44 protein-coding genes (2 of these 44 only partly in view) are annotated in these 57,671 nt (G+C 71.7%); 11 read left to right on the top strand and 33 right to left on the bottom strand.

Going from position 1 to position 57,671, the window contains the following annotated elements; translation table 11 throughout:
• The 4 genes from ACFY0K_RS40325 to ACFY0K_RS40340 all read right to left on the bottom strand — a co-directional run.
• Positions 1-247, bottom strand: partial view of a response regulator transcription factor gene (locus tag ACFY0K_RS40325; RefSeq protein WP_217552983.1) — the beginning only. Its footprint begins 437 nt before the window's first position; only the first 247 of its 684 coding nucleotides appear in the window; its start codon is at positions 245-247; the stop codon falls past the left edge of the window.
• Positions 244-1,395 (bottom strand): sensor histidine kinase, encoded by a 1,152-nt coding sequence (locus ACFY0K_RS40330; RefSeq protein WP_390644039.1) that lies wholly within the window; start codon positions 1,393-1,395, stop codon positions 244-246. Before ACFY0K_RS40330 ends, ACFY0K_RS40325 begins: the two co-directional genes overlap by 4 nt.
• The gene (locus ACFY0K_RS40335) at positions 1,392-1,925 is read right to left on the bottom strand and encodes a DUF1453 domain-containing protein (RefSeq protein ID WP_390644040.1); all 534 of its coding nucleotides are present in this window, start codon (positions 1,923-1,925) and stop codon (positions 1,392-1,394) included. Before ACFY0K_RS40335 ends, ACFY0K_RS40330 begins: the two co-directional genes overlap by 4 nt.
• A 1,024-nt stretch (positions 1,926-2,949) precedes the next feature.
• Positions 2,950-5,073: a type IIA DNA topoisomerase subunit B gene (locus ACFY0K_RS40340; protein WP_388604564.1), complete on the bottom strand. Its 2,124-nt coding sequence runs from the start codon at positions 5,071-5,073 to the stop codon at positions 2,950-2,952.
• A gap of 441 nt (positions 5,074-5,514) precedes the next feature.
• Between ACFY0K_RS40340 and ACFY0K_RS40345 the strand changes: the two genes are divergently transcribed.
• A complete protein-coding gene (locus ACFY0K_RS40345) occupies positions 5,515-5,745 on the top strand; it encodes a hypothetical protein (protein WP_181803130.1) in 231 nt (76 codons plus the stop codon).
• A 97-nt stretch (positions 5,746-5,842) separates the two neighbouring features.
• Here ACFY0K_RS40345 and ACFY0K_RS40350 read toward each other — a convergent pair whose 3' ends face one another.
• The 7 genes from ACFY0K_RS40350 to ACFY0K_RS40380 form a co-directional block, all read right to left on the bottom strand.
• Complete coding sequence (locus ACFY0K_RS40350; RefSeq protein ID WP_390644041.1) at positions 5,843-6,709, bottom strand: serine protease; 867 nt, start codon at positions 6,707-6,709, stop codon at positions 5,843-5,845.
• Between the two features lie 122 nt (positions 6,710-6,831).
• The gene (locus tag ACFY0K_RS40355; protein ID WP_390644042.1) at positions 6,832-8,388 is read right to left on the bottom strand and encodes an RNA polymerase sigma factor; all 1,557 of its coding nucleotides are present in this window, start codon (positions 8,386-8,388) and stop codon (positions 6,832-6,834) included.
• Positions 8,389-8,910: 522 nt separating this feature from the next.
• On the bottom strand, positions 8,911-9,798 hold the full coding sequence (locus tag ACFY0K_RS40360) for a FadR/GntR family transcriptional regulator (RefSeq protein ID WP_390644043.1): 888 nt from the start codon (positions 9,796-9,798) through the stop codon (positions 8,911-8,913).
• Positions 9,799-9,960: 162 nt separating this feature from the next.
• Complete coding sequence (locus ACFY0K_RS40365) at positions 9,961-12,702, bottom strand: ATP-binding cassette domain-containing protein (protein ID WP_390644044.1); 2,742 nt, start codon at positions 12,700-12,702, stop codon at positions 9,961-9,963.
• Positions 12,703-12,782: 80 nt separating this feature from the next.
• Positions 12,783-13,541 carry an NUDIX hydrolase gene (locus ACFY0K_RS40370; protein ID WP_351960224.1) on the bottom strand — a complete coding sequence of 253 codons (759 nt, stop codon included), beginning with the start codon at positions 13,539-13,541 and terminating at the stop codon, positions 12,783-12,785.
• 188 nt (positions 13,542-13,729) lie between these two features.
• A complete protein-coding gene (locus ACFY0K_RS40375) occupies positions 13,730-15,841 on the bottom strand; it encodes a glycogen debranching N-terminal domain-containing protein (protein ID WP_390644045.1) in 2,112 nt (703 codons plus the stop codon).
• Between the two features lie 388 nt (positions 15,842-16,229).
• Positions 16,230-17,885: a DUF4192 family protein gene (locus ACFY0K_RS40380; protein ID WP_390644046.1), complete on the bottom strand. Its 1,656-nt coding sequence runs from the start codon at positions 17,883-17,885 to the stop codon at positions 16,230-16,232.
• 130 nt (positions 17,886-18,015) lie between these two features.
• Here ACFY0K_RS40380 and ACFY0K_RS40385 point away from each other — a divergent pair, with 130 nt between their 5' ends.
• Positions 18,016-20,181 carry a RecQ family ATP-dependent DNA helicase gene (locus tag ACFY0K_RS40385; protein WP_390644047.1) on the top strand — a complete coding sequence of 722 codons (2,166 nt, stop codon included), beginning with the start codon at positions 18,016-18,018 and terminating at the stop codon, positions 20,179-20,181.
• 286 nt (positions 20,182-20,467) lie between these two features.
• Positions 20,468-21,088: a hypothetical protein gene (locus ACFY0K_RS40390; RefSeq protein WP_390644048.1), complete on the top strand. Its 621-nt coding sequence runs from the start codon at positions 20,468-20,470 to the stop codon at positions 21,086-21,088.
• 302 nt (positions 21,089-21,390) lie between these two features.
• Here ACFY0K_RS40390 and ACFY0K_RS40395 read toward each other — a convergent pair whose 3' ends face one another.
• The 3 genes from ACFY0K_RS40395 to ACFY0K_RS40405 form a co-directional block, all read right to left on the bottom strand.
• Positions 21,391-22,017: a hypothetical protein gene (locus tag ACFY0K_RS40395; protein ID WP_390644049.1), complete on the bottom strand. Its 627-nt coding sequence runs from the start codon at positions 22,015-22,017 to the stop codon at positions 21,391-21,393.
• 68 nt (positions 22,018-22,085) lie between these two features.
• Complete coding sequence (locus ACFY0K_RS40400) at positions 22,086-22,787, bottom strand: ribonuclease HII (RefSeq protein WP_390644050.1); 702 nt, start codon at positions 22,785-22,787, stop codon at positions 22,086-22,088.
• A gap of 82 nt (positions 22,788-22,869) precedes the next feature.
• Complete coding sequence (locus ACFY0K_RS40405) at positions 22,870-23,493, bottom strand: TetR/AcrR family transcriptional regulator (protein WP_351960231.1); 624 nt, start codon at positions 23,491-23,493, stop codon at positions 22,870-22,872.
• 187 nt (positions 23,494-23,680) lie between these two features.
• On the opposite strand from ACFY0K_RS40405, the gene ACFY0K_RS40410 reads away from it, so the two are divergent.
• Complete coding sequence (locus ACFY0K_RS40410) at positions 23,681-25,228, top strand: MFS transporter (protein WP_390644051.1); 1,548 nt, start codon at positions 23,681-23,683, stop codon at positions 25,226-25,228.
• 650 nt (positions 25,229-25,878) lie between these two features.
• On the opposite strand, the gene ACFY0K_RS40415 is transcribed toward ACFY0K_RS40410, so the two are convergent.
• From ACFY0K_RS40415 to ACFY0K_RS40425, 3 genes are all read right to left on the bottom strand, one after another.
• Positions 25,879-26,808, bottom strand: a complete 930-nt coding sequence (locus ACFY0K_RS40415) for an ADP-ribosylglycohydrolase family protein (RefSeq protein ID WP_390644052.1) — start codon at positions 26,806-26,808, stop codon at positions 25,879-25,881.
• A 10-nt stretch (positions 26,809-26,818) separates the two neighbouring features.
• Positions 26,819-27,478, bottom strand: coding sequence for a histidine phosphatase family protein (locus tag ACFY0K_RS40420; protein ID WP_351960234.1), 660 nt, complete (start codon positions 27,476-27,478; stop codon positions 26,819-26,821).
• 86 nt (positions 27,479-27,564) lie between these two features.
• Positions 27,565-28,170, bottom strand: a complete 606-nt coding sequence (locus tag ACFY0K_RS40425) for a YdbC family protein (protein WP_351960235.1) — start codon at positions 28,168-28,170, stop codon at positions 27,565-27,567.
• Positions 28,171-28,320: 150 nt separating this feature from the next.
• Here ACFY0K_RS40425 and ACFY0K_RS40430 point away from each other — a divergent pair, with 150 nt between their 5' ends.
• Positions 28,321-28,854, top strand: coding sequence for a TerD family protein (locus ACFY0K_RS40430; protein ID WP_390644053.1), 534 nt, complete (start codon positions 28,321-28,323; stop codon positions 28,852-28,854).
• Between the two features lie 86 nt (positions 28,855-28,940).
• Here ACFY0K_RS40430 and ACFY0K_RS40435 read toward each other — a convergent pair whose 3' ends face one another.
• Together ACFY0K_RS40435 and nrdR are read right to left on the bottom strand one after the other, a co-directional pair.
• Entirely contained in the window at positions 28,941-31,835 is a 2,895-nt protein-coding gene (locus ACFY0K_RS40435; protein WP_390644054.1) for a vitamin B12-dependent ribonucleotide reductase, read from the bottom strand.
• A 164-nt stretch (positions 31,836-31,999) separates the two neighbouring features.
• Positions 32,000-32,551 carry a transcriptional regulator NrdR gene (gene nrdR, locus ACFY0K_RS40440; RefSeq protein WP_390644055.1) on the bottom strand — a complete coding sequence of 184 codons (552 nt, stop codon included), beginning with the start codon at positions 32,549-32,551 and terminating at the stop codon, positions 32,000-32,002.
• 503 nt (positions 32,552-33,054) lie between these two features.
• Between nrdR and lexA the strand changes: the two genes are divergently transcribed.
• A complete protein-coding gene (gene lexA / locus ACFY0K_RS40445) occupies positions 33,055-33,834 on the top strand; it encodes a transcriptional repressor LexA (RefSeq protein WP_133028126.1) in 780 nt (259 codons plus the stop codon).
• 250 nt (positions 33,835-34,084) lie between these two features.
• Here the strand turns inward: lexA and ACFY0K_RS40450 are convergent, their stop codons facing one another.
• From ACFY0K_RS40450 to ACFY0K_RS40465, 4 genes are all read right to left on the bottom strand, one after another.
• Positions 34,085-36,067 carry an ATP-dependent DNA helicase gene (locus ACFY0K_RS40450; RefSeq protein ID WP_390644056.1) on the bottom strand — a complete coding sequence of 661 codons (1,983 nt, stop codon included), beginning with the start codon at positions 36,065-36,067 and terminating at the stop codon, positions 34,085-34,087.
• 202 nt (positions 36,068-36,269) lie between these two features.
• Positions 36,270-37,034 carry a GNAT family N-acetyltransferase gene (locus ACFY0K_RS40455; RefSeq protein WP_390644057.1) on the bottom strand — a complete coding sequence of 255 codons (765 nt, stop codon included), beginning with the start codon at positions 37,032-37,034 and terminating at the stop codon, positions 36,270-36,272.
• A gap of 191 nt (positions 37,035-37,225) precedes the next feature.
• On the bottom strand, positions 37,226-39,205 hold the full coding sequence (locus ACFY0K_RS40460; RefSeq protein WP_390644058.1) for an IucA/IucC family protein: 1,980 nt from the start codon (positions 39,203-39,205) through the stop codon (positions 37,226-37,228).
• A 488-nt stretch (positions 39,206-39,693) separates the two neighbouring features.
• Positions 39,694-41,229 (bottom strand): diaminobutyrate--2-oxoglutarate transaminase family protein, encoded by a 1,536-nt coding sequence (locus tag ACFY0K_RS40465; protein ID WP_390644059.1) that lies wholly within the window; start codon positions 41,227-41,229, stop codon positions 39,694-39,696.
• Between the two features lie 401 nt (positions 41,230-41,630).
• Here ACFY0K_RS40465 and ACFY0K_RS40470 point away from each other — a divergent pair, with 401 nt between their 5' ends.
• Positions 41,631-42,854 carry a trypsin-like serine peptidase gene (locus ACFY0K_RS40470; protein WP_390644060.1) on the top strand — a complete coding sequence of 408 codons (1,224 nt, stop codon included), beginning with the start codon at positions 41,631-41,633 and terminating at the stop codon, positions 42,852-42,854.
• A 174-nt stretch (positions 42,855-43,028) separates the two neighbouring features.
• Here ACFY0K_RS40470 and hflX read toward each other — a convergent pair whose 3' ends face one another.
• From hflX to miaA, 6 genes are all read right to left on the bottom strand, one after another.
• A complete protein-coding gene (gene hflX / locus ACFY0K_RS40475; protein WP_351961685.1) occupies positions 43,029-44,522 on the bottom strand; it encodes a GTPase HflX in 1,494 nt (497 codons plus the stop codon).
• A 226-nt stretch (positions 44,523-44,748) separates the two neighbouring features.
• Positions 44,749-46,254: a M1 family metallopeptidase gene (locus ACFY0K_RS40480; RefSeq protein ID WP_390644061.1), complete on the bottom strand. Its 1,506-nt coding sequence runs from the start codon at positions 46,252-46,254 to the stop codon at positions 44,749-44,751.
• 69 nt (positions 46,255-46,323) lie between these two features.
• Complete coding sequence (locus tag ACFY0K_RS40485; RefSeq protein WP_390644062.1) at positions 46,324-48,471, bottom strand: RelA/SpoT family protein; 2,148 nt, start codon at positions 48,469-48,471, stop codon at positions 46,324-46,326.
• A 295-nt stretch (positions 48,472-48,766) separates the two neighbouring features.
• Entirely contained in the window at positions 48,767-49,630 is an 864-nt protein-coding gene (gene dapF, locus ACFY0K_RS40490; RefSeq protein ID WP_390644063.1) for a diaminopimelate epimerase, read from the bottom strand.
• A 165-nt stretch (positions 49,631-49,795) separates the two neighbouring features.
• On the bottom strand, positions 49,796-50,311 hold the full coding sequence (locus ACFY0K_RS40495; RefSeq protein WP_390644121.1) for a hypothetical protein: 516 nt from the start codon (positions 50,309-50,311) through the stop codon (positions 49,796-49,798).
• 107 nt (positions 50,312-50,418) lie between these two features.
• The gene (gene miaA / locus ACFY0K_RS40500; RefSeq protein WP_390644064.1) at positions 50,419-51,357 is read right to left on the bottom strand and encodes a tRNA (adenosine(37)-N6)-dimethylallyltransferase MiaA; all 939 of its coding nucleotides are present in this window, start codon (positions 51,355-51,357) and stop codon (positions 50,419-50,421) included.
• A 183-nt stretch (positions 51,358-51,540) separates the two neighbouring features.
• Here miaA and ACFY0K_RS40505 point away from each other — a divergent pair, with 183 nt between their 5' ends.
• Complete coding sequence (locus ACFY0K_RS40505) at positions 51,541-51,849, top strand: hypothetical protein (RefSeq protein WP_390644065.1); 309 nt, start codon at positions 51,541-51,543, stop codon at positions 51,847-51,849.
• Positions 51,850-51,883: 34 nt separating this feature from the next.
• On the top strand, positions 51,884-52,171 hold the full coding sequence (locus ACFY0K_RS40510; RefSeq protein WP_390644066.1) for an antitoxin: 288 nt from the start codon (positions 51,884-51,886) through the stop codon (positions 52,169-52,171).
• 87 nt (positions 52,172-52,258) lie between these two features.
• On the opposite strand, the gene ACFY0K_RS40515 is transcribed toward ACFY0K_RS40510, so the two are convergent.
• The 4 genes from ACFY0K_RS40515 to ACFY0K_RS40530 all read right to left on the bottom strand — a co-directional run bounded on the left by ACFY0K_RS40515 (position 52,259) and on the right by ACFY0K_RS40530 (position 55,902).
• Positions 52,259-52,972, bottom strand: a complete 714-nt coding sequence (locus ACFY0K_RS40515; RefSeq protein ID WP_390644067.1) for a class III extradiol dioxygenase subunit B-like domain-containing protein — start codon at positions 52,970-52,972, stop codon at positions 52,259-52,261.
• A 10-nt stretch (positions 52,973-52,982) separates the two neighbouring features.
• Positions 52,983-53,273, bottom strand: a complete 291-nt coding sequence (locus tag ACFY0K_RS40520; protein ID WP_390644068.1) for a hypothetical protein — start codon at positions 53,271-53,273, stop codon at positions 52,983-52,985.
• 42 nt (positions 53,274-53,315) lie between these two features.
• On the bottom strand, positions 53,316-54,842 hold the full coding sequence (miaB, locus tag ACFY0K_RS40525; protein WP_390644069.1) for a tRNA (N6-isopentenyl adenosine(37)-C2)-methylthiotransferase MiaB: 1,527 nt from the start codon (positions 54,840-54,842) through the stop codon (positions 53,316-53,318).
• A gap of 61 nt (positions 54,843-54,903) precedes the next feature.
• Entirely contained in the window at positions 54,904-55,902 is a 999-nt protein-coding gene (locus ACFY0K_RS40530; RefSeq protein ID WP_390644070.1) for a serine hydrolase domain-containing protein, read from the bottom strand.
• A 266-nt stretch (positions 55,903-56,168) separates the two neighbouring features.
• Between ACFY0K_RS40530 and ACFY0K_RS40535 the strand changes: the two genes are divergently transcribed.
• Both ACFY0K_RS40535 and ACFY0K_RS40540 read left to right on the top strand, forming a co-directional pair.
• A complete protein-coding gene (locus tag ACFY0K_RS40535) occupies positions 56,169-56,837 on the top strand; it encodes a response regulator (protein WP_382734087.1) in 669 nt (222 codons plus the stop codon).
• A protein-coding gene (locus ACFY0K_RS40540) for a sensor histidine kinase (RefSeq protein ID WP_390644071.1) crosses the window boundary here: on the top strand, positions 56,834-57,671 show its 5' portion. 275 nt of this gene lie beyond the right edge of the window; only the first 838 of its 1,113 coding nucleotides appear in the window; it begins with the start codon at positions 56,834-56,836; its stop codon lies off the right edge, out of view. Before ACFY0K_RS40535 ends, ACFY0K_RS40540 begins: the two co-directional genes overlap by 4 nt.

Here is a 57,671-nt window from a genome sequence, read left to right on the forward strand (position 1 = left end):
GGTACTCCGACCGGATCCGCCGGGTCGCCTCCACGCCGTCGCAGCGCGGCATCCTCAGGTCCATCAGCACCACGTCCGGAGAGAGTTCCGCGACCAGCCGGACCGCCTCCTCCCCGTCACCCGCCGCTCCGACGACCTCCACGCCGGGCAGCAGCCCGAGGAGCATCACGATCCCCTCCCTGACCACCGTCTGGTCGTCGGCGACCACGACCCGTGCGGGCTTCTTCTCCCCCTCCGTCTCCGTCATACGGGCACCCTCAACCTCACCTCGAACCCCTCGTCGTCACGCCCTGCCTCCAGCGACCCGCCCAGCAGCTCGGCCCGCTCCCGCATACCCAGCAGACCGTACCCGGCGCCGGCGCCGCTGAGCTCGCCGGGACGACCGCCCGAGTCCCGTACGTTCAGTGCCACTTCGTGCTCGCTGTAGTCCAGCCGGACCTGGACCTTGGCGCCGTGGGCGTGCTTGCGCACGTTCGTCAGCGCCTCCTGGGCGACGCGCCGTACAGTCTGGGACGCCTCCGCGGGCAGAGATCTGCGTTCACCGGTCACGGTGACCTCGGCGCCGTCGGTCGAGCCGACGAGTTCGGTCAGGAAGTCCTCCAGCGGGGTGAGCTCACCGCGCAGGGCGGACAGGGCCTGGCGGGTCTCTGCCAGCCCGTCGCGGGCCATTCCCCGGGCTGCCACCACCCGTTCGAGGATCTGATCCCGGTCGGCTCCGCGCTCGATCAGCAACCGCGCGGCCTCCAGGTGCACCATCTGCGCCGAAAGGCTGTGGGCCAGCACGTCGTGGATCTCCCGTGCGATCCTCGCCCGCTCCGCCAGCGCCGCAGACTCGGCCTCCGCCGCTCTCGCGGCACGCTCCTGCGCGAGCAGCCGCTGGGCGCTGCCCCGGGCCTCGGCGTCGAGTCGCATGACATAGCCGGCGAGAGCCATTCCGACGACGGTGGCCGCGGTGGTCAGCCATACGTCGTTGTTGAACGCGGAGTACGAGGCCAGGGCCACCGCGGCGACGGGCAGAGCGATCGCGACCGGCAGCCGCTCCAGGGCGGAGATGCCGCAGCCGCACCAGATCACGAGGGCCGGCCCCCGGAAGCCTGTGGTCTCCGCCACCACCGCGATGGCAAGGAGGACGCTGATGACCGCCAGGGAGGGCACAAGCCTGTGGGCATAAGTGGTCCGGAAGAAACCCCAGGAGACCACAGCGGTCACGACTACCCCCGCCACGGCCGCGGCCGCCCCCCAGCCGTGGACGTGCGACTGGGTGAAGGCGCTCCACAGCAGCAGGGCGAGCACGAGCAGTCGCACGCCCCAGGCGAGGGACCGCCGGGGCCGGGAGAGCCCCTCCCGGCTCAGCGCCTCTCGCGAGGGCCAGCGTGTCCAGGCGTTCTCCGTCACACGCCTTCCTTCCTGGTGACCCGGGCCATTCCGTCACCGTACGCCCGGGCAGGGCCGCTCGCGGAGGCTGCGGCGGGGAGCGACTGGGAGCGCCAGACGAGGATGCCGGCCCGCACCAGCAGGGTGACCGCCAGTCCGAGCATGAGGACCGCACTGTCCTGGTGGACGCCGACCACGGCTCCGAGGGCGTACAGCCCGACACGCACGGCTATGCCGCCGAACCAGACGATTGCGCTGGCCTTGGTGCTCTTGGTCCACACGACGCCGTCGGCTTCCCGCCACACCCGCGTGGTCCAGGCCCAGGCGGCACCCATCACCAGTCCCACCAGCAGTTCCGTGCCGAGCAGCGCGGCGGAGGCGGTGCGGTGGTGGGCGTCGAGTATGCCGGGTTCACGCAGCGCGACGACCGCGAGGATCACAGGCACCAGCCACCAGCGCCTGCCTGTGTCGATCGGACGGGCGCGGAACTGGCGCGCGATCACCACGACGACGACGGCCACGATCAGCAACGCGTTGACGAGCCCGGACATCAAAGCCTCCGTGAACGGGAAGGGGCGGCGCCGGGAGCGGGAGCTGCCGACGCCTTCGACGCTACGGAAATGCGCAGGTCAGCAGATCGGAGCGAGGGTGGATCACGGGTGGATTCCAGCGAACGGGATCCCTCCACCCCCGGGTGGAGAACTCCTCGCGGGCCACAGGGGCGGCCGACCGGGCGCAGGCGGGCCGGGGGGGTGGACCCCGCGGGCGGGGCTCGATGGGTGTGGATGGCCGACGAGGAGATCTCGTGAAACGTCCGGTGGGCACAGGCAACGCGCAGAACAGCCGACCAGCAGTCAGCTCGACGCGACGCGATGTCCGGTCCCCCGCAGGCACTGCGCAGCAAAGCTGACACCCAGCATCACGAGCACCGCAAGCGGTCCGCGGGCGGTGAGCGAGCGGTCAGCGGGCGGTTCGCGAGCGCTTCGGTTCCGTCAGCACGCCGAGCGCTTCACGAAACCGCCGCCGGACGCCGCCTCGGAGCAACCGGCGGGCCCGGCACACCGCAGTCGACGGGCTTCGCGTGGAAACGGAATCAGGAAGCGCGACAGCGACGGGCCCGCGCTCTCCGCCGGACCCCCCCGGGCAAGCCGCGCCTAGGCCGACGGACGCCTCACACTTGAGCCGGTCACGCCCCGGAAGGACGCAGCAGGTACCCCGGCAGACACCCTGCGCAGAGCGTCACCCGACGCAGGCCACCCTCGGCGTCCGACCGGACCCCGGCCGGACAGCCGACACCGGGCGTCCCGGCCGGACCGGGCAGGCCCACCGTACGGCGAACACCCACCGCGCCCCGGACCGCGCCCGCGGCCCACCGCGCCTCGGCCCACCGCCTCAGGGCCGCAGCAGGCACCCCGGCAGCCGCCCCACGCAGACCGTCGCCCGCCGACGCCGGCGTCCCAGCCGGACCGGACAGGCCGACCGGACGGCGAACACCCGCCGCCCCGGCCCAGCGCGCCTCGGCCCACCGCGTCAGGGGCCTCCGGTCGCTTCTTCGGCTGCGGCCCAGCGCAGCGGCTACGCGTCGATCCGTGACCTGTCCAGCGTCGCCGCCGAGCCGGAGATGAACTCCTTGCGGGGAGCCACGTCGTTGCCCATCAGAAGGTCGAAGACCTGTTCGGCCGCCTCCAGGTCGGAGAGGTTGATGCGGCGCAGGGTGCGGTGACGCGGGTCCATCGTCGTCTCGGCCAGCTGGTCGGCGTCCATCTCGCCGAGACCCTTGTAGCGCTGGATGGAGTCCTTGTACCGGATGCCCTTGCTCTGGAACTCCATGAGCTTGTCGCGCAGCTCGCGGTCCGAGTACGTGTACACGTACTTGTCCTGTCCCTTCTTGGGCTGCACGATCTCGATGCGGTGCAGCGGCGGCACCGCGGCGAAGACCCGGCCGGCCTCGACCATGGGCCGCATGTAGCGCTGGAACAGCGTCAGCAGCAGGCAGCGGATGTGCGAGCCGTCGACGTCGGCGTCGGTCATCATGATGATCTTGCCGTAGCGGGCCGCGTCGATGTCGAAGGTGCGGCCGGAACCCGCCCCTATGACCTGGATGATCGCCCCGCACTCGGCGTTCTTCAGCATGTCCGTCACCGAGGACCGCTGGACGTTGAGGATCTTGCCGCGGATCGGCAGCAGGGCCTGGAACTCGGAGTTCCGGGCGAGCTTCGCCGTGCCGAGCGCGGAGTCTCCCTCGACGATGAACAGTTCGCTGCGCTCGACGTCGTCACTGCGGCAGTCGGCGAGCTTGGCGGGCAGGGACGAGGACTCCAGAGCCGTCTTGCGGCGCTGCGCGTCCTTGTGCTGACGGGCCGCGATGCGGGTCCGCGCGGCGGCGACCACCTTCTCCATGACCACGCGGGCCTGGGCGGCGGCATCGCGCTTGGTTGAGGTGAGGAACGCCTTCAGTTCCTTGGAGATCACGCTGTTCACGATCCGGCGGGCGGCCGAGGTGCCGAGGACCTCCTTGGTCTGGCCCTCGAACTGCGGCTCGGCGAGCCGGACGGTGACGACGGCGGTGAGGCCCTCCAGGGCGTCGTCCTTGACGATGTCGTCCTCGGCGACGCGCAGCAGCTTCTTGGCCCGCAGGGCCTCGTTGAGGGTCTCGCGGACGGCCTGCTCGAAGCCGGCCACATGGGTGCCGCCCTTGGGCGTGGCGATGATGTTGACGAACGACCTGAGGTTCTGGTCGTAGCCGGTGCCCCAGCGCAGCGCCACGTCGACGCCGAGTTCGCGGGTGACCTCGGTGGGGGTCATCTGGCCGTGTTCGTCCAGGACCGGGACGGTCTCCTTGAAGGTGCCCTGCCCGGAGAAACGGAGGACGTCGCAGACCGGCTTGTCGGTGGCCAGGTACTCGCAGAACTCGCTGATGCCGCCGTCGAAGCGGAACGACTCCTCGCCCTTGCTGCCGCCCTCGCCGAGGCCGTATTCGTCACGGACGACGATGGTCAGACCGGGCACCAGGAACGCGGTCTGGCGAGCCCGCTGGTGCAGCGTGTCCAGGGAGAGCTTGGCGTCCTTGAGGAAGATCTGGCGGTCCGCCCAGTAGCGCACGCGCGTGCCGCTGCGGGTCTTGGGCACCCGCTTGGTCTTGCGCAGCCCGCTCCCGGCCTCGAACTTGCCGTCCGGCCCTGCGCCGGTGAAGACCCCCGGCACACCACGGCGGAAGCTGATGGCGTGCACGCTGCCGCCGCGGTCGACCTCGACGTCGAGACGCGCGGAGAGCGCGTTGACCACGGAGGCGCCGACGCCGTGCAGACCGCCGGAGGCCGCGTAGGAGCCACCGCCGAACTTGCCGCCGGCGTGCAGCTTGGTCATGACGACCTCGACGCCGGACAGGCCCGTCTTGGGCTCGACGTCGACGGGGATGCCGCGGCCGTTGTCCCGGACCTCGACGGAGCCGTCGTCGTGGAGGATGACGTCGATGTGGTCGCAGTACCCACCGAGGGCCTCGTCCACGGCGTTGTCGATGATCTCCCACAGGCAGTGCATCAGACCGCGGCTGTCGGTCGAGCCGATGTACATGCCGGGGCGCTTGCGCACGGCTTCGAGGCCCTCAAGGACGAGCAGGTGCCGCGCGGTGTAGTTGGAACCGTCCCGGTCTGCTCCTGCCAGCAGCGCTGTGGACGGCACGGACGTATCGGCGGTCACGCGGTTCGCTCCTCGCTGAATTTCAATGGAGCCCCTTTGGGGTAAGGGGCCGGCTTCGGTCGCCGCTCAGAGGGTACCGAGGCCTGGTAGAGCCGTTGTAACGCCACCCTCGTCATGAACTCACACTAGTCCAGCGTCGCATGCGTGTTCGATCCCTCGATGGAGTGAAGTACATATCACGTTCCCTTCGAGGCATGAACCATTTAGGCTCCGGGCACGTCCTCACAAACAACCGGCAACCCGGCCGGGAGGATGAGACCGATGAATCGCGCGAACCCGTAAGCACCTAAGACGACGCAATACGGCACATTCGCCGCCAACCGGCAGCAGACGGCCACCTCGAAAGATTTTTTTCGAGGAGAAGCCCCGAGCGGGAACGTTTTCGGGCTGGTTGGATGTTGACCCTGGTACGACAGCTCGTCGAGCTAGAGAAGAGGCGACGTGACTACTGTTCTGACCCCCGCGAGCCACCTGACGGCCGCCGATCGCTGCGACCGCTGCGGCGCCCAGGCATACCTGCGCGTCGTGCTGCTCAGCGGCGGAGAACTGCTCTTCTGCGCCCACCACGGTCGCAAGTTCGAGCCGGAACTCAAGAAGATCGCCGCTGAGATACAGGACGAGACGGAACGGCTGACCTCCGCTCCTGCCACCGCCTCCGAAGATGAGCGCTGACCTCTCGCATCCACGACGAGCCAGCTCCGGCAAAGGCCGGTGAAGGGCGGCCGCTCCTCAGGGAGCGGCCGCCCTCGTCGTATCCGCGTCAAGGCCCTCAGGAGCGCCCGTGAGGCCCTCGCGCACCCCTGAGAGCACCTCCGGGACCAAGTGCCCGTACGACCTCCGAGACGCGCGTGTAGACGCCGGGGCTGTCCGGTCGCCCGCAGCCGCTCCCCCATGACACGAGCCCGATCAGCTTGCCCTTGGCGACCAGCGGCCCGCCACTGTCGCCCTGGCAGGCGTCGGGGCCGCCCCCGGTCTCGCCTGCGCACACCATCGAGTCGGACCGGTAGGTGCCGTCGGGACCACCGGGATAGGCCCGCTCGCATGTCCCGTCCGGCAGCACGTGGAGCCGCGCCGCGTAGAGCCGACGTGAGTAGTCGCCGCCGCCCGTGATGTCGCCCCAGCCAGAGACCAGGGCACTGGTGCCGGGCGCGTAGGCGGTGTCCCCCCGGGGGGCCATCGCGATGACCGCGCGGGCCGGCAAGGGCTCGGCAAGCGTGAGGACGGCGAAGTCACCGGTGTTCGCGTCGGGGTCGTAGTCCGGATTGATCCGGGCCGCGGTCACCGGGATCTCCTTGCCCTGTGCGGCGAGCAGATCCGTGCGGCCCGCGATGACCTTGAGGTCGCGGACCGGGTCGGACGGCCCGCCGATGACCTCGTCGGCCAGGCAGTGGGCCGCGGTCAGCACGGTGGTCCGGCCGATCGCCACCCCGCCGCAGAACTGACCGGCCCGCGTACCTCCGAACCGGTCACGGCTGGACAGCGCGACCGTCCAGGGGGCCTGGGAGACGTCGACGGGGAAGCCGCCGACCACGACGCTGTCGGCAGTGGCGGGAGACGTGGTGGCCAGCGGTATGGCCGTGCTGACGGCCGCCAGGATCAGCGGCCGGATCAGGGCCGGGGCAACAGGACGGCGCATGCACGCTCCTCACTCTGGGTGGGACTGGGACACCCAGAGTCATCCAGTGCACCGCACCCCGCAGCACGAAGGCCCGGCCTCCGCGGTGGGAGGCCGGGCCTTCGACGCCGTACGAACGCGACCTAGTCGAGGTAGTCGCGCAGCACCTGGGACCGCGACGGGTGGCGCAGCTTCGACATGGTCTTGGACTCGATCTGGCGGATGCGCTCACGCGTGACGCCGTACACCTTGCCGATCTCGTCGAGGGTCTTCGGCTGACCGTCGGTGAGACCGAACCGCATGGAGACGACACCGGCCTCGCGCTCGGACAGGGTGTCCAGCACCGAGTGCAGCTGCTCCTGGAGGAGCGTGAAGCTGACGGCGTCGGCCGGGACGACGGCCTCGGAGTCCTCGATGAGGTCGCCGAACTCGCTGTCGCCGTCCTCGCCCAGCGGGGTGTGCAGGGAGATGGGCTCACGGCCGTACTTCTGGACCTCGATGACCTTCTCCGGGGTCATGTCGAGTTCCTTGGCCAGCTCCTCCGGGGTGGGCTCGCGGCCCAGGTCCTGGAGCATCTGGCGCTGCACGCGCGCGAGCTTGTTGATGACCTCGACCATGTGCACCGGGATACGGATGGTGCGGGCCTGGTCGGCCATGGCGCGGGTGATCGCCTGCCGGATCCACCAGGTGGCGTACGTGGAGAACTTGTAGCCCTTGGTGTAGTCGAACTTCTCGACCGCGCGGATCAGACCGAGGTTGCCCTCCTGGATGAGGTCCAGGAAGAGCATGCCGCGGCCGGTGTAGCGCTTGGCCAGGGAGACCACCAGACGGAGGTTGGCCTCCAGGAGGTGGTTCTTGGCGCGGCGGCCGTCCTCGGCGATGATCTCCAGCTCGCGCTTGAGCTTGGGGGCCAGCTTGTCGGCGTTGGCCAGCTTGTCCTCGGCGAACAGGCCGGCCTCGATGCGCTTGGCGAGTTCGACCTCCTGCTCGGCGTTGAGCAGGGGGACCTTGCCGATCTGCTTGAGGTAGTCCTTGACCGGGTCGGCGGTGGCACCGGCCGCGGCGACCTGCTGCGCCGGCGCGTCGTCCTCGTCCTCGTCGGACAGGACGAAGCCCGCGCTCTCGGTGCCCTCCGGCTCCTCGGCGCCCGCCTTGGCCTCCTCGAGGACCTCTTCCTCGAGGATCTCGGCGTCGTCCTTCTTGGCGGCGGTCTTCTTGGCCACCGTCTTCTTGGCGGCGGCGGTCGCGGTCTTCTTCGCGGCCGTCTTCTTGGCGGCGGGGGCGGCCTTCTTGGCAACGGCCTTCTTCACGGGCGCCGCCTCCTCGGCCGGGTCGTCGGCGACGGCGGCGGGCGCCACGGCAGGGGCGGCCGTGGCGGTGGCCTTCCTGGTGGTCACCGTCTTCGCCGCGACCGTCTTGGTGGCGGTGCGCTTGGCCGGACTCTTCGCTGCGACGCTCTTACGGGTGCGCTTGGGCTCCGCGGCACTGACCATCAGCGTCACACCCTCTTCCTCAAGGATCTGGTTGAGGCTGCGCAGTACGTTCTTCCACTGAGTGGCCGGAATCTGGTCAGCTTCGAAGGCCCGACGCACATCGTCGCCGGCGATCTGCCCCTCAGCCTTTCCCCGCTCAATGAGAGCCATGACAGAGACGGACTCGGCGATCTCCGGCGGGAGCGTACGGGATGTGCTGGCCGACACGAACAACCTCTCGGAACGTTGGAAAACGGCTTCCGGCCCCGTCCGGGACGGACTGGAGCCGACCGCCGGCTTGGGGATGGGCCGACGGCGCGGGCGAGGGCCGGGGAAGATTCACAGCGCCATGAATGGCGTCCGTATTCCCTCCGCGGCTGTCACCTCTTAGGTCATCGCGTTGTTCGCAAGAGCGTTACGCCCAATCTACGTGGCCCGAGTCACACCCCGTAAGTGCTCAAAAACGGTCAGACATGGGCATAGGTAGTCGTTGATGATCTCTCCGGGCCGTTCGGACCACTTCGGAGCCCGCCGCACGGCCGCCGCGCAACAGGTCCGGTCGTACGCCGCCGGACCCGTCGCGCCACCGGCCACCGCGCCCGGACCGCGCCCGGCCCGGCCGCACCGCCGGGCCCCGCCGGAGCCCTGAAGGATCCGGCGGGGTCCGGCGGCGGCCGACGGAAGCGGGTTCCCGAACCGACGGCGCCCCGACAACGCGGGGCTGGCCGAGCGCACCGCTCTCGACGCGGGTCAGTGCTCGCGCGGAGCAGGCACCACGCGCTCCACCTCGGGGTGGACGGTCAGCAGCTGACGCATCGCCGACTCGGCCGCGGTGCCGTCGCCGGTGCCGAGCGCGTCGACGATCCGCGCGTGCTGGGCCAGGGACGTCTCGTTCGGCCGCTCACAGCCGGTGACCGGGCCGCCGGACACCTGGAGGGCCGCCGACACGATGCCGGACAGGTGCTCCAGCATGCGGTTGCCGGCGATCTGGATGAGCAGCGAGTGGAACTCGGCGTCGGCGCGCGAGAAGGTCAGCGCGTCACCCTGCGCCATGGCGTGGCTCATGATCTCGACCATGTCGCAGAGCCGCTGCTGGACGTCCTCGCGCCCGTGCCCGGCGGCGAGGCGGGCGGCGAGCGGCTCGATCGTCCAGCGCAGCTCGCTGAGCTCGCGGCGCTGGTCGTCGCGCTGCGGCCCGAAGGCCCGCCACTCGATGATGTCCGGGTCGAGGAGGTTCCAGTCGCTGACGGGACGTACCCGTGTGCCGACGTTCGGGCGGGCACTGACCAGGCCCTTGGCCTCCAGGACCCGGAGGGACTCACGGACGACGGTGCGGGAGACCTCGAAACGCTGGCCGATCTCCTCGGGAACCAGGGGGCGGTCCGCGCCCAGGTCGCCCGAGACGATCATCTGACCCAGCTGTTGGACGAGTTGACCGTGCAGTCCGCGGCCACGGCTGCCCGCGGCGCGCCGGCCCACACGGCCCAGCTCCGGATCCGCGCCCTCCCAGGCGGGCGTGCCGACCCGATCGGTGACGGGGACCTCCACGTACGGGTAGCGGTCGAGTTCGCCCGGGCCGACCAGACCAGAGTCTGCGGAGCGGGCGGCGGTCATCATGGTGTGCGCAAGGGTACTCACGGATCCTTTGTCGGCGCTGCCTCCAACTCCCTTGAGGTCTTTGGTGAAAAGCACACGAAAGGGTGATCGCTCACCCCATCGCAATTGACGCCTTATCGGAAAGAAATGGCCGATCTGCGGGGAGTTGTGCGCACGGCGGGATCGCAAGCGCCCGGTCCCCGGTCATCGGGCCCTGGTCCGCAGGGTGCTGAACAGATACGCGCAGACCAGTGCCGCCAGCGACAACGCCAGTGCGGCGCCCACAGGTTGGGCCAGCACCCGGGCCGCGCCGACCAGATACCGCTCTCCCCCGAAGGGCCACTTCAGCAGGAACGTCTCCCGCATCCGCATCGGGAATCCGGCGGCCATCCGTACTCCCGTCCCCTGCACAGCCCTGTGTACGACGGGGACGACGAGCACGGGCACGGCGAGCACCGCGGCGAGACCGGCCGTGGTGGACCGGAAGACACCGGCCGCCAGTACGCCGGCCCAGGCGCAGCCGACGACCAGTGCGAACCAACTCGCGGTCAGGGAGATCCAGTCGGCGGGAACCTGTGCGAGCTCCCGTCCGTAGACGAGGTAGAGCACTTCGGCGTCACAGCCAAGGGTGAGGAACGAGAGCAGGACCGCGGTCGCTCCGGAGACCAGCAGTTTCGCGGTGAGCAGCCCCAGTCGGCGCGGCACCGTGCCACGGTCCGAGGCCAGCGCGGGGTGACGGAACTCGTCTCCGAAGGCCAGGGCCCCGAGCAGTCCCGCGCCGAGCGCCGCCGGAGGCAGCGGCAGCTCCCGCGGCCAGGCGGCGAACAGCCGGGCCTGCGGGGTGTGTCCCACCCGGGCCAGCAGTACGGCGCTGAGGGCGGACACCAGCAGCACGGCACCGCAGGTGAGGAAGCCGGTGCCGATGCCGGCGGCCCGGCGCAGTTCGTAGCGCAGGGGGCGGAGCGGGCTGGGGGCGGGGCGGACGGAGATGGGGGGCGGAAGCGGGGAGAGAAGGTCCGGCTCGCCATCGGCGCCGTCGCGGCGCGCGGGGGCGACCGGCGGCGGGACGGACTCCTCGCCGGTCGCCGGAGCCTTGCGGGGTTCCGGCTGCGGGTGCTCGGCGGGCCGTTGGACGGCGGAGGTTTCGGCGGCTCCCGCGGGGATGCAGGGCCGGGTTGCAGGAGCGTCCGCGGTTGCGGCGCGGATCGGCAGCTCATCGCTGACTGCCTCGGCGGGCCCCACGTCCGTCGGGAGCCGGTCCGCAGGTGCATCGGCGGACACCGCGCAGGGCGTCGACCGGGCCGCGGCGGCCGCGACTCGGGCCGACGGGCGGGCGGTCGGGGCTTGGCCGGACACCGGAGGGCTCGGCGACTGGGCGGACGTGGCGGCCGGTGGCTGGGCGGGCACGGCGGGCGCTGTCCGGGTCGTCCCGGCGTGCCCGGAGGTCCCCGCCGAGCCGACGGAGCCGACGGATCCGACGGGGGCCGACGGTTTGCCGGTCGAGGGGGCGGCCGAGGCAGCGGTCGACGGCTCGGCCGTCGCCGGAGCGGGCAACTCGCCCGCGGCTCGCACAAGGGTGTCACGCTCCGTGTCCGCAGTCGTCGGCAGAGACGTGACGGGCAGGTGGCCGGCGCGGCCCGCGACGGTACTGCAGGACTGGGATTCAGCCGCGTCGCAGGGTTCCGTTGCGGCCGTCGGCCGGCTCCGGCCCTGCTCCTGGTCGGGGGTGCGCGGCTGCTGCGCAAGGCCCGGGGCGACCGCGGGCTGCGGGCCGCCCAGCTCCGCCCTCGGCTGCGGTGCGACCGCGGGCGTGTCCGCGTCCCTGCGCAGGTCCGCGTGCGGCGCGTCCTGCCGACCGGCGGCAGGCACCTCCGCGGCCGGCTGCGGATGCGCCGGCCGGTCACCGTGCACCGCGGCCTGCTCCCCGGCACTCTCGGCATCTCGCCGATCGCCCGCAGGCCACCCCTCCTCGGCCGCGGCCGGTTCAACGGGGTCCGGCTCCGGCCGCTCCGTCCGCGGCGCCGCTCCCGCCTCGGACCCCTCCTCCGCCTGGGGCTCAGCCCCGGCGCCCGCCCCCATGTCACCGGTCTCGTCGGCGAGTTGGTGGACCAGGATGCCGTGGCGGAAGGCGGTCTCGCCGACCTCGGCTGTCGAACTGCCGTACACGGAGAGGCGGTTGCCGCCTTCCTCCACGACCTCCACCGAGCGGTGTGCGGTGCGGGCCTCCTTGCTGAGGGCGGCGGCGAGCCGGGCGGCATGGGGGCTGCGGACGGCCACGCGCGGGCGGAGCCGGGTGCGGGCGAACTCGCCGGCCTCCTGGTCCGCGACGAGCCTGCCGGTCTCCAGGGTGACGACGCGGTCGGCGGCGCGGGCGGCCTCCTTGGGGTCGGCGGTGGTGAACAGAACCGTGCCGCCCTGCCCCGCGTGCGCCCGGAGCATGCGGTGCAGCCAGAGGGCTTCACGGGTGGGGAGGCCGTCCGCGGGTTCGTCCAGGACGAGGGTGTGCGGATCGGTAAGGAGGGCGCAGGCCAGGCCGAGCCGGCGGTCCATGCCGTGCGACAGCGTGCCGAGGCGCTCCTCACGCAGGCTGACGAGCCCGACCGCTTCGAGCACCTCGTCGGCGCGCCGGGCGGGCACCCCGGCCGCCGCGCACAGCATGCGCAGATGACCGCGGACCGAGCGGGACGGATGACCGGGGACGTCGCCGAGGACCACGCCGACCTCGCGCGCGGGGTGGGCGATGCGGTGCAGGGGGCGACCCCTGAAGTAGGTGAGGCCGCGGCCCTGTTGAAGTTCGAGCATCAGTCTGAGCGTCGTGGTCTTGCCCGCTCCTGCCCCGCCCAGGAGGGCGGTGACGCGGCCCGCGCTCGCTTCGAAGGTCACGTCGTCGACGGCGGGCGGGTGCGCCTTGCGGGGGGTGCTGGTCAGTCCGAAGGCCTGGATCACCTTAGGGAAGATAGCGCGGAATGACCGTTTTTCCGGGTATAGAAGGTTTTAACCTCGCCCAAGTTCGCGCTGTCGGACGGTCACACCTCGGGCCGGAGCATCGGCGGGTTGAGCAGAGTGGCCCCGCCGGCCCGGAAAAGCTGGGCCGGACGACCGCCCTGGCGGGTGGTCGTACCCCCGGTGGGGACGAGGAAGCCGGGGGTTCCGGTCACCTTGCGGTGGAAGTTCCGCGGGTCGAGTGCCACCCCCCACACCGCCTCGTAGACCCGGCGCAGCTCGCCGACCGTGAACTCGGGCGGGCAGAACGCGGTGGCCAGGGACGAGTACTCGATCTTGGACCGGGCCCGTTCCACCCCGTCGGACAGGATCTGGGCGTGGTCGAAGGCGAGCGGCGCGACGGACTCGCCGTCCCGGCCGTAGCCGCCCTGCGCGAGCAGCTCCTCCACCGGCGCCCAGCGGGCGTTGCTGGCGTCGCCGCCCGCGCGCGGTGCGGGGAGGTCCGGGGCGAGGGCGAGGTGGGCGACACTGACCACACGCATCCGCGGGTCGCGCTTGGGATCACCGTAGGTCGCCAGCTGCTCCAGGTGGGCTCCGCCCTCCTGCGCGGGGGCGTCGGGGCCGTGGGCCCGCAGCCCTGTCTCCTCGGCGAGTTCCCGCGCCGCCGCCTGCGAAAGGTCCTCGTCGGCCCGCACGAAGCCGCCCGGCAGCGCCCAGCGCCCCTGGAACGGCGACTCGCCTCTGCGCACCGCCAACGCACACAGGGCATGTCGGCGCACGGTCAGCACGACCAGGTCCACGGTGACGGCGAACGGCGGAAAGGCTGACGGGTCGTAGGGCATGCGGTGATCATAGTCGTCTGCCTGACGATAAACACTCCCTTCGGTACTCACTCCGACGGCTGATCCACTTCGCTCCGGTATGCGCCTCCGGTATGCGCCTCCGTTCCTTCCGGCACACGTTCGTGACCCGGTCGTCCTTTCGCCACGGCCGTGACGCCGGACATGGTCGGGCTTCTCCCGCCAGGAGCTCACACCCCCAGCTGCAGGCCGTCCGCGGCCTGCTCGACCATGGCCAGACCGAGCCGGCTGACCCGCACCGAGAAGGGAGCACCGGCCACTCGCAGCCCGGTCAGGCCGAGCTCGCCCAGGGGGGCGCTGTGGACCGGGCGGAGGGTGACGGTACCTGCCGGGGCGTCGGGACGGATGCCGGCAAGGGTGCTGAGGAGCAGGACCCCGGCCGCGGCGGCCGTGGCCGCCGGACGGCAGGCCGCGGGATGCGGAAGGGGCGCACTTCCCTCGCAGCGCTGCTCTCCGGCGAACATCTCCGGCAACCGGTGACCGAAGTGCTCGGACGCCGCGAGCAGGCCACGCAGCAGCCCGCCCGCCTCCTTCTCGTAGCCCGCGGCGGCCAGCCCGGCGACGGCGAGCGCCGTCTCCTGGACCCGGACGGCGCCGGAGCGATGTCCGAACGGACTGTGCCCGGCCTCCTTCGCGCCCAGGCCACGCAGCCCCCATCCCGAGTCCATGGCCGGTCCGCCGAGCAGCCGGGCGAGCTGCTCGGTCTGCACCTTGTCGAGCAGGCCGACGGCCAGTTCGCCGGCACCGAGCAGGCCGGTGTCGAGCAGGTGCACGGTGGAGGAGCCCAGGTGGGCCAGGGGCCGGCCGTCCGGGGTCAGGGCCGCCGCAGGACGGCCGCCGCCCCGGTCATCGATCCAGAAGTCAGCGCGGAACGCCTTTCTCAGCTCCGCAGCCCACTGCCGCAGCCCCGCGCTTCCGGGCCGCCCGCAGGCATCGAGGAGGTCGGCACCGAGCAGGGCGGCCCGATGGGCGTGGGCCTGGGTCTCGCCACGCGTGAGGCCGCCGGGCTGCGGGTCGCGGAGGTAGGCATGGTCGCCCACCGTGGTGCGCAGCCAGGCCAGGCAACGCTCGGCGGCGGGCAGCAGTTCCCGCGTCTCCTGTTCCGGGAGCCCCCACCGGCGGGCCTCCGACAGCAGGACGGGGAAGAGAAGGGTGGCCTCCGTCCCCGTGCAGCCCGGCGGCAGGTGTGCCCCGGCGTCGCGGTGCGGGCCGGGGATCATGCCGGTCCGCAGTCCCGGACCGCGGAGCTGGGTGCGTGCCAGGATGCGCAGTGTGCCTGCGGCGAGGCGGGTGCCGAGGGGCAGGGTCATCCGGGCGGCGGCGAGTGCCTCGGCCGGTGCCAGACCACAGCGCCAGGGCGCCCCGGCGGCGAGATAGCTGTCGGAGGGATGTGCGGGATCGCGGAGCAGCAGCGCCTGGAGGTCGTCGATGGCCGCCCTCAGCAAGGCGGTCGCCCTCGGGTCGTCGCCCGTCGCTCTGGCCGGTGCCAGCGGGCTGCTCGCGGCACGTCCCACGGCGCGCAGGTGGCTCGCGCCGTCCGGGCGCACTCGCAGCTCCACGCTCGCCGTTCCGCCCGGCGGCAGCTCGAACTCCCAGCGCAGCAGTCCCGCCGAGGCCAGCGCATCGGACGGTGGCGGGTCCGCCGTGACCGAGGCGTTGCCGGTGGCGGTGGTCCAGCGAAGGCCGGAGTCGTGGACAGTGGCCGGGAGTTCGGGTCCCGGGGCGCCGGAGGCGATGGCGCTCAGGTCTGCCAGGTCCGTACCGAGGGCCGCCTCCAGAGGCAGGCGCATGGGGTGCGGTGCGCAGTTGCGCAAGATGATGCGCTCCGTGCCGTCGGCGTGCCGGATCCGTTCCACGACGACGTCCGGATCCGGGCCGGCCGCCGGGGAGACCCGGAGCGTGCCGACGAAGCGGGCGGAGTCCGCTCCCGTCACCCGGGCCTGCACCGCGAGCGGTTCACGGCCTGCCACGCGGACCTGGCAGCGCGCGAGCAGCCGCCGGCCCGCGCGGTAGAACCCTTCCAGCCCCTGGCCGGTCAGCTGACCGTCTTCAGTGGAGATGGCGAGGCCGGGCAGCGCGACACAGATCAGGGCGGTGTGCGTGGGCGGCAGGCCGCCGGCGCGCCCCGGGCCCTGAGCAGCCAGGCGGGTCGGGGTGGGCCGGGGTGCCCGGCCGCGCGGCTGTCCGGGGCCGAGGCCGCCGTCCGCCGGTGGCGGCCAGGGCGGACCGTCCCGCAGCCGGCGGTTGTCGGTGGCAGTGGAGGGCGGAGTCGGCTGATGCATGGGGAGGCTTCTTCTGTGCGCTGTGCGCCCGTGATGTGCCGGGCGCCGGACGGAGGGCTCCGAAGGGACGGACGGCGGCACGGCCCGTCCAGGCGTTCCGCCACTCAGGTGAACGGTGACGGACTCCTCCTGGTCACGCCTCCGGCTGCCGAAGCCGATCGGATGTCCGTGCGGTGCCGCGTCGTTCACTCCGGCCGACCAGCGCCTGTGGCCGCGTGCATCCCGGGTCCGACGGGCCGATGCGGCACCCGCCGGAGAGCGGGCGGCCGAGGTGCCGCGCGCCGCCTGCGAGGATCCGAGACCAGCGGCCGACATCACCGGCCCAGGCCCGGCTGGCTGCCACCCATGACCGTCCCCCGTTCACCCGTCCCCTCGCTGTTCATTCGTCTCATTCGTCCCCCTCGTTGCGGGCGGTCGCGGGGCGGCCGCCCTCCTGCGCGGCTCGGTCACCTGTCTCACTCCGCTCCGCCTTCTCCGCGGCACGCGTGCGCGTGCGGCCCGGCCCGGCGGCGCCGGGGCGGGTGCGCGCCGAGCGCACCTGTCGCGGCCGGGCTCCGGACGGCCGCGGCCGTCGGTCGCCGGCGGTCTCTCCGAGGCGTGGCGGGCGGCCGCCGCGGGTGCCGGGAACGGCGGCCGACGAGTCGGCGGCGTCGTGGTGCGGCGGACCGTCGTCACCGACCGCTGCGTCCGCAATCGCTGCGGTACCGACCACGGCGGTGCCGACCACTGCGGTGCCGTCCGCTGCGGTGCCGTCCGGCGCCACGCGGCCGACGCGGTCCGTGAGTTCCATCCGTGCCGGGCGCTCCGTGGGTTCCGTAAGCTCCGTGGGTTCCGTGTGCTCCGTGGGTTCCACGCACTCCGCAGGTTCCGTGCGTTCCGTGCGCAGGCAGCGGCGGATCGACTCCGGGTCGATGCCCTCGTTGCAGGCCTGGTGGAGCAGCTTGGCGAAGAGGTAGCCGGGGTCCGCGCCCAGGGCCATCGCGAAGGCTTCCCGTGCCTCCAGGTCGTCACCGGTCGACCAGGCGACCCAGCCCGCCAGCGTGAGAGGAGCGGCGGCGTGTTCGCCGTAGGGGCCGACGCAGCGGCGGGCCAGGGCTCGCCACAGCCGCAGGGCCGGTCCCGCCTCGTCGCCCTCCATCCAGGCGGCCGCGCGGTCGCGGGTCGTGCGGTCCTGCAGTCCGAGAACCAGCGTCGCGGCCTCTTCGTGGGAGAGCAGGGTGTCGTCGCGGGCATCCGCCTGGTGGGTGCCGGACACCGGGGTGGCCGCGGCGAACCGGTCGATGACCCGCCCGGCAAGGGTGAGGGTCTCCTCGGCCACGTCCGCGCGGAACGCGTCATCGAGGATGCGGGGCACCAGTGCCATGCCGGCGCCGTCCAGGGCGATCTCCTGCTCCAGCACGGCGCCGGCCTCCCAGGGCAGCAGCCTGGCCCGCAGTTCGCGCAGGCTGCCTCGGACCTGGATCCCGGCGTAGGTGGCGGCGGCCGCCAGCACCGAGGTGCCGGGCAGGCCCATGGGGGCACCCTCGGGCGGACAGCATTCCTCGGTCGGGCAGCAGTACGACCAGAAGCGGCCGTCCGAGACGCACAGTGCCTCGATCACGGGCACGTCGAGCCGACCGCACTCGACACGCAGCAGCTGGGTCAGGGGCGCGAGCCGGAGCATCACGTCCCGGCCCGATTCGCCGGCCGCCGGTTCCTGGCAGACGTAGGCGACCATCTGCTCGGGCCGGGCTCCCCGGCGCTCGCCGCCGGTCACCAGCCCCTGCGCGAGCTGGCGTGCGGCCGCCTCCCAGTCGTCCTGGTGGGCGGGGATGCCGAGCCGGGCGCGTCCGCCGAAGCGGCCGCGGCCGGCACGGTCGTGGAGCGCCACCAGCACCATGCTGTCCTCGGGGCGGTACCCGAGCAGATAGGGCAGCGCATCGGCCAGTTCGGCCGGGGTGCGCAGGGTGACCTGGGTGTCGTGGGCGGATGGCCCGAGCGGGACCGCGCCTCGGGTGATGTCGCCGTTTTCGGAGGGTCCGGTGGTTTCGCTGTGATTCGTCATGCGCAGACGATCTCGCGGATCCTGTGATTCCGGTTTGGCCTGTGGATAAGTCGAATCAGGGGCACGACAAAGCCGTCTCCGGTATCCACAGGCCCGCCCGGCTGTCGGTCCCGTCCTGTTGTATGGACGCATGGAGCACACGAGCAACGCGGAACTGCGGACCCGGGCGGACGCCGTCCTCGCCCGTCTCGTCGGGGACGGCACGGGCGCCGCCCGGCTGCGCGAGGACCAGTGGCGGGCGATCGAGGCGCTGGTCGCGGACCGGCGCCGCGCCCTGGTCGTCCAGCGCACGGGCTGGGGCAAGTCCGCGGTGTACTTCGTGGCGACCTCGCTGCTGAGAGCCTCCGGCGCGGGACCGACAGTGATCGTCTCCCCGCTGCTCGCGCTCATGCGCAACCAGGTGGAGGCCGCGGCCCGGGCCGGCATCCACGCCCGCACCATCAACTCCTCCAACACGGAGGAATGGGAGTCGATCCAGGCGGAGATCGCGGCCGGCGAGGTCGATGTCCTCCTCGTGTCCCCGGAGCGGCTCAACAATCCGGACTTCCGCGACCAGGTCCTGCCCAGACTCGCCGCGGCGACCGGCCTGCTCGTGGTGGACGAGGCCCACTGCATCTCCGACTGGGGCCACGACTTCCGGCCCGACTACCGGCGGCTGCGCACCATGCTGGCCGACCTGCCGCCGGGCGTGCCGGTGCTGGCGACCACCGCCACGGCCAACGCGCGGGTGACCGCCGACGTGGCCGAGCAGCTGGGCACCGGCGGCACCTCGGACGCGCTCGTGCTGCGCGGCCCGTTGGACCGGGAGAGCCTCAGCCTGAACGTGCTGCGGCTGCCGGACGCCGCGCACCGGATGGCCTGGCTCGCGGACCACCTGGACGACCTGCCGGGTTCGGGCATCGTCTACACGCTCACCGTGGCCGCGGCCGAGGAGGTCACCGCGTTCCTCCGGCAGCGCGGGCACGCCGTGGCGTCGTACACGGGGAAGACGGAGAACGCCGACCGGCAGCAGGCGGAGGACGACCTGCTCGGCAACCGGGTCAAGGCGCTGATCGCCACCTCCGCGCTCGGTATGGGCTTCGACAAGCCTGACCTCGGGTTCGTGGTGCACCTCGGCTCGCCCTCCTCCCCCATCGCCTACTACCAGCAGGTGGGCCGTGCGGGCCGCGGTGTCGAGCACGCCGAGGTGCTGCTGCTGCCGGGCAGGGAGGACGAGGCGATCTGGGACTACTTCGCCTCGCTCGCCTTCCCGTCCGAGGAGTTGGTGCGCCGCACCCTGGACGTTCTCTCCCTGGCCGGCGGTCCCGTGTCGCTGCCCGCGCTGGAGCCGCGGGTGGAACTGCGCCGATCCCGGCTGGAGTCCATGCTGAAGGTCCTCGACGTGGACGGCGCGGTCCGGCGGGTCAAGGGCGGCTGGGTCGCGACCGGGCAGCCGTGGACGTACGACGCCGATCGGTACGCCTGGGTGGCCAGGCAGCGTGAGGCCGAGCAGCAGGCGATGCGCGAGTACGCGGCCACGCCGGAGTGCCGGATGGAGTTTCTGCAGCGCCAACTGGACGACGAGGGCGCGAAACCGTGCGGCCGCTGCGACAACTGCGCGCGGCCCCGCTTCACGGCCGACACCACCTCGGCCGCGCTGGACGCCGCGCGGGTCGACCTGGGCCGCGCGGGCGTCGAGGTGGAGCCCCGCCGGATGTGGCCGACCGGGCTGCCGGCCATCGGAATCGATCTCAAGGGGCGCATTCCGGCCGGTGAACAGGCGTCGGCGGGACGGGCCTTGGGACGGTTGTCGGACATCGGGTGGGGCAATCGGCTACGACCGCTGCTCGCTCCCCAGGCCGCGGACACGCCGGTGCCGGACGATGTCGCCCGCGCCGTGGTGGACGTGCTGGCCGACTGGGCGAAGGGACCCGGCGGCTGGGCTCCGGGCGCGGCCGACCCGCAGCCGCGCCCGGCGGGTGTCGTCACCGTCGCCTCGCGTTCCAGGCCCCGGCTGGTCCACTCCCTGGGCGCGCGCATCGCGGAGGTCGGCCGGATGCCCCTGCTGGGTTCCGTCGAGTACGCGGGCGATGCGCTCCGGGTCTCGCGCAGCAACAGCGCCCAGCGGCTGAAGGCCCTCGACGGTGCCCTGACCGTGCCGCCCGGCCTGGCCGCCGCCCTCGCCGAGGTCCGGGGACCGGTCCTGCTGGTGGACGACTTCACCGAGACCGGCTGGACCCTGGCGGTGGCGGCGCGCCTGCTCCGTAAGTCCGGGGTGCGGGGGGTGTTGCCGCTGGTCCTCGCCGTGCAGGGCTGACCGGCCCGCTGCTGCTCGGATCCGGCGCCGGGTGCGGCGTACGAACGTGCCGTGCTCGAACGTCCCAGGGGTCGCCCGGCATCTCAACGGGTAGGGATATAAGCGACGCACCGCCAGATAACAGTCGGTCGCCCCATTTGCTCGTTGCCGCATCCAAGTTCGACAGCAAGAATTGAGGTCCGCTCCCCGCACGGCTCGTCCGTGATCCGGTTGGGCTTTGCTGCGGTGCGCGCGGCCCCGAATCCGATCTCGCCCGCAGTGTGGGCGCGTAGCCGAAGGGAGGAACGTGACCTTCGGATTCGCTCCGTCCTCGGCGGCATCGTTGTCGCCGTCCGCGTCCGCCGCGTCCGCCAGTCGCCTGCTCGAGCCCGCGGAGTGGGCCGACGCCGGAATACCGCTGCTGCGCAACCCCCGTGAGGTCGTCAGCGGCCTGCACACCCGGCATCGCCCCCGTCCGGGCACCGCAGTCGTCGCCGTTCTCGATCCGGAGGAGCGGCTGTGTGCCAGCGCCTCCTTCGGCCGGCGCTCTGCCCCGGCCGACGGCTGGATGTTCCGCAACGCGCTGCTCGCCCAGTTGCGCCGGGTCATCCCGCACGACCTGCGCCGCCGCACCCCGGTGCGGACCGCCGTACTGCTCTACTGCCGCGAGGGGGACGCGCGTTGGACGGAGGAGGATGGTGCCTGGATGTGGGGACTGCGGGACGCCTGCACTCTCCACGGGCTGCGCTGCGGGGCGTACATCACGCTGACGCACGACGGCTGGCAGGTGCTCGGCGAGGGTCGTGGCGGCCGGCGTCCCAACGCCGACTCGCCTCCCGAACCCTTCGCCCTGTCCGAGGCCCGGCCCCTGTCGCCGCGTACCGGCGGGGCCGTCTCCGAGGTGCTGCGCCGAGCGGCCGCCCGCTGAACCGCGGCCCCCGCGCGGGAGCGTCGACCCGTCACGTCGCGCCAGGCACGGCGTCCTGACGTCACCTTGCGGAGTACCCTGCGGTCACGCCGCGCCGCGCGCCGGGGCGATCGTTCCGCCGTCCGGTCATCCGAGGGTCCGGCCCGGTGCCCGCGCGCCGGATCCTCCGGTCACCCGGCGGCCACCCCCGCGGCGGGCAGCGGCATCGGCCCCTCGTCCCGGGCACGCCGAAGGCACCACTGTGCGCATCACCGCCGTGGCCCCTTCGGTACCGCCGGAGCCCCAGAGGTGCCGGAGGCAACTCAGACGCCTGCCCCCAGCACCGAGTTGATGTGCTGCGGGTCGCCGCAGACGATCAGCAGGGCGCCGGCCCGGGAGAGGGCCAGTGGCAGCGCGGTGGCGGCGGCGGTGTCGGGGCCGCCGTTGACGGCGACGACGACCACGGAGCGGGTCACGGCACGGGAGGCGACGGCGGCGTCCGCGTAGAAGACGTCGTCGCCCGCGTCGTGCTGGGCCCAGTAGGAGGCTTCGCCGAAGGACAGCTCGTGCTCGGCCCACGGATGCTGCGCGCCGGTGGTGATCACCAGCACGTCGCCGGGGGCGCGACCCGATTCGAGGAGCAGGTCCACTGCTTCCTCGGCCGCGTCGAGAGCGCTCTCGACCGTGGCCGGGATCAGCTGGATCTGCGGGGCCGCCGCTGCCGCGGCGGGTACGGCCGGGCCGGACTGGCCTGGCTTGGCCACGTCACGCGACGTGCGCTGCACCGGCGGCGTGGGCCGCAGAGGGCCGGGACGACCGGGACGCGACGGGGCCGCGGGGCGGGGGCCGGGTACGGGACGAGGGGTCGGCGCGGTACGGCCACTGGCCGGAGTGGCGCGGGGACCCTGGGCACTCTCGTGAATCTGAGGCTCCTCGGGAATGAGAGGCATGAGCTGATATTTATCAAACGTTGGTGCAGGTCACGTGAACCGGGTGGCACAACTGTGCGACCGGAAGGTCAGAAATCGAAGCCGAGCTGACCCTCGATCTCCGGAACGCTTCCCTCCGCCCAGCTGCGGACCTTCTTGAGGTGCCGCCACTGGGGCAGCGCATCAAGATACGCCCACGACAACCGGTGGTACGGGGTGGGGCCCCGCACCTCCAGTGCGGCCTTGTGCACGGGCGACGGGTACCCGGCGTTGTCCGCAAATCCGAAGTCTGCATGGTCGATACCCAGTTCGGCCATCATTTTGTCGCGCTGAACTTTGGCGATCACCGAGGCGGCGGCCACGGCCACACACGATCGGTCACCCTTGATGACCGTGCGCACCCGCCACGGAGTACCGAGGTAGTCGTGCTTCCCGTCGAGGATGACCGCGTCGGGACGGACCGGCAAGGTCTCCAGGGCCCGGAACGCCGCTAGTCGCAGTGCGGCTGTCATCCCGAGGTCGTCGATCTCCTCCGGCGAGGCGTGCCCCAGGGCGTAGGCCGTAACCCACCCCCGCAGCGCCTCCGCAAGTTCCGTACGCCGCCTGACGGTCAGCAGCTTGGAGTCGGTGAGGCCGTCGGGCGGTCGGCGAAGGCCGGTGACCGCGGCACAGACGGTGACGGGCCCGGCCCACGCACCGCGCCCCACCTCGTCGACACCGGCAATGACCTTGGCTCCGGTCGTGGCGCGAAGGGAGCGCTCGACGGTGTGAGTAGGCGGTTCGTACGGCATGGCGCCCTTAGCGTACGCCGCACTGATCCCCGAGCGACACCCCGGCCTCCCGGATCGTGCCGGGGACCGCCCAAGGCGCGGCTCACGCCCCGTGCGACAGCAGCAGCGGAAGCATGAACCGGTCGATCATCTCCTCGATCTCCTGGTCGTTCCATTCGCTTCCGGAAATCTTGTTTCGGTACATCATCATCGCCGGAATGGCGTCCAGGACATAGCCGTTGGCCGCGTCGGCGCGCACCTCGCCCCGCTCGATCCCGCGGGTGACGATGTCGCCGATCAACTGGATCGTCGGCCCCACCACCCCGTCGAAAATCACACCATGGAACCGCTCGACCTGCAGCGGATCGCATTCGTGAATCACAGACCGCAGCGCGAAGCCGGGACGCGAGAACATCGCGTCCCGGGCCTGACGGCACAGGGCCAACAGGTCCTCCCGCACACTGCCGAGGTCGGGGGCCTCCTCCAGACGTGGCAGGCCGGCCTGCAGCGCGTCGGCGACCAGTTCCTCCTTGGAGGGCCAGCGACGGTAGACCGCCGCTTTCCCGGTCTGAGCACCGGCGGCGACGCCCTCCATGGTGAGGCCGTTCCAGCCGACTGTGCTGAGCTGCTCCAGGGCGGCGTCCAGGATCGCGCGTTCGAGGACCGCGCCGCGCCGACGAGGGGAGGCCGCCTGGGGGGCAGCGGCAGTCCAGCGCGAGGTAACCATCTGATGTTTCTCCAGCGAGCGAAGGGAAGCGGGAATTCCGGAGCGGGGGACGCGGCGCGCGACGGCAAGGGGGACGCGGCACGCGACGCGCAGTTAAGTGAACGCTTGCGTTCTCTACCGGGGACTCACTACCGTTGACGCGACAGTGAACGCTGGCGTTCACTAACACCTTCGTGGGGGATCCATAGTGACAACCTCTCAACTGATACCGGACCAGAAACCGGGTGCGGCCCGTCGGCAGGGGCGCCCCGGCATCGCGCTCACCGTGATTGCGGCCTGCCAGCTCATGGTGGTACTCGACGCGACGATTGTGAACATCGCGCTCCCGCACATTCAAGAGGCGCTCAAGTTCAGCACCACGGACCTCACGTGGGTGGTCAGCGCCTACACGCTCACCTTCGGCGGCCTGCTGCTCCTCGGCGCACGGGCCGGCGACATCCTCGGCCGGCGCCGGGTGTTCATGACCGGCATCCTGCTGTTCACCTTCGCCTCGCTCCTCGGCGGTCTCGCCCAGGAACCCTGGCAGCTCCTGGCGGCCCGCGCCCTCCAGGGTGTCGGTGGCGCGATCGCGTCGCCGACCTCGCTGGCACTGATCACCACGACGTTTCCCGAAGGTCCGGAGCGAAACCGGGCGTTCGGCGTGTTCGCCGCCGTCTCCGCGGGCGGCGGGGCCATCGGTCTGCTGGCCGGCGGCATGCTCACCGACTGGCTCGACTGGCGCTGGGTGCTCTTCGTCAACGTGCCGATCGGGCTGCTGATCGCCGTCCTCACCCCGCAGTACATCAACGAGTCCCAGCGGCACCCCGGACGCTTCGACATCTCGGGGGCACTGACCTCCACCCTCGGCATGGCCGCCCTGGTCTACGGCTTCATCCGGGCCTCGGAGGACGGCTGGCGCGACGGTCTGACACTCGGCTCGTTCGCCGCCGCGGTGGTCCTGCTGCTGGCCTTCGTCTTCATCGAGACGCGAGCGAAGGAACCCATCACGCCGCTGCGGATGTTCGCCGACCGCAACCGCTCCGGCACCTACGTGATCATGCTCAGCCTCGCCGCCGCGATGTTCGGCATGTTCTTCTACATCGTGCTGTTCGTGCAGAACGTGCTGGGCTACAGCCCGATCAGGGCCGGTCTGGCCTTCCTGCCCGTGACGGCGGCCATCGCCGTCGGCGCGGGGCTCTCGCAGCGGTTCCTGCCCGTCCTGGGCCCGAAGCCGTTCATGATGGCCGGTTCGGCGCTCGTGGTCGTCGGACTCACCTGGCAGACCTTCATCAAGCCCGACAGCTCCTATCTCGGCGGAATCCTCGGACCCATGCTGGTCTTCGGCTTCGGCATGGGGCTGAACTTCGTGACGGCGACCGTCACCGCGGTCTCCGGTGTCTCCCAGCACGAGGCCGGTGCGGCTTCCGGGCTGCTCAACGCCATGCAGCAGGTGGGCGGTTCGCTGGGGCTGTCCATTCTGACCACGGTGTTCGGCTCGGCCAGCAAGGACGAGGCGAAGAAGCAGCTGCCGAAGTTCCTCGCCGGGGGTTCGCCGCAACAGAAGGGCGAGTTCGCCAAGACCCATCAGCTGCCGGCGCCGTGGGGGAACGAAGTGCTCGCGCACGGCATCTCGACCGCGTTCATCCCCGCCGCCGTCATGGCCGGACTCGGGCTCCTCACCGCCTGGCTGGTGATCAAGGTCCGCAAGAGCGACCTCGACGCCCTCGCCGGCACGGCCGGCCCGGGGATGGGCTGACCTCACCGGGTCCGCAAGGAGCCGCGGACGGCCGGACCTCCACCGGGGAACAGACGGCAGAGAGCGAGGTCCGGCCTCCCGCATCACGGCCACTCGCATCACGGCCTTCCGCATCCCGGCCGTCCGCATCACGACCATCGGCGCCGCGATCATCAGCACGGCGCACACCATCGGAAGTGCCGACCCGACCCACCCCCACCGACACCTCCCCGCGACTACGCCTCCCACCCGCCTCCCGGCACATGCGCCGGTGGGGCGGCTGTAGGGAAAACGCCTGATGGTCACGTAGAGTTCCCATCGGGTACGGAGAGTTTCCTATACGGACGGCGGCATTCGACTTGGGCCGCAGACGTCGGAGCCGGACCCCGCAGACGTCGGGGCCGGACCCCGCTTCCTACCGACGAGGCTCTGCGCTGACGCACTTCGACAGCCCTCGTCCAGCCAGTCCGCCACAAGACAGCGGCGCCCCGGCCTCGTCACACGTCTCCGACGCCTTCGTCGCGTCCGGGGCGGCGCGGCCTCGCGACTCTTGGCACGAGTCGGCTCCGAGGAGTCACCGAACCACGTGGGAGCCGCACACGCGCCGCACATCGATCCGCACGTCGGCTTGCACAACGGTCCACACAGGCTCTGCCCCCGGCCTCAGCCGGTCACCGGCCGACGCCGGTCCCCGCCCCCGTCGGCACCCATTCCGGCAGCGCCTCCGTCCGCTCCGTCCATGCGGTCGGCGGCGCTCCCGCCCTGCCGCCCGCGAGCACGCCGCCCACGATGGCGCAGGTGGTGTCCACGTCGCCGCCCACCTGGGCGGTCGCCCAGAACGCCGTCTCGTAGTCGCCGAGGGCACGAGCCGCCGACCAGAGGGCGAAGGGGACGGTGTCATGGGCGGTCGTACGGCGTCCGCAGCCCAGGACGGCCGCGACGGTGCCCGCGTCGGCGTAGTCGAGCATGTCGCGGGCGCGCCGCAGGCCCTGGCCGACGGCGCTCTTGGGGACCAGGGCGACGACCCCGTCGAGGAGTGCCTCGGGGGTCGGCGGGCCGCCGGGCGCGGCTGCCAGGGCCGCTGCGGCCGCCACGGCCATGGCGCCGGCCACGGCCTCCCGGTGCTGGTGGGTGGGGTAGGCGGAGATCTCGGCCTGGTGCGTGGCCTGCTCAGGATCGTCCGCGTACCAGGCACCCAGGGGTGCGATCCGCATCGCCGCGCCGTTGCCCCACGATCCGCGCCCGTCGAAGAGCCCGGCGGCCAGCTCGCGCCAGTCGCCGCCCTCCCGGACGAGGCGCAGCAAGCGGTTGACGGCAGGGCCGTAGCCCCGGTCGAAGTCATGGTGCGCGGCGAAGGAGTGGGCCAGTGCGTCCTGGTCGACGCGGTGGTGGGCGGCCAGGACGGCGACGACGGAACAGGCCATCTCGGTGTCGTCGGTCCACTGCCAGGGGGCCGGAGGCAGCTCCCGGCGCTTCAGCAGCGGGTAGTTCACCGGCACGAAGAACTGCGAGCCCAGCGCGTCGCCGACCGCGAGTCCGCGCAGGCTGGCCAGGGCGCGCTCCAGGCGCCCCGGGATCGGGGAATCAGAGGAGGAGGTCATCGCGGCCAGCCTAGCCGCTCATCCAGTAGGGCTCCGGGTCCCGCCAGCGGTCGAACGGCTGGTTGAGCGTGTACTTGCCGTCGTCCCCGAGAACGAGCATCCGCATCTCGGCGTTCCCAGGGTTGGAGAGCGACTCGAACTCCGCGACCGTCCAGTGGAACCAGCGCATGCAGAACAGCCGCATCGCCAGGCCATGGGTCACCAGGAGCACGTTGGGCGGGTGGTCCGGCGCCTCGAAGCTGCGGAACAGACTCTCCAGGAAGCCGCCGACACGATCGTAGACGTCGGCCCCCGACTCACCCTGGGGGAAGCGGAAGAAGAAGTGCCCGTACGCGTCCCGGTACGTCTTCTGCAGCCGTACGTCGTCGCGGTCCTGCCAGTTTCCCCAGTCCTGCTCTCGCAGCCTGGGCTCCTCGCGCACGCGTATGAGATCCGGGTCGAGGTGGAAGGCGCGGAGGGTCTCGTGCGTACGGCGGTACGGGGAGACGTACACGCTGACGCGCTCCTGGCCGAAGATCTCCCGGACGCGCTTTCCGGTCTCTTCGGCCTGCCGCCAGCCCCGCTCGGTGAGGGCCAGCGCGTGGTCGGGTTCCCGCTCGTACACGGAGTCGTCGACATTGCCGGTTGACTCGCCGTGCCGGACAAGGACGATGCGCCGTGGTCGTGCCATGCCAAAACCCTAGATCGAGTGACGAAAAATCGAGCACTCGGATGGGCCCCATACAGCGCAGGTCACACAAATCGAGGGTTGGATATTCAAACGATCCAGCTCGGTTCGAGCTCCACGATGTCACCCGTAAGGGCGGCGATGTCGGCCTCCGTCTGGGCCCGCAGCGCCAGCCGCTCCACCCGTTCGGTGCGGTACTTGCCGTGCTCGGCGGCCGACCGCCACATCGAGAGGATCATGAACTCGTGCTCCGGCGCCTCCGCGAACATGCCGCGGATCATGCCGGGCGAGCCTGCCATCGCCGGGTTCCAGACCTTCTCCTGCATCAGCGTGAAGTGCTCGACGCGCTCCTCGTGCACCCGGCAGAAGGCCACCCGGACCAGGTCGCTGTCGGTGAAGCGGGGTTCGAAACCGGTCTTCACGTCGAACCGGTACTCGAAAAGTTTGACCTGTTGATCCTTGTACGTGCCGGACTGCGACGCGGCCAGGCGGTCGTGCGAACGCGCCATGAAGGAGTCGTAGAAGGCACGGCTCTCCCAGAAGGCGAAGATGTGCGCCACTCCAGGCCGCTGCCGACTCCAGCCCCCGCCCTGTCCCCGAAATCCCGGCTCCCCCGGAAGCCCCGCCCATTTCCGCTGCCCCCGCTCGAAGCCCCGGCGGTCAACCACGGTGCAGCGAATCCACTTGACCAGCACCGCGCCATCGTAAGGCCACAGGGCGTGGCGTCGGTCACGCTCCGGCTGAGATCACCCGCGCATGCGCCCCCGCGCGCGTGGCACGATGGACAAAGAGCCTTGGCAAACCATCAGTTGGGGTAGTGACCTCTAGGGGGAAGGGGACGCGTGGTGAGCGGTTTCAGCAAGGCGCTCCGCAAGGTCGAGGTCGCGGTGAAGTGGGATCCCAGCCCTTCCGGGCAGCCGCCCACCGATCTCGACGTCGTCGCCGGGACGTTCACGACGGCCGACCCGTACGGAGCTCCGGCCTATCTGGTGCACTTCGACAGCCGTTCGCCCGACGGCACGATTTTCCTCAACCGGGACAGCCAGGACGGCAAGGGCTTCGGCTGGGACGAGGTGATGACGCTCGAACTGGACCGGCTCGACGGCCGGTACGCGCGCGTGGTCGTCGGCGTGGTCATCCAGCAGCGGGCCGCGCACCGGACGTTCGTGAACGTCCTGAACCCGGCCGTCCGTGTCCGTGAGGGCTACAACGTGCTGGCCGAGGACGACTTCGGCTCGGTCCTCGGGGCGACGGCGGCCACTGTGGCGGAGTTCGTGCGGGACGGGTCCGGCGACTGGGGTTTCCGGCCGGGGCTGCACGGGTTCGAGGACGATCCGGTGGTCTTCAGCCGGGAGATGGGCGGACTCGGCCGCCCCTGACGGCGGTCGGCCGACCGCCGGGACAGGTGAACGGTAAGGGGCGCCGGCCACGGCCGGCGCCCCTTACTTCACGTCACATCGACTCGTCAGCTGCAGCCGCTGGTCGAGCCGCAGCCCTCGCAGATGTAGCAGGAACCGGCCCGCTGCATCTTCGTACCGCAGGAGAAGCAGAGCGGGGCGTCGGCCTGGATGCCCAGCTGCATCTCCACCAGTTCGGCGCTGGTGTGCGCCTGCTTCGGGGCGGGCTTGGCCACCTCGATCTTGGGCGCGGCGACGGCCTTCAGCTCCTGGGCGCGCGGCGCCGACTGGGCCAGCCCCTCGACGTCGACGTCGTCATCGTCGATGGACGGCTCGTACGAACCGGTCTCCAGGTGCCGCTGGCGCTCCTCGGCGGAGTGGATGCCGAGCGCGGAGCGCGTCTCGAACGGCAGGAAGTCGAGCGCCAGGCGGCGGAAGATGTAGTCGACGATCGACTGCGCCATCCGCACGTCCGGGTCGTCCGTCATGCCGGCCGGCTCGAAGCGCATGTTGGTGAACTTCGAGACGTACGTCTCCAGCGGGACGCCGTACTGGAGGCCGACGGAGACCGCGATGGAGAAGGCGTCCATCATGCCGGCGAGGGTCGAGCCCTGCTTGGACATCTTCAGGAAGACCTCGCCCAGGCCGTCGTCCGGGTAGGAGTTGGCCGTCATGTAGCCCTCGGCACCGCCGACGGTGAAGGACGTGGTGATGCCGGGACGACCCTTCGGGAGGCGCTTGCGGACCGGGCGGTACTCGATGACCTTCTCGACCGTCTCGCGGATGGTCGCCTCGGCCTTCTCCGTGACCTCGGCCTTCTCCTTCTCCTTGGTCTTGGCGGAGAGCGGCTGGCCGACCTTGCAGTTGTCACGGTAGATCGCGAGCGCCTTGACGCCGAGCTTCCAGGCCTCGAAGTAGATCTCCTCGACCTCCTCGACGGTCGCCGACTCCGGCATGTTGACCGTCTTGGAGATGGCGCCGGAGATCCACGGCTGGATCGCGGCCATCATGCGGACGTGGCCCATCGGGGAGATGGCGCGCTCGCCCATGGCGCAGTCGAACACTTCGTAGTGCTCGTGCTTGAGGCCGGGAGCGTCGATCACGTTGCCGTTCTCGGCGATGTGGGCGACGATCGCCTCGATCTGCTCCTCCTGGTAGCCCAGGCGGCGCAGGGCCTGCGGGACCGTGCCGTTGACGATCTGCATCGAGCCGCCGCCGACCAGCTTCTTGAACTTCACCAGGGCGAGGTCGGGCTCGACGCCGGTGGTGTCGCAGGACATGGCCAGACCGATGGTGCCGGTCGGGGCGAGGACGGACGCCTGGGAGTTACGGAAACCGTTCTTCTCGCCGAGACGCACGACGTCCTGCCAGGCCTCCGTGGCGGCCGCCCAGACCGGGGTGTCCAGGTCGTCCATGCGGACGGCGACGGTGTTGGCGTCGGCGTGCTGGCGCATGACCCGGTTGTGGGCGTCGGCGTTGCGGGCGTAGCCGTCGTACGGGCCGACGACCGCGGCGAGTTCGGCGGAGCGCTTGTAGGCGGTGCCGGTCATCAGGGAGGTGATGGCACCGGCCAGCGCACGGCCGCCGTCGGAGTCGTAGGCGTGACCGGTCGCCATCAGCAGGGCGCCGAGGTTGGCGTAGCCGATGCCGAGCTGGCGGAAGGCGCGGGTGTTCTCGCCGATCTTCTGGGTCGGGAAGTCCGCGAAGCAGATGGAGATGTCCATCGCGGTGATGACGAGCTCGACGACCTTCGCGAAGCGCTCGACCTCGAAGGACTGGTGGCCCTTGCCGTCGTCCTTCAGGAACTTCATCAGGTTCAGCGAGGCGAGGTTGCAGGACGTGTTGTCCAGGTGCATGTACTCGCTGCAGGGGTTCGAGCCGTTGATCCGGCCGGACTCCGGGCAGGTGTGCCAGTGGTTGATGGTGTCGTCGTACTGGATGCCCGGGTCGGCACAGGCCCAGGCGGCCTCGGCCATCTTGCGGAACAGGCTCTTGGCCTGGACCTCCTCGATGACCTCGCCGGTCATCCGGGCGCGCAGACCGAACTGGCCGCCCTGCTCGACCGCCTTCATGAACTCGTCGTTCACGCGGACCGAGTTGTTGGCGTTCTGGTACTGGACGGAGGTGATGTCGTCGCCGCCCAGGTCCATGTCGAAGCCCGCGTCGCGGAGGGCGCGGATCTTCTCCTCCTCCTTGACCTTGGTCTCGATGAAGTCCTCGATGTCGGGGTGGTCGACGTCGAGGATGACCATCTTGGCGGCGCGACGGGTGGCGCCGCCGGACTTGATGGTGCCCGCGGAGGCGTCGGCGCCGCGCATGAAGGAGACCGGTCCTGAGGCGTTGCCGCCGGAGGAGAGCAGCTCCTTGGAGGAGCGGATCCGGGAGAGGTTCAGGCCGGCACCGGAGCCGCCCTTGAAGATCATGCCCTCTTCCTTGTACCAGTCGAGGATCGACTCCATGGAGTCGTCGACGGACAGGATGAAGCAGGCCGAGACCTGCTGGGGCTGCGGGGTGCCCACGTTGAACCACACGGGGCTGTTGAAGCTGAAGACCTGGTGCAGGAGGGCGTACGCCAGCTCGTGCTCGAAGATCTCGGCGTCGGCAGGCGAGGCGAAGTACTTGTGGTCCTCGCCGGCCTTCCGGTACGTCTTCACGATGCGGTCGATCAGCTGCCTGAGGCCGGTCTCGCGCTGCGGGGTGCCGACGGCACCGCGGAAGTACTTGCTGGTGACGATGTTGACCGCGTTCACCGACCAGAAGTCGGGGAACTCGACGCCACGCTGCTCGAAGTTGACCGAGCCGTCGCGCCAGTTGGTCATGACGACGTCACGGCGCTCCCAGCTCACCTCGTCGTACGGATGCACGCCGGGAGTGGTGTGGATGCGCTCGATACGCAGTCCCTTGGTGGCCTTGGTGCCCTTCGCGCGGGAACTCCGTGCCGGACCGCTCGCCGTCTCTGTCATGCCGCCTCCCTGTACGGGCTAAAACGCCCTGAAATGCCACGATGTTCCCGTGACACACTGTTCTGTTTTCGCATCGCGAGTGCCCTCAGCCGCCACCCGCGACAAGTCCTGGATCGCCGTCCGACAACCGGATCCAGGCCCTCCGCCCGGTTCCGTTCCGTCCGTCAGCCGACGATGTGAACGGGTGCGGGCACCTGCACGCCCCCGCCCGGCCCGTGATCGTCCTCCTGGCCCCCCGCTCCCGCGACTTCGTCGTCCGCGACGGGGTCCTGGGCCGCCCGCCTGAGCTCCGCGATCGCGGCCTCGAAGTCCTCGAGCGAGTCGAACGCCCGGTAGACGGAGGCGAATCGCAGGTAGGCGACCAGATCGAGCTCCTGCAACGGGCCGAGTATGGCCAGCCCCACGTCGTGGGTGGTCAGCTCGGCGCTTCCGGTGGCCCGCACCGCCTCCTCGACCCGCTGGCCGAGCTGGGCGAGTGCGTCCTCGGTGACAGGCCGTCCCTGGCATGCCTTGCGCACGCCGTTGATGACCTTGGTACGGCTGAACGGCTCGGTGACTCCGGACCGCTTGACCACCATGAGCGAGCACGTCTCCACGGTCGTGAAACGACGGGAGCAGTCCGGACACTGGCGGCGCCTGCGGATCGACGTGCCGTCGTCGGTCGTACGACTGTCGACCACGCGGCTGTCGGGGTGCCTGCAGAAGGGGCAGTGCATGATCTCCAACCCTCCTCACAGCAGACTCAATAGCCTCGCTGGGCCACATGGGCCCCTCGAAGCAGCCCCAAGCATAGGCGATCTCAGTGAGAGCGGAGACCCGGGGGACCACAACTTGTGGGCAGCCGTAGCAATCCAACCACTAGATGTGGTGATTGGCAGATACATCACCAGGTTGCGCGTGTCGCACACGTACCGCTACGGCCGATACGGAGATACCGTGGGCGCCGCACGGAGGTCACGTGCGACTCCGGCGCAGATGGGGACGGACATCCCGGTCGGCGGCGGTCCGGATGGCAGACTGGGCACACCCACAAGGCCGTCCCCCGGCGGTGAAGAGTACAACAATGGGCCCTTTTGCCTGCCGGGTATCGCGTGAGCCATACACCCAGACATGCGATCACGTACGGTGAACCGCGTTTTTTCACTCGAACGTGTGTTTGGCGCAACCTTTCGAAAGCAACTACCGTTGTCCAGCAGGGAGACCATCGAGAGGGGCCGACGTGACCACGACCGCAGACAGTGCCACCATCACCGCCCAGGACCGCTCCCAGGGCCGACTCGACCCGGTGCACGCCATGAACGAAGCCGTGAATCCCGAGGGGCACAAGCGTTCCCTGCCGGGCCGACCTCCAGGCATCCGGGCGGACAGCTCGGGCCTTACCGACCGGCAGCGCCGGGTGATCGAGGTGATCCGGGACTCGGTACAGCGGAGGGGCTACCCGCCGTCGATGCGGGAGATCGGTCAGGCCGTCGGCCTGTCCAGCACGTCCTCGGTGGCGCACCAGCTGATGGCACTGGAGCGCAAGGGCTTCCTGCGCCGCGACCCGCACCGCCCGCGTGCGTACGAGGTGCGCGGCTCCGACCAGGCCGTGACCGTGCAGCCCACGGACACCGCCGGCAAGCCCGCGGCGTCGTACGTTCCGCTGGTCGGCCGGATCGCCGCCGGCGGACCGATCCTCGCCGAGGAGTCGGTCGAGGACGTCTTCCCTCTTCCCCGGCAGCTGGTCGGTGACGGCGAGCTGTTCGTGCTCAAGGTCGTCGGTGACTCCATGATCGAGGCCGCGATCTGCGACGGCGACTGGGTCACCGTCCGCCGCCAGCCGGTGGCCGAGAACGGCGACATCGTCGCCGCCATGCTCGACGGCGAGGCCACCGTCAAGCGCTTCAAGCGCGAGGACGGCCACGTCTGGCTCCTCCCCCACAACGCGGCCTACGAGCCGATCCCCGGCGACGACGCGACCATCCTGGGCAAGGTCGTCGCGGTCCTGCGGCGCGTGTGACGCCTGCGGCGGGCGGTCATTCCGCCCGCCCTTCGACCGGGCCCCGGGACCCCTGCGCCGGTTCCGGGGCCCTGCACTGCCCGGACCCCGGCGACCGCCTGCCTGGAATCGCGGGGGGGGGGGGGCGGGGGCGCCGGGGGGGGCCCCCCCCCCAACCCCCCCCCCCCCCCCCCCCCCCGGCGGCCCCCCCCCCCCCCCCCCGGGCCGGGGGGGCGCCCCCCCCCCCCCGCGGCCCCCCCCCCCCCCGCGATCACTCCGCCTCCGCCTCCGCCTGCCGTGCTGCCTCGTCGATGGCGGCCAGCGACCTGCGGACCTGGTTACGGTCCGTGGTGTACCAGAAGTCGGGCAGTGAGGACTTGAGATATCCGCCGTACCGCGCGGTGGCCAGCCGCTGGTCGAGCACGGCGACCACACCGCGGTCCCCGGACGCGCGCACGAGCCGCCCGGCACCCTGGGCCATCAGGAGCGCGGCGTGCGTGGCGGCGACCGCCATGAAGCCGTTGCCGCCGGCGTCCTCGACGGCCTTCTGCCGCGCGCTCATCAGCGGGTCGTCCGGGCGCGGGAACGGGATCTTGTCCATGACGACCAGCTGGCAGCTGGGGCCGGGGACATCGACGCCCTGCCAGAGCGACAGCGTGCCGAAGAGGCAGGTCCTGGGGTCCGCGGCGAAGTTCTTGATCAGTTCACCGAGGGTCTCCTCGCCCTGGAGGAGTACCGGGAACTCGGGAATCCGGACGCGCAGTTCCTCGGCGGCCTGCTGGGCGGCGCGCATCGAGGAGAAGAGGCCGAGGGTGCGGCCGCCCGCGGCCTGGATCAGTTCGGTCAGTTCGTCGAGCATGTCGGCGCGGTCGCCGTCCCGCGCGGGGCGGGACAGATGCTTGGCGACGTAGAGGATGCCCTGTTTCGGATAGTCGAAGGGCGAACCCACGTCGACGCCCTTCCACGGCGGGAGGTCCTCGCCCTCGGTGCCCTCGGGGGCGAGGCCCAGGGACGCGCCGACCCCGTTGAAGTCGCCGCCGAGCTTGAGGGTCGCCGAGGTGAGGACGACCGAGCGGTCCGCGAAGAGCTTCTCCCTGAGCAGGCCGGACACCGACATCGGGGCGACCCGGAGGGAGGCGCCGAAGCGGTCGTGGCGTTCGTACCAGACGACATCCCACTCGGAGCCGTTCACGATCCGCTCCGCCACGTCGTGCACGGTCTCCACGGAGGCCAGTGCCTGCTTGCGGACCGCGTCCTCGTCCTGGACCGACTTGTCGCGGGTGGTACCGAGCGCGGAGATCACGGTGCGGGCGGCGTCCCGGAGCGCCGCCAGGGCATAACCGAGATCCTCCGGAACCTCCTCCAGGCGCCCCGGCAGCGCCAGCTCCATCAGCCGCTCGAAGCCCTCGGCGGCGGTCTGGAGCTGGTCGGCGGCCTTCTCGTCGACCAGCTTGGCGGCGCGCCGGACCGCGCGGTTGACCTGGCCCGGGGTGAGTTCGCCGGTGGCGACGCCGGTGACACGGGAGACCAGTTCGTGCGCCTCGTCCACGATCAGCACCTCGTGCTGCGGGAGCACCGGGGCGCCCTCGATGGCGTCGATCGCGAGCAGGGCGTGATTGGTCACGACCACCTCGGCGAGCTTCGCGCGCTCGCGGGCCATCTCGGCGAAGCACTCGGCGCCGTAGGCGCACTTGGACGCGCCGAGGCACTCCCGGGAGGAGACCGAGACCTGCGCCCAGGCCTTGTCCGAGACACCCGGTGTGAGGTCGTCGCGGTCGCCGTTCTCGGTCTCGTCGGCCCAGTCGCGCAGGCGCAGCAGGTCCTGACCGAGCTTGCTGGTGGGCGCGGCCGCCTCGAACTGGTCGAAGAGGCCCTCCTCCTCGTCCTGCGGCATGCCCTCGTGCAGCCGGTGCAGGCACAGATAGTTCGACCTGCCCTTGAGCATGGCGAACTCCGGGCGCCGGCGCAGCAGCGGGTGCAGGGCGTCGACGGTGCGCGGCAGATCCCGCTCCACGAGCTGTCTCTGCAGGGCGAGGGTCGCCGTCGCGACGACCACCCGCTCTCCGTGGGCGAGCGCGGGCACCAGGTAGCCGAGCGACTTTCCGGTGCCGGTGCCGGCCTGGACCAGCAGATGGGATCCGTCGTCGATCGCTTCGGCGACCGATTCGGCCATGGTCACCTGGCCGGGGCGCTCCGTACCGCCGACGGCTGTGACAGCGGCATGCAGGAGTTCGGGGAGTGAGGGCTTCGTCATAGCGCGACCACCCTACGGCCCGGCACTGACAACCGGGCGATCAAGGCGTGGACAGGGGGTGGGATCAGGCCCGGGGTTCCCGGACCGCCAGGCGAAGGGGCAAGGGCAGGCCGAAGTCCGGAGTGCTCGGAATTCTTTTGGACGGCCGGGAACTCGACCGGTCGCCGCTTCGTACTACATGTGTACACGCAATCACTCAGCGCTACATCAGGTGACGTAGGGACCGGTCCCGGATCATGAGGGCGGCCCGTTTGGCAGGCAGGTCGACCTCGCAGGCGTAGCGGAACCCCGCGTTGAGGAAGGCGGCCACGGAGGGGGTGTTGTGAAGGTCGGGTTCGGCGACGACGCGCGCACAGGCGGGGCGATGGTCGAGCACGAGGTCGGCCACGGCTCTGAGCAGGGCGGACCCCAGTCCCCGTCCCCGGTCGGCGACCTCGCCGACGAGGAGATGAACGCCGGTGTCGTGCGGCCGGGCCGGATAGTGGCGGGCGAGGGGGTCCAGGTCGGCCCGGTAGATCTCCCAATAGCTCATCGGGGTGCCGTCGAGCATGCCCAGGCACGGCACGCTGCGTCCGTCCCCCGCGAGCTGGGCCCGCAGATGGTCCTCCGTCTGCTCCCGTGAGCCGGCCAGCTGCCAGAACGCGGCCACGCCGGGGTCGTTCATCCAGCCGCTGATGATCGGCAGGTCGCGTTCGACCTGGACCGGCAGCAGATGGAAGAGGCCGACCGGGGTCTTGGTGGGGCCCCAGGTGCCGACCTGGTCGAGCAGGTCACGCACGTCGAGCGGGTTCGGGGAGCTGTACGAGCCGGGCGACTCGGGTGTCGTCCCGGCGACGAGGGCGAGGAATTCGTCGGGCAGGCGGAGGTCCAGGGTGTCCTCGCAGTCCCTGTTGTCCTCGGCGGGTCCGGGACGGCCGGGGTGGACCGGGACGGCACCTGTGTCGGCGCTCGCGTCGGTGGGAGGCATGGTGCGCTCCTCTCAGGAGACGAGGTGGGTCATGTTCCTCGGTTGCTGGATGAAAGGCGGTGAGTGAAAGGCGGTGAGTGAAAGGCGGTGAGTGAAAGGCGGTGAGTGAAGGGCGGTGAGTGAAGGGCGGTGGAGGGAGCGGGAGAAGCCGGTGACGGTGTCGGTGCCGGCTGGGTCAGGAATCGGCTGGGTCAGGAAGGCGAGGGTGAGGAGTGGAGGGGGTTGGTGATGGTGACGTAGACGGACTGGCCGTCGACCGGGCCGACGAGTTCGTCGAGGCCGTGCAGCCGGGTCAGCAGGTTGGCCTTGCAGCGCAGGACGGGTGAGTCGAGCAGGAGGCCGGGCAGGGGGCTGCGCAGCCGGGCGGGTCCGGTGGACGCGTCGGTGAGGAACCGGCGGAACGCCGCGAGCAGCAGCCGCTCGTCGGCGAGCCGCTGGGAGCCGAACGCGCCGATCAGGCCGAGCACGTTGTTGATGCCGAGGTAGTAGGCGAGGCGTTCGTCGGTGACCTCGTCGGAGACGAAGGTGTCGCTGTGCTCGCCGATACCGGGCAGCCTGCTGTCGAGGTCGCCGCGTCGGGACTCGCGGAAGTAGTAGCCCTGGTTGTCGCGGTAGCGCCCACCGGCCGGCCAGCCGTCGGCGTCCAGTACGAGAAGGGTGTTCTGCTGGTGCGCCTCCAGGGCGATGCCGGCCTCCCCGTCGAGCCAGAGCAGCGGGCGGACGACCTGCTCCAGGTAGCGCAGGAACCACTCGGCGCTGACCGCACCCACGGGCCGGCCGGTGCGTTCGGCGAGCCGGGAGACCACCCGGGCCAGCCGGGAGCGGTACGGGCGGGGCCTGCCGTTCACCGCCGGGGCGTCGAGGGGCCGGGGCGTGACCAGCCCGGCGACGCAGGACACGTCGTCGCTGGGGGTGAACGGGTTGTGCCGGACCACCACGTCGAGTCCTGGTACGGGCCGGCCGTCCAGGCTGTCGACGGCCAGCCAGGCCGGGTCGCGCACGATGTCGAAGCCGGGGTGGGCCGCCTGCCACTGCTTTGCGAGGCCGGTGCGCAGCAGGCGGTGCACCTCGACACCCCGGTGGAGTTCCTTGCGGAGGTTCTCCCGGCGGGAGTTGGTGATGCGCAGACCGAGCGACAGCTTGAGCATGGCGGGGGCACCGGTGCGGTGGACGGTTCGTACGGAGGAGGTGGGATGCCAGGGGGCGCCGAGCGGGCCCAGGTCGCGCAGGAGCCCTGCGTCGAGGAGGGCGGCGGTCTCCTCGCGGTGCCCGATCTCGCGGGCCTGCCAGGGGTGCAGGGGCAGGGCGGCGGCGCAGCCGTGGGGCAGGGGCAGAGCGGCTCCGGCCAGGCGTTCCATGAGGTGCGGTGCGGGGACGGGACGGCCTCGCTCGGTCCAGGCGGAGTCGGTGACGAGCAGGGAGGAGGCGACCGCGATCCAGTGCAGGGGGAAGGAGCCGCGCAACTCCGGTGAGTAGAGCCGGGCCTCGGACTCCGTCAGGCCCTCGCGGCTCTTCGGGGTCGGGTGCAGCGGGTGCCCGAGGAGGAGTGCCTGCTCGGCCGCGAGGAAGCGGTCGGGGCTGTCGGCGGGGTGGGCGCGCCGGTCCGCGATGAAGGTGACGGTGCGACGCAGGGAGTCGGCGACCCGGGCCACGAGGTCGCCGCCGTCGGGGGTGGCGGCCTGGGGGAGGGTGTGGCCGGTGCTGCCTTCGGCAAGACCGGTGCTGCACCCGGCCCGGTCGGTCGTGCCGGCTGGTCCCGTGGTCGTCTCGCGGGTGAGCAGGGCGGCGAGGGTGACCGCGTCGACGGTGGGGGCGGTGTCGGGAGCGCCGGCCAGGCGGGGTGCCCCGAAGCGGTGCCAGCCGGTCGGGGACCAGTGGCGGACCGGGGTGACCAGTGCGGTACCGCTGGCGGGGAGGGGGACGCGGAGGGTGCCGGTGTCGGGCGCGGGCAGGTTGGTCTCGCGTACCCAGCAGCGGAGCAGGTTCTCCACGGCGGCGGCCTGACCGGCGATGTGCGGGTCGGGGTGTTCGAGGAGGTCTCCCGTGTCGTCGCGTGGCCGCTCGGGCTGGGAGGTACGGCCTCGTTGCGGGGGGACCGACTCGGCGAGCGGAACGGGGCGTCCCTGTGGGCCCTGGTCTCCGTTGTCGTCGGGCGCGGGGGTGGCGTTCAAGGAGGGTTCCTCGGGGCTCGGGCGGTGCGGTGTTCGGCGTGGTGCCGGTGAACCGGGCTGGTGGGGTGGTGAGTCGAGTGCGGGGTGTCCTGATGAGAGGGGTGCGGATGATGTGCGGTGGCTCGTTTCGTGGGGTGGTCGGTTCGCTCCGCAGTCATCGGCCGGACGGTTCGTACGGGGTGCGCCGGCCGGTCGGGCCGCTGTCGACGGGTCGGCGACCGGCAGGTCCCGTCCAGATGATCCGGGCGTTCCGGATCATCTGGACGGCCCGGACGCTCGGAGCGGTCCGGCTGGTCCGAGCGGTCGGGACGGTCTCGGCGGTCCTGGCCGCCCCGGCCGTGCGGGCGATCCCGGCGACGGGCTCCCTGCGGACGGTTCGGTCGGCGGGTCCGTGCCGGGTGCGCCGAGCGACCTGGGCCTCCCCGGTGCGCCGGCCAGCCTTCGCCGTCCCGGTACGCCGACCGGCCTTCGCCTTGCCGGTGCGCCGGTCAGTCGTCCGGTTCCCTGCGGCCCTCGGGACGTCGGCGCCTGGCAACATGACCGTGAGCGGCCGGGTCGCGGGCCACGGCCGTCACCGCGTCGGCGAGGCGGTCCAGCACGGCGTCCGCCTGCTCGTCGGTGATGGTCAGTGGCGGCAGCAGTCGTACGACACCGGCGTGGCGGCCGCCGAGTTCGACGATCAGGCCGCGTTCCAGGCAGGCGCGCTGCACGGCCGAGGCCAGTTCGGGAGCGGCGGGACTCGGCCCGTGCCGGGGTGCGCCGTCCCACCCGGTCTGCGCAGCGCTCTCCGCACCGCTCCGCGCCGCGGCGACGGCGTCACGGCCCCCTTGCGCCCCCGTCTCCCTCCCGTGGTCGTCCGTCTCCCCCGGGTGCCCCTCGCCCTCCGGGTCCACCAGCTCCACCCCGATCATCAGCCCCCGCCCCCGCACGTCTCCCACGCACGCGAAGTCGTCCTGGAGTCGCCGCAGTCGGGAGAGCATCCGGGCGCCGAGCAGGCCTGCTCGTTCGGCGAGGGCGTTCTCTCGGACGTGGGCGAGGGTGGCGGTGCCGGCGGCCATGGCGAGCTGGTTGCCGCGGAAGGTGCCGGCGTGGGCGCCGGGCTCCCAGACGTCGAGGTCGTCGCGGTAGACGACGACGGCGAGGGGGAGGCTGCCGCCGATGGCCTTGGACAGGACCATCACATCGGGGGTGACGCCGCTGTGCTCGACGGCCCAGAAGGCGCCGGTCCTGCCCACCCCGGTCTGGATCTCGTCGGCGATCAGGGGGACGGACCGCTCGGCGGTGAGCCGGCGCATCCGGCGGAGCCAGTCGTCCGGCGCCGGGATCACCCCGCCCTCGCCCTGCACGGGTTCGAGGATCATCCCGGCGGGGAGCGGAACGCCGGACTTGGGGTCGTCGAGGACGGTCTCGGTCCAGCGGGCGGCGAGTTCGGCGCCGCGGGGGCCGCCGACGCCGAACGGGCAACGGTAGTCCTGGGGATAGGGCAGCCGGGCCACGCGGACGTCGCCGGCTCCGCCGGAGGCGGCCAGGGCGCCGGAGGTCATCCCGTGGTAGGCGCCGGTGAAAGCGAGGATGCCGGTGCGGCCGGTCGCGGCCCGGACGAGTTTGAAGGCGGCTTCGACGGCGTCCGTGCCGGCGGGCCCGCAGAACTGGACGCGGGCGTGGTCGGCGAGGCCGGGCGGCAAGGTCCGGAACAGTTCGGTGATGAAGGCGTCCTTGACGGGGGTCGCCAGGTCGAGGACGGAGAGCGGGGCACCGGAGTCGAGGACCTTGCGGATCGCTTCCAGTACGACGGGGTGGTTGTGGCCGAGGGCCAGGGTGCCGGCGCCGGAGAGGCAGTCCAGGTAACGCCGCCCGTCGGCACCTTCGATGGTGAGGCCGCGGGCCCGCACCGGCACGATGGGCAGGGCGCGCGCGTAGGTACGTGCCCGCGACTCACGCGCCGACTGGCGCCTCAGGATCCCCTCCTGTGCCGCGCGCGCTCCCCCGAACGTCTCCCCGGTCACCGGCTCCGTCACGGCCACGGCTCGCTGTCCTCCCCGCTGTCCAGAGGCGACTTGCTCGGCGGGCACCGGGCACAGGCAGCCGGACCCCCACCGCTACAACCCCGGACCGGCCGACGGGTTACGGGTCGTCTCAAGATCCTTGCCATGACCTTGCCGTGACCTTGCCGTGGACGGCACGGCCGGGGTCCGACCCGCCGGGCAGGAACGCTCCCTCCGACCCCGACCCCGACCCCGACCCCGGACCACTCCTGCGGCACGCACGACACCCGCTGCTCGCGACGCGTCGATCCACCCGAGAACTGCGGTTGCCTCGCCGGTGAGGCCCGTAGCAGAACCGTTGCCCGGCCATCGGGAGCGCCGCACAGCGAGCGCATAGTGTGTGCCGCTGAAGTTCCTTACCAACGGGGGGAGTCACCACCATGCGATCCATCCGGCCGCCGTTCGCCCGTCGAGGTGGAGGGGGCGCGCCCCGTGCGGTGGCGGCCGTCGCCCTCGCCTCGGCGCTGGCGCTGACCGCCACCGCCTGCGGCGGCTCCGGCGACGACAACGCCGGTGGCCCGGCGTCCGCGTCCGCTACGGCCGACACCGGTGACGGCAAGATCAAGATTCCGGACGACATCAGGAACAAGCTCAAAGAGCACGGGATCGACATCGACAAGTGGAAGCACGGGGCCTGGAAGAACTGGAACAAGGACGACTGGCTGCGCGAGGCCAACGACTTCATCAACCCCATCATCAAGGGCCTGTGGGACCCGGACCGGATGCGCGACGCCAACGATCCCGACAAGGACAAGGGAGTCGACGACAACGACCTCTCGGGTGACCAGGGGGTCACCGACCCCACGCCGGAGCCGGTCCAGGCGCAGGCGGTGCGGCCGGCCTACCACGCGAGCGCGGCCACGGCCGGGAAGGTCTTCTTCGACTCCCCCGAGGGCACGATGGTCTGTTCGGCGACGGTCGTCGAGGACCCGGCGCACCCGGGCAAGTCCAACCTGGTGTGGACGGCGGGACACTGTGTGCACGCCGGCAAGAACGGCGGCTGGTACCGCAACATCGCGTTCGTGCCGTCGTACAACGACAGGGGGCTGACCGGTTCGGCGCTCACGACGGCGACCCGTTCGGAGGTCGCGCCGTACGGGGTCTGGTGGGGTGACGGGGCGCAGACCTCGCAGCAGTGGATCGACCAGGGCGGCGAGACGGGCGGCGACGGTGCGTCGTACGACTACGCCGTGATCCATGTGACGCCCGAGCAGGGAAGTGGCGGCAAGTCGCTCGAGGAGACGGTCGGTTCTGCGTTGCCGGTGAACTTCGACGCACCCGCGGTGCCGAAGGTGTCGAGCATCACCGCCACGGGGTATCCGGCGGCGAAGCCGTACGACGGGTCGCTGCTGTACCGGTGCGCCGACAAGCCCGGGCGGCTGTCGGTGGACGCGTCGGCGCCGACGATGTACCGGATCGGGTGCACGATGACCGGCGGGGCGTCGGGTGGTGGCTGGGTGGAGACGGGCGCCGACGGCAAGCCGGCGCTGGTGTCCAACACGTCGATCGGGCCGGTGAGTTCGGGGTGGCTGGCGGGGCCACGGTTCGGTGCTGTGGCCAAGGGGGTTTATGAGGGGGTCAGTAAGGAGTTTGCTGATCAGTGAGGTGGGCGGATTTCGCCCTCGCGCCGTGGTGCAGTAGGTGCGTGGGCGGGTGGCTCGCCGTCGTGGTTGATCGCGCCCACGCGGCGAAGCCGCATATCGACAACAGCCCCGCGACCCCAGGTGAGTAAAGGCCCGCCCCCTTGAGAAGGGGGCGGGCCTTTCGCTCATGAACTGTCACGCAGCCGGAGCCGGGACGTACGGTGCCAGGTCCGCCGCCAGTTCCTCGTGGACGCGGACCTTGAGGAGGGTGCCCTCGGCGGTGTGCTCCTCCGAGAGGACCTCGCCCTCGTTGTGGGCGCGGGCCACCAGCTTGCCGTGGGTGTACGGGACCAGGGCCTCGATCTCGACCGACGGGCGGGGCAGCTCGTTGTCGATGAGGGCGAGGAGTTCCTGGATGCCCTGGCCGGTGCGGGCCGAGACCGCGAGGGCGCGCTTCTCGTTGCGCAGCAGGCGCTGGAGAACCAGCGGGTCGGCCGCGTCGGCCTTGTTGATCACGACGATCTCGGGTACGTCGGTGGCGCCGACGTCCCTGATCACCTCGCGCACGGCGGCCAGCTGCTCCTCCGGTACCGGGTGCGCGCCGTCGACCACGTGGAGGATCAGGTCGGCGTCGCCGACCTCCTCCATGGTGGAGCGGAACGCCTCGACGAGGTGGTGGGGCAGGTGACGGACGAAGCCGACGGTGTCCGCCAGGGTGTAGAGGCGGCCACTGGGCGTCTCCGCGCGGCGGACGGTGGGGTCCAGGGTCGCGAACAGGGCGTTCTCGACCAGGACACCGGCACCGGTGAGGCGGTTGAGCAGGGAGGACTTGCCGGCGTTGGTGTAGCCCGCGATGGCGACGGACGGCACCTTGTTGCGGCGGCGCTCCTGGCGCTTGATCTCGCGGCCGGTCTTCATCTCCGCGATCTCCCGGCGCATCTTCGCCATCTTCTCGCGGATCCGCCGCCGGTCCGTCTCGATCTTGGTCTCACCGGGACCACGGGTGGCGAGGCCGCCGCCCTTGCCGCCGCCCATCTGGCGGGACAGCGACTGACCCCAGCCGCGCAGCCGCGGCAGCATGTACTGCATCTGCGCGAGCGAGACCTGCGCCTTGCCCTCGCGGGACTTGGCGTGCTGGGCGAAGATGTCCAGGATCAGGGCGGTCCGGTCGATGACCTTGACCTTGACGACGTCCTCCAGCTGGATCAGCTGGCCGGGGCTGAGCTCACCGTCGCAGATGACGGTGTCGGCGCCGGTCTCGACGACGATGTCGCGCAGCTCCAGGGCCTTGCCGGAGCCGATGTAGGTGGCCGCGTCGGGCTTGTCGCGGCGCTGGATGACGCCGTCGAGGACGAGTGCGCCCGCGGTCTCGGCGAGGGCGGCCAGCTCCGCGAGGGAGTTGTCCGCGTCCTGCACGGTGCCCGAGGTCCACACCCCGACCAGCACGACCCGCTCCAGGCGGAGCTGCCGGTACTCGACCTCGGTGACGTCCTCGAGCTCGGTGGAGAGGCCCACGACGCGGCGCAGGGCCGCGCGCTCGGAGCGGTCGAACTGGTCGCCGTCCCGCTCTCCGTCGATCTCGTGGCTCCAGGCGACGTCCTCTTCCATCAGGGCATCGGCCCGAAGACCGTCGGGGTAGTCCTGCGCGAGGCGCCTGGTGTCCTGGGAAGGGGAAGAAGAGGAGGTCATTGGGTCCTTACGTCGATGGGAGTGCCGAATCCGGCCGTCGACTTCTCAACGTACGAGTACCCCGGGAGATTCCCCGCGACCCGTACCGTGCCGACCTGAGCCGACCTGAGCCGACCTGAGCCCGCCTGCGGTCGGCGCTGCCGGCGCTGCCGGCCTGTGCCGACCCCACGATGGTCGCACGGTACGCCCCGTCCTGGCACCGTGTTATTCGGGGGGCCGCCCCGCGTCACCTCTTGGTCTGCTTCTTCGGGGCCGCGACCTGCTTCCAGTCCGGGTGGCCGGGCATCGGCGGGGTCTTCGCGCCGTAGAGCCAGGCGTCGAAGAAGCCGGTGAGGTCGCGGCCCGCGACCGCGGAGGCGAGGCGGACGAAGTCGGCGGTGGTGGCGGTGGCGTCCCGGTGCCGCTGGACCCAGATCCGCTCCAGGCGCTCGAAGGCGGGCTTGCCGATCTCCTGGCGCAGGGCGTAGAGGGCGAGGGCGGCGCCGTCGTAGATGTTGGGGCGGAAGATGCTGATCTTCTGGCCGGGATCGGGGGCCTTGGGCAGGGCGGGCGGTCCGCCGGCGGCGCGCCAGCGGTCGGAGGCGCCGTACGCGGCCTTCATGCGGTTGATCATGGGCTGGTGGCCCTTCTCCTCCGCGTACAGCTCCTCGTACCAGGTGGCGTGGCCCTCGTTCAGCCAGACGTCGGACCACACGCGCGGGCTCACGCTGTCGCCGAACCACTGGTGGGACAGCTCGTGCACCATGACCGACTCGATGTACCACTTGGGGTACGCGGGTTCGGTGAACAGGTTCTTCTCGAAGAGGGAGAGGGTCTGGGTCTCCAGCTCGAAGCCGGTGGACGCCTGCGCCATGAGCACCCCGTACGTCTCGAACGGGTACGTGCCGACCTTGCTCTCCAGCCAGGCGATCTGGTCCGGGGTCTTGGCCAGCCAGGGTTCGAGCTTCTTGGCGTCGGCGCTCGGGACGACGTCCCGGACGGGCAGTCCGTGCGGTCCCGCCCGGTGCAGCACGGCGGAGCGGCCGATGGAGACCTGGGCCAGCTCGGTGGCCATGGGGTGCAGGGTGCGGTAGGTCCAGGTGGTCCGGCCGCCGGTCCGGACGGAGCCGGTGGGCAGGCCGTTGGCGACGACGGCGTAGCCGTTCGGGGCGGTCACGTGGAAGGTGAACATCGCCTTGTCGGACGGGTGGTCGTTGCACGGGAAGACGAGGTGGGCGGCGTCGGCCTGGTTGGCCATGGCGAGCCCGTCGGTGGTGCGCACCCAGCCGCCGTCCTGGCCCTTGGCGGAGACCGGGTCGCTGGTGTGCTTCACCGTGATCCGCGTCCAGTCGCCCCGGCTCAGCGGCTCGTCCGGCGTGACGACAAGGTCCTCGCCGGCGCTCTCGAAGGCGGCGGGCCGGCCGTCGACCTCGACGGACTCGACCTTGCCGTGCGCGAAGTCGAGGTTGAGGCGGTCGAGGTCGCTGGTGGTCCAGGCGTCGATGGTGGTGACGGCCTGCAGCGGCTTGTCGTTGCTGCCCGGATAGGTGAAGGAGAGGTCGTACGACGCCACGTCGTACCCCGGGTTGCCGAGGTACGGGAAGAGCCGGTCGCCGACGCCGAGCGGGGCCGGCGGGGCGCTCGCGCCGAGGAGGGCGACGGAGACGGCGGAGGCGAGGAGGGCGGCGGCCCGCCGGTGCCGGAGCGGTCGGGTGGCACGCCGTGACGGGCGGGTGCGGAGGGTGAGCGGCATGAACCACCGCTACCAGCACAGCCCGCGCTCACGGCGCCGACGCGCGACCGATCCACTCGAACGAGTAGGTCACTGGTGTTGCGCTCGGCCGACGTCGTACACGCCGGGCACGTTGCGCATCGCGCGCATCAGGGCGGGCAGGTGGGCCGCGTCGGGGAGCTCCACGGTGTACGTGTGCCGGACGCGCTGCTGGCTGGGAGGTTCCACGGTCGCCGAGACGATCTCGGCGCCCTCCTGGGCCATCGCCTCGGTGAGGTCGGCGAGCAGATGGGGCCGGCCGAACGATTCGGCGACCAGGGTGACCCGGCAGCCGTTGCTGTCGCCCCAGCTCACGGCCGTCTCGGGGCGCCCGGTGCTCTTCATGTGCGCCACCGAGGCGCACTCCACGCGGTGCACGGTGACCACTCCCCCGCGCACGGCGAAGCCGGTGACCTCGTCGGGCGGTACCGGGGTGCAGCAGCCGGCGAGCCGTACGGTCGCGTCCGGGCGGTCGGTGACCACGGCACTGGCGGTCCGGGGGGCGGTGCCCGAGGCGGGGAAGTCGGGTACGGGGCGGCTGGGGGCGGGGGCCGGCGGTTCCTCGGTGCTGTCCGGGTGGGCGGCGAGCCAGCGCTGGATGGCGATCCGGGCCGCCGGGGTGTGGGCGTGCTCCAGCCACTCCCGGGAGGGCTCGGAGGCCGGGTCCTGGCCCATCAGGAGCTGGACGGTGTCGCCGTCCGTGAGGACGGTGCTGAGGGTCGCGAGGCGGCCGTTGACGCGGGCGCCGATGCAGGCGTGCGCGTCCTCGCCGTACTGGGCGTAGGCGGCGTCGACGCAGGTGGCGCCCTCGGGGAGGCCGAGGGTGCCGCCGTCGGGGCGGAAGACGGTGATCTCGCGGTCCTGGGCGAGGTCCTCGCGCAGGGTGGACCAGAAGGTGTCGGTGTCCGGGGCCGCCTTCTGCCAGTCGAGGAGGCGGGAGAGCCAGCCGGGCCGGGTGGGGTCGGCGCGCTCGCCGTCGGCCGGGGCGGCCGCGCCGGCGGTCTCGGCAGCGGTCCCGGCCGCGGGGGCGTCGGCGGCCGGGGCGTAGGGGTTGCCGAGGGCGACGACGCCGGCCTCGGCGACCTTGTGCATCTGGTGGGTGCGGATGAGGACTTCGGCGACCTGTCCGTCGGCGCGGGCGACCGCCGTGTGGAGCGACTGGTACAGGTTGAACTTCGGTACCGCGATGAAGTCCTTGAACTCCGAGACCACCGGGGTCATACAGGTGTGCAGTTCGCCGAGTACGGCGTAACAGTCCGCGTCCTCGTTGACCAGCACCAGGAGTCGGCCGAAGTCGGCGCCGCGCAGTTCGCCGCGTTTGCGGCTGACCCGGTGGACTGAGACGAAGTGCCGGGGCCGGATGAGGACTTCGGCAGGGATGTCGGCGTCGCGCAGGACCCCGCGCACCTCCTCGGCGATGCCCGCGAGGGGGTCGTCGGTGCGGGCCGCGTTCTCGGCGATGAGCTCCCGCGTGTGCTCGTACTCCTCGGGGTGCAGGATGGCGAAGACCAGGTCCTCCAGCTCGGTCTTGAGCGCCTGCACGCCGAGCCGTTCGGCGAGCGGGATGAGGACGTCACGGGTGACCTTGGCGATGCGCTCCTGTTTCTCGCGGCGCATCACGCCGAGGGTGCGCATGTTGTGCAGACGGTCGGCGAGCTTGATCGACATCACCCGCACGTCGCTGCCGGTGGCGACGAGCATCTTCCGGAACGTCTCGGGTTCGGCGGCGGCCCCGTAGTCGACCTTCTCGAGCTTCGTCACCCCGTCGACCAGGTAACGGACCTCCTCGCCGAACTGTTCCCGCACCTGATCGAGCGTCACGTCGGTGTCCTCGACGGTGTCGTGGAGCAGAGAGGCCGTCAGGGTCGTGGTCTCGGCACCGAGTTCGGCGAGGATGAGGGTGACCGCGAGGGGGTGGGTGATGTACGGCTCGCCGCTCTTGCGCATCTGGCCGCGGTGCGAGGACTCGGCCAGCACATAGGCGCGGCGCAGGGGTTCGAGGTCGGCGTCGGGGTAGTGGGCGCGGTGCGCCTCGGCGACGTGGCCGATGGCGTCGGGGAGTCTGCCGCGGGCGGCGTTGCCGAGCAGCGCGGCCCGGCCGAGCCGGCGCAGGTCGATCCGGGGGCGGGCCTTCCTGCGGACCGCCGCCGCGGGCGCTGCGGGACCGGGCGTCGCAGGGTTCGTGGCCTCCGCACTCATGGGCACCTCCGGCTCGTGGACCGGTGGACGGGGCCCCAGGGCATACGAGGCTCAGGGATTGGCGACGTGCCCCCGTCCGTGCCGGTGCTTGATGCTATCGAGCCCATCACCCCCGATTGACCGGCTCCCGCCGAGCGTGAAACGGATCACCCAATCGAGCGACGATTTCGAGGTTTACGATTTTGCGCCACCTGTTCGGGGGGTGGCCGACGTTTCTCGCCAGGAGCGGCAACGCAGGCCGTGGATCCAGGTGTTGGAGGACGGCTCTGACCTCGGTTCCCGACGGGCGGCCGGCTCAGCGGACGGCGTTTTCCAGCCACTCGGTGTCGATCTCGCCCGTGGCGACAATCACTGCGGGGCCCGTCATCTCGATCTCGCCGTCGGGGCGCTCGGTGATGACGAGCCGTCCGCCGGGCACGTCCACGGTGTACGTCGCCGGGGTTCCGGTGACCGAGGGGTCGGCGCCGTCGCGGCGGGCGGCGGCCACGGCGACGGCGCAGGCGCCGGTGCCGCAGGAGCGGGTCTCACCGGAGCCGCGCTCGTGCACGCGCATCGCGACGTGGCGGGGACCGCGGTCGGCGACGAACTCGACGTTGACCCCTTCGGGGTAGGCCGACGGGGGGCTGAAGGGGGGCGGGGTGTAGAGGTCGCCCGCGTCGGCGAGGTCCTCGACGAAGGCGACGGCGTGCGGGTTGCCCATGTTCACGTTCCGCGCGGGCCAGGTGCGGTCGCCGACGCTCACGGTCACGTCGCCCTCGGGGAGGCGGGCGCTGCCCATGCCGACGGTGACGTCTCCGTCCTTCGCGATGTGCACGGTCTTGATGCCGCCGCGGGTGGCGACGGTGAGGTCGCCCTCCGTGACGTGGCCGGCGTGCTGGAGGTAGCGGGCGAAGACGCGGACGCCGTTGCCGCACATCTCGGCGATCGAGCCGTCGCCGTTGCGGTAGTCCATGAACCACTCGGCGTCGGCGGCCATCCCCTTGGCCTCGGGGTGCGCGGCGGACCGTACGACGTGCAGCACGCCGTCGGCGCCGATGCCTGACCGGCGGTCGCACAGGGCGGTCACGGCGGCCGGGGTGAGGTCCAGGGCGTTGTCGGGGTCCGGGACGATCACGAAGTCGTTCTCGGTGCCGTGGCCCTTGAGGAAGGGGATGCTCATTCTTCGAGGGTAAGGGAGGGGGGAGGGGTGGTTCGGAGGTGGTTCGGGTGCGGGGCCGGTGGGGCTGGTCGCGCAGTTCCCCGCGCCCCTTTCGGGGCGCTCCAGTGCGGGGCGTTTCGGGCGGAGGCGTACGTCGGCGCAGGCGTACGCCGGCGCAGGGTTACGTCAGCGCAGGCGTGCCACGCGCCATACCGCCAGGACGACCACGATCGCGACCAGGGCCACGTATCCGAGCACCACGCGCCAGTCGGGCCTGCGGCCCGAGCCCCGTGCCGGGAGGCCGGGCCAGGTGTAACCGACCTTCCTCGCGGCCATCATTCCCCAGCCGGCCGCGCAGGAGCAGATCAGCAGACCCAGCATGGCGATCACCGCGCCGCTGTCGCCGAAGTCGAAGGCCAGCGGGAAGGCGAACATCAGGGAGCCGACCGCGGCCAGGCCGACGATCGGGGCCAGCTGCCACAGGCGCAGGCGCCGCTGCGGGCGGAGCTCGACCTCGACCTCGGGGCCGCTCGCGAACATCTCCTCCGGCTCGGGGCCGTCGGCGGTGACACCGCCGCCCACCGTGTCGTCCGGACCGTCCGGCGAGAGTCGCCCCTCACCCTCGTCGTCGACACCCGGTTCAAGGGCCTCGACGGCGACGTGCTCGGTGTCGTGTGCGGTGTCGCGAGGGCCGGCCTCCATCGCCACGCGCCCTCCCAACCTAGGACTCCACTTGCGATCGAAGCTCGATGATGGCACGGCGCCGGAGGCCCCGATGACCGGTGGCGCATCCCGATGCCATGACGTGATCAGGCTGTGACCGGTCGTTCGACCAACGCCAGGGCCTGCCGGGGAAGTTCTTCGCGGTCCGCTGCGGCCCCACTCAGCCAGTGCACCCGGGGGTCGCGCCTGAACCATGAATCCTGGCGGCGCGCGAAGCGCTTGGTGGCACGGACGGTCTCCGCCCGGGCTTCCGCTTCGGTGCACTCGCCGGCGAGCGCCGCCAGGACCTGCTGGTAGCCGAGGGCGCGCGAGGCCGTGCGTCCCTCGCGCAGCCCGTGCGCCTCCAGTGCGCGCACCTCGGCCACGAGTCCCGCCTCCCACATCCGGTCGACGCGCAGCGCGATGCGCTCGTCGAGTTCGGGACGGGCCACGTCGACGCCGATCTGGACGGTGTCGTAGACCGAGTCGTGGCCGGGCAGGTTGGCGGTGAAGGGGCGCCCGGTGATCTCGATCACCTCCAGTGCGCGGACGATACGACGGCCGTTGCTGGGCAGGATCGCGCGGCCCGCCTCCGGGTCGGCGGCGGACAGCCGGGCGTGCAGGGCGCCGGAACCGCGCAGGGCGAGCTCGTCCTCCAGGCGGGCCCTGACCTGGGGGTCGGTGCCGGGGAACTCCAGGTTGTCGACGGCGCCGCGGACGTACAGCCCGCTGCCGCCGACCAGGATCGGCCAGCGGCCCTCGGCGAGCAGGGCGTCGATACGGGCGCGGGCGAGCCGCTGGTACTCGGCGACGGAGGCGGTGACGGTCACGTCCCAGATGTCGAGCAGGTGGTGCGGGACGCCGGCGCGCTCCCCGGGCGTCAGCTTGGCGGTGCCGATGTCCATCCCCCGGTACAGCTGCATGGAGTCGGCGTTGACGACCTCGCCGCCGAGCCGCTGGGCCAGGAAGACGCCGAGGTCGGACTTTCCGGCCGCGGTGGGGCCGACGACGGCGATGACACGGGGGGCGAGGGGTGCGCTGCTCACCGCACCAGTCTCGCAAACCTCGGAGGCGGGTCTCGAACGAGTTACGTGACGGAGCGTGTCCGGCTTCGTTGCCCGTTGCGAGGTTCCCGCCACCGCCGCCGAGAGGTCGCGACCGGTCCGGCGCAATCGGACGCACCGGGGTCACGCGGGATTTCGCTCGCACGAGTAACGTATGGAGTGGATATGGGCGTTTTTGCACGGTTCTTTGGGAAGAAGCAGAAGGCGTCGGAAGAGCCGAGGACCCCGGAAGAGCCGGAGGTCAGCGCGTCGGCCGGTGCCGAGCCCGAGGGGCCCGGGCCGGAGAACGCCACGGAGGAGGCGGCCGAGGCCGAGGCTGCGCCGAAGGGTTCCGGCGAGGACGACGGCCGGGACACGGACGCGCGGACGGACCCGGAGCGTGCCGGGGCCGCCGCCGACAACACCGAGATCCCCAAGCAGCAGTCCGCCAAGGAGGCCGCCGACAACGAGGCCGGCGAGGGCGCCCGGACATAACGGTCCGCGAGGGGAAGCCATAGGGAAGGTAACCATGGGTCTTTTGGACAATTTGAAGGCCAAGCTCGCCCCGGCCAAGGACAAGGCCTCTCACTTCGCGCAACAGCACGAGGACAAGGTCGACAAGCTCCAGCACGGCATCGACAAGGCCGCGCGGGTCGTCGACGAGAAGACCAAGGGCAAGTACAGCGACAAGATCCAGACGGGTACGGGCAGGGCCAAGGGCGCCATGGACCGGTTCGTGCACCCGGACGCCATGGGCGGTACGACGCCCGGCTCCACCGGCCCGACCGGGCCGGAGGGGCCGCCGCCGGCTTCCTGAGCCGGGCGGGTCCCGGAGAAGATCGGCGGACGGCCGTGAGTCACCCGACTCCCGGCCGTCCGCCGTTCCGGCTGGCGGTCAGCGCGTTCAGGACCAGGTCGCCACGAGGTAGCAGACGCCGTACGGCGCGTCGTCGTAGAGGAGCGCTCCGGCGAGGTCCGCGTCCTCGGCCGCACCGGCGAGGACCTGCCAGGGGGCGCGGCCGGCGGCCTTGAGCTGGTACGCCAGGTCGGCGTCCAGGGCCTTGATCGCCTCGATGTCGGCCGCACCCAGCGCCCGGGCTGCCTCGGCGTCGAAGGGGGCCGCCCGTTCGTCGAGGTAGCCCGGCGCCTTGAGGGTGCGGCAGGCGCTGGCGTCGCCCATGACCAGCATCGCCACGCGGGCGGCCCGGCCGGCGATCTCCCGGCCGGCCTGGACACACCGCTCGGCCTCCAGCGGCTCGCCGACTGCGAGCCCCTCGATGGGGGCGTCGGCCCAGCCGGTACGCTCCAGGAGCCAGGCGCCGACGGCCAGCGAGGGCGGCAGCTCGCGCCCGCCGACCGCCTCCGGACCGCCGCCCAGCCGTACGTCGACCTCGGCCCCGAAGCCCCGGAACGTGCCCTTGCTGCCCTGCGGGAACGGGCCCCGCCCCGGCTGTCCGGCGGGCCCCACCACGACCAGCAGGTCGGGGCGGGCGGCGGCGAGCACCCCGAGCGCGTCGGCGCAGGCGGCACGCGTGGCGTCCAGCTCGGGCGCGGCTCCCGCGGCGACCTCGGGGACGAGGACGGGCGGGCAGGGACAGATCGCTGCTGCGACAAGCATGATCGGCAGCCTACTGCCGGTACACCGGCGCGGGACCGCTGCTCCACGCCAGTTCCGCCAGCCGGTAGAACACCCGCCACGTGGACATCCAGCCGTTGATGTGCACGTAGTACGCGTCCTCGTCCCCCATCCGGAACACCTCGCGGCGCTGCTGGCGCAGGCCCGGGCGGGGCAGGTGGGTGCAGGCGACCTCGTAGAGGGTGGCCCGGGCCTGCTCCGGGGTGCTCTCGAAGCGGGTGACCTCGTCGACCCTGTAGTGCTCCCCGGTCCCGAACTGCACGACAACCACCCAGCGCGCCATGCTCCCCCCGCTCCCGATCGACGAGAGGAGTATGGCGGGTGATCAGTGCGCCGCGCAGCCCCCGGTCGCCGCCGGCAGCGGCTCGGGCACGCCGATCTTGGGCAGCCCCAGCAGCACGCCCGCCGGCTTGGCCGCCTCGGCCGCGTTGCGCTTCTCCCAGGCGTCGCCGGCGCGGGTGCGCCGTACGCCGAGCACCGGGCCCTCGGCGAGGAGGTGGTGCGGCGCGGCGTAGGTGATCTCGACCGTGACGACGTCGCCGGGGCGGACGTCCTGGTCGGGCTTGGTGAAGTGGACCAGGCGGTTGTCCGGGGCACGGCCGGAGAGGCGGTGGGTGGCGCCGTCCTTGCGGCCCTCGCCCTCGGCGACCATCAGGTCGAGCGTGCGGCCGACCTGCTTCTTGTTCTCGTCCCAGGAGATCTCCTCCTGGAGGGCGACGAGACGCTCGTAGCGCGCCTGGACGACCTCCTTGGGGATCTGGTTCTCCATGGTCGCGGCGGGGGTGCCGGGCCGCTTGGAGTACTGGAAGGTGAAGGCCTGCGTGAAGCGGGCCTCGCGCACGGCGTGCATCGTCTGCTCGAAGTCCTCCTCGGTCTCGCCGGGGAAGCCCACGATGATGTCGGTGGTGATCGCCGCGTGCGGGATCGCGGCCCGCACCTTCTCGATGATCCCGAGGTAGCGCTCCTGCCGGTACGAGCGGCGCATCGCCTTAAGGACGGTGTCCGAGCCGGACTGCATCGGCATGTGCAGCTGCGGCATCACGTTCGGGGTCTCGGCCATGGCCGCGATCACGTCGTCGGTGAAGTCACGGGGGTGCGGGGACGTGAACCGCACCCGCTCCAGGCCGTCGATGGTCCCGCAGGCCCGCAGCAGCTTGCTGAAGGCCTCGCGGTCGCCGATGTCGGAGCCGTAGGCGTTGACGTTCTGGCCGAGCAGGGTGATCTCGGAGACGCCCTCGGCGACCAGGGCCTCGATCTCGGCGAGGATGTCGCCGGTGCGCCGGTCCTTCTCCTTGCCGCGCAGGGCCGGGACGATGCAGAAGGTGCAGGTGTTGTTGCAGCCGACGGAGATCGACACCCACGCCGCGTAGGCGCTCTCGCGGCGGGTCGGCAGGGTGGAGGGGAACGCCTCCAGCGACTCCGCGATCTCCACCTGGGCCTCTTCCTGGACCCGGGCGCGCTCCAGCAGGACCGGCAGCTTGCCGATGTTGTGCGTACCGAAGACGACGTCGACCCAGGGCGCCTTCTTCACGATGGTGTCGCGGTCCTTCTGCGCCAGGCACCCGCCGACCGCGATCTGCATGCCGGGACGGGACGCCTTCCTCGGCGCGAGCCGGCCGAGGTTGCCGTAGAGCCGGTTGTCGGCGTTCTCCCGGACCGCGCAGGTGTTGAACACGACCACGTCGGCGTCCCCGTCCGCCCCCTCGGGGGCGCGCACGTACCCGGCGTCCTCCAGCAGCCCGGACAATCGCTCGGAGTCGTGGACGTTCATCTGGCACCCGTAAGTGCGCACTTCGTAGGTCCTGGGTGCCTGAACGTCCACTACCGGGCTCCGGTCGCTGCTGCTGGTCATGGGTCAAGGGTAGGCGGTCCCCGGAGACCGCTGCCCCGGCCCTTCCGGTGTGGCAGCGCCGTCAGGCGAAGGCGAGGATGGGGAAGGTGTCGCGGATGTGGCCGAGGGGGGCGGGGTCCCTCGTGAAGTAGAGCTCGTTGGTCAGCAGGACGGCCCAGCGGCCCTGCTGCGGGGAGAGCCACGCGCCTGCTCCCGGGGAGCCGTGGGGCATCCAGATGTCGTCGGTTTCCGGGACCGGGTGCCAGAACAGGCCGCCGGGGGGTGTGAGGTCGCCGGTGTGGATGCGCAGCGACTCCTGGACCCAGGCGGGGCCGAAGCCGGGTTGTCCGCCGCCGTGTCCCGGCTGGAGCAGGTGGCGGAGGAAGGCCGCGAGGTCGGGCAGTACGGAGAACACCCCGCCCAGTGGGTGTGCCGGTGCGCCGTGGGCGGTGCCTCGCAGGCGGGAGCCCGTGGCGTCGTCCAGCTCGGTCGGCGCGCAGCGGGCGGCCGCTTCGCCGGGCAGGGGGCCGTAGCAGGTGCGTGTCATGTCGAGGGGCTGCCACACGCGGGTGGCCGCGAGGACGTCGAGGCGCCGGCCGGAGAGCTCTTCGGCGAGGCGCCCGAGGACGAGGGCGGCGCGGTCGGTGTACTCCACGGCCTCCCCGGGCGGACGGCGTAGCGCGTCGTGGAATACGCCGTCGCCGGTGTCCAGGTGCTGGTCGGCGCCGAGCGGAACGCCGGCGGTGTGGGTGAGCAGGTGGCGGGCGGTCACCCGGGCCAGGGGGCGGCCGCGCAGCGCGGACCAGAAGTCGCCCAGTTCCTCGTCGAGCCGCAGCGTGCCGTCCTCGACGAGGATTCCGATGGCCGACCACACCGCGAGGACCTGCGTGAGGGCGCCGACGTCGAAGACGGTGTCGTGCCGCATCGGTTCGTCGGGCCGGTCGGGATCGAGGACGCCCGGGGTGCCGATGACCATGTTCGAGCGGTCGCCGACGGCCCAGACGGCGCCGGGGTAGACCTTGTCGCGGACGCCTTCGCCGACGAGCTCGCGGATGCGGTCGATGTCTAGGTCGAGGGCCATGGTCTCCCGATCTGTCCTGGGCTGTGTGGTCTCCCGTCGCTCAGGGTAGTCAGGCGCGTGCGCAGGTCCTGGTTGCGCCACGGGCGGGCCGCGGACGCGGTGTGGCGAGCTGCTGCGCCGAGGCGGTGGGCTCACCGCCGCGGCGGCGGGCGCCCCGCCGACCGGCTGAGGTCGCGCGGCCAACCGGCGGGTTCTCCGTGCCGGCCGCCGGCAGGAAGGTGCCCACGGGGTACGCATCGACCGGACATGCGACGAGCGGAGCGCACGTGATCCGGGTACTGGTGGTCGATGACGAAGCCCTGATCCGCACGGGTTTCACGCACATTCTGGACGCGGCGGACGACATCGAGGTCGTCGCGGCGGTGGCGGGCGGCCAGGCCCTGCACACGGTGCGGGAGCTGCGGCCCGACGTCGTCCTGCTCGACATCCGGATGCCGGACGTGGACGGGCTCACGATCCTGGCCGAGCTCCGCCGCATGCCCGAGGCCCCGGTGGTCGCCATGCTCACCACGTTCGACACCGACGAATACGTGGCGACCGCGCTGCGCTCGGGCGCCGCCGGGTTCCTGCTCAAGGACACCGACCCCGAGCAGCTGCCCCATCTGGTGCGCACCCTGGCCGAGGGCGGGACCGTACTGTCGTCCAAGGTCACCCGCCTGGTGGTGGGCGGCTACCTCGACAACAGCGTGCGCGAGCCCGCCGCGGTCCGGCTCACCGCCCGGCTCACCGAGCGGGAACGTGCCGTGCTCGTCCTCATGGCCGAAGGACTCGCCAACACCGAGATCGGCGAACGGCTGCACCTGAGCACCGGCACCATCAAGGGCCATGTCACCAACGTGCTCGGCAAACTGCGGGTGGGCAGCCGTGTCCAGGCGGCCCTCATCGCCGAGCGCGCGGGCCTGCTCACCCCCTCGCAGGACGAGGGCGTCCGGTGAGCTCCCGGCAGCCGCCGGGCGTGCTCCTCGACATCGGCTTCGTCGCGATCGCGCTGGCGGACGGCTGGGCACACGTCGGGATCCAGGACCAGCCGCCGGCCTACTGCGCGTTGCTCGGTGCCGTCGCCCTGCTGCTGCGGCACCGGCTGCCCCTGACGACCTTCGTCCTCACGCTCCCCACCGCCCTGGTCACCGACGCGGTGGTCGCCCCCATGGCCGCGCTGTACACGCTCTCCTCCCTCAACCGCCACCGGTCCCTGCTGGGCGGCTGCGCGCTGGCCTACGCGATCATCGACTTCCTGCCCTGGCCGTGGTCGTCCCTGGACGCCACCGAGCTGTCCCAGACGAACAACCTGTTCCATCTCAGCTACACGCTGGCCACCGCTGCCGCTCCCGTCTTCCTCGGCCAGCTGGTCCAGGCCCGGCGCGAACTGTCGCTGCGGCTCGCCGACATCTCCGAGGCCCGTGAGCAGGAGCGGCTGCTGACCGCCCAGAGCGTGCTGGCGAAGGAGCGCGCCCAGCTTGCCCGGGAGATGCACGACGTGGTCTCCCACCAGGTCAGCCTCATCGCCGTACAGGCCGGAGCGCTCCAGGTGAGCGGCCGGGACGCCGAGACGAGGCAGGCCGCGGCCACGATCCGCCGGCTGAGCGTGCAGACCCTGGAGGAGCTGCGGCACATGGTCGGGGTGCTGCGGGCCTCCGGCAGCAGGCCGACGGAGCTCACCCCGCAGCCTTCGCTCGCCGACCTGGACCACCTGGTCGAGGCCAGCGGCATCGAGGCGAAGCTGGAGACCGACCTGCCGGAAGAGCTTCCGCCCACGGTGCAGCGCGCCG

The sequence above is a fragment of the Streptomyces sp. NPDC001507 genome, assembly GCF_042894765.1.
GTDB lineage: Bacteria > Actinomycetota > Actinomycetes > Streptomycetales > Streptomycetaceae > Streptomyces.

Excerpts from the sequence above, each read along its gene's own strand:
- ACFY0K_RS40495 (WP_390644121.1), bottom strand. The coding sequence starts at position 50,311 with ATGGAGGCCGGCCCTCGCGACACCGCACACGACACCGAGCACGTCGCC.
- miaB (WP_390644069.1), bottom strand. The coding sequence starts at position 54,842 with ATGACCAGCAGCAGCGACCGGAGCCCGGTAGTGGACGTTCAGGCACCC.
- ACFY0K_RS40405 (WP_351960231.1), bottom strand. The coding sequence starts at position 23,493 with ATGGTTACCTCGCGCTGGACTGCCGCTGCCCCCCAGGCGGCCTCCCCT.
- ACFY0K_RS40485 (WP_390644062.1), bottom strand. The coding sequence starts at position 48,471 with ATGAGTGCGGAGGCCACGAACCCTGCGACGCCCGGTCCCGCAGCGCCC.
- ACFY0K_RS40370 (WP_351960224.1), bottom strand. The coding sequence starts at position 13,541 with ATGCCCTACGACCCGTCAGCCTTTCCGCCGTTCGCCGTCACCGTGGAC.
- ACFY0K_RS40350 (WP_390644041.1), bottom strand. The coding sequence starts at position 6,709 with ATGCGCCGTCCTGTTGCCCCGGCCCTGATCCGGCCGCTGATCCTGGCG.
- ACFY0K_RS40515 (WP_390644067.1), bottom strand. The coding sequence starts at position 52,972 with ATGCTTGTCGCAGCAGCGATCTGTCCCTGCCCGCCCGTCCTCGTCCCC.
- ACFY0K_RS40505 (WP_390644065.1), top strand. The coding sequence starts at position 51,541 with ATGGGCGTTTTTGCACGGTTCTTTGGGAAGAAGCAGAAGGCGTCGGAA.
- ACFY0K_RS40455 (WP_390644057.1), bottom strand. The coding sequence starts at position 37,034 with ATGCCTCCCACCGACGCGAGCGCCGACACAGGTGCCGTCCCGGTCCAC.
- dapF (WP_390644063.1), bottom strand. The coding sequence starts at position 49,630 with ATGAGCATCCCCTTCCTCAAGGGCCACGGCACCGAGAACGACTTCGTG.
- ACFY0K_RS40480 (WP_390644061.1), bottom strand. The coding sequence starts at position 46,254 with ATGCCGCTCACCCTCCGCACCCGCCCGTCACGGCGTGCCACCCGACCG.
- ACFY0K_RS40335 (WP_390644040.1), bottom strand. The coding sequence starts at position 1,925 with ATGTCCGGGCTCGTCAACGCGTTGCTGATCGTGGCCGTCGTCGTCGTG.
- nrdR (WP_390644055.1), bottom strand. The coding sequence starts at position 32,551 with ATGCACTGCCCCTTCTGCAGGCACCCCGACAGCCGCGTGGTCGACAGT.
- ACFY0K_RS40375 (WP_390644045.1), bottom strand. The coding sequence starts at position 15,841 with ATGCATCAGCCGACTCCGCCCTCCACTGCCACCGACAACCGCCGGCTG.
- ACFY0K_RS40450 (WP_390644056.1), bottom strand. The coding sequence starts at position 36,067 with ATGACGAAGCCCTCACTCCCCGAACTCCTGCATGCCGCTGTCACAGCC.
- hflX (WP_351961685.1), bottom strand. The coding sequence starts at position 44,522 with ATGACCTCCTCTTCTTCCCCTTCCCAGGACACCAGGCGCCTCGCGCAG.
- ACFY0K_RS40385 (WP_390644047.1), top strand. The coding sequence starts at position 18,016 with ATGGAGCACACGAGCAACGCGGAACTGCGGACCCGGGCGGACGCCGTC.
- ACFY0K_RS40510 (WP_390644066.1), top strand. The coding sequence starts at position 51,884 with ATGGGTCTTTTGGACAATTTGAAGGCCAAGCTCGCCCCGGCCAAGGAC.
- ACFY0K_RS40520 (WP_390644068.1), bottom strand. The coding sequence starts at position 53,273 with ATGGCGCGCTGGGTGGTTGTCGTGCAGTTCGGGACCGGGGAGCACTAC.
- ACFY0K_RS40530 (WP_390644070.1), bottom strand. The coding sequence starts at position 55,902 with ATGGCCCTCGACCTAGACATCGACCGCATCCGCGAGCTCGTCGGCGAA.
- ACFY0K_RS40415 (WP_390644052.1), bottom strand. The coding sequence starts at position 26,808 with ATGACCTCCTCCTCTGATTCCCCGATCCCGGGGCGCCTGGAGCGCGCC.
- ACFY0K_RS40380 (WP_390644046.1), bottom strand. The coding sequence starts at position 17,885 with ATGACGAATCACAGCGAAACCACCGGACCCTCCGAAAACGGCGACATC.
- ACFY0K_RS40395 (WP_390644049.1), bottom strand. The coding sequence starts at position 22,017 with ATGCCTCTCATTCCCGAGGAGCCTCAGATTCACGAGAGTGCCCAGGGT.
- ACFY0K_RS40470 (WP_390644060.1), top strand. The coding sequence starts at position 41,631 with ATGCGATCCATCCGGCCGCCGTTCGCCCGTCGAGGTGGAGGGGGCGCG.
- ACFY0K_RS40420 (WP_351960234.1), bottom strand. The coding sequence starts at position 27,478 with ATGGCACGACCACGGCGCATCGTCCTTGTCCGGCACGGCGAGTCAACC.
- ACFY0K_RS40435 (WP_390644054.1), bottom strand. The coding sequence starts at position 31,835 with ATGACAGAGACGGCGAGCGGTCCGGCACGGAGTTCCCGCGCGAAGGGC.
- ACFY0K_RS40400 (WP_390644050.1), bottom strand. The coding sequence starts at position 22,787 with ATGCCGTACGAACCGCCTACTCACACCGTCGAGCGCTCCCTTCGCGCC.